This is a genomic window from Streptomyces sp. NPDC017246 (genome assembly GCF_044331325.1).
GTDB lineage: Bacteria > Actinomycetota > Actinomycetes > Streptomycetales > Streptomycetaceae > Streptomyces.
The window spans coordinates 454,214-510,198 of record NZ_JBIRMW010000003.1 but is presented as its reverse complement, the minus strand read 5'-3'; the positions used below and the strand labels follow the sequence as shown (position 1 = coordinate 510,198).

52 protein-coding genes and 2 pseudogenes (2 of these 54 running past the window's edge) are annotated in these 55,985 nt (G+C 71.1%); 28 read left to right on the top strand and 26 right to left on the bottom strand.

Features of this window, described 5'->3' with window-relative positions; all coding sequences use genetic code 11:
* Window positions 1–145, top strand: the 3' portion of a protein-coding gene (locus ACH4MY_RS10695) for a helix-turn-helix domain-containing protein (RefSeq protein WP_398000463.1). The gene continues 908 nt to the left of window position 1, outside the view; 145 of the gene's 1,053 nt are visible here — the last part of the coding sequence; its start codon lies beyond the left edge, outside the window; it ends in the stop codon at window positions 143–145.
* Between the two features lie 160 nt (window positions 146–305).
* Entirely contained in the window at window positions 306–1,511 is a 1,206-nt protein-coding gene (locus tag ACH4MY_RS10690; protein WP_398000460.1) for a serpin family protein, read from the top strand.
* 56 nt (window positions 1,512–1,567) lie between these two features.
* On the opposite strand, the gene ACH4MY_RS10685 is transcribed toward ACH4MY_RS10690, so the two are convergent.
* The 6 genes from ACH4MY_RS10685 to ACH4MY_RS10660 all read right to left on the bottom strand — a co-directional run bounded on the left by ACH4MY_RS10685 (window position 1,568) and on the right by ACH4MY_RS10660 (window position 6,642).
* Complete coding sequence (locus ACH4MY_RS10685) at window positions 1,568–2,212, bottom strand: GAP family protein (RefSeq protein ID WP_398000457.1); 645 nt, start codon at window positions 2,210–2,212, stop codon at window positions 1,568–1,570.
* Between the two features lie 437 nt (window positions 2,213–2,649).
* Window positions 2,650–3,087, bottom strand: coding sequence for a hypothetical protein (locus ACH4MY_RS10680; RefSeq protein ID WP_398000455.1), 438 nt, complete (start codon window positions 3,085–3,087; stop codon window positions 2,650–2,652).
* A 114-nt stretch (window positions 3,088–3,201) separates the two neighbouring features.
* Window positions 3,202–3,546 carry a hypothetical protein gene (locus ACH4MY_RS10675; RefSeq protein ID WP_398000452.1) on the bottom strand — a complete coding sequence of 115 codons (345 nt, stop codon included), beginning with the start codon at window positions 3,544–3,546 and terminating at the stop codon, window positions 3,202–3,204.
* Between the two features lie 165 nt (window positions 3,547–3,711).
* The gene (locus ACH4MY_RS10670; RefSeq protein WP_398000449.1) at window positions 3,712–4,200 is read right to left on the bottom strand and encodes a flavin reductase family protein; all 489 of its coding nucleotides are present in this window, start codon (window positions 4,198–4,200) and stop codon (window positions 3,712–3,714) included.
* Window positions 4,201–4,270: 70 nt separating this feature from the next.
* Entirely contained in the window at window positions 4,271–5,638 is a 1,368-nt protein-coding gene (locus ACH4MY_RS10665) for a mycothione reductase (RefSeq protein WP_398000447.1), read from the bottom strand.
* 173 nt (window positions 5,639–5,811) lie between these two features.
* Complete coding sequence (locus tag ACH4MY_RS10660; RefSeq protein ID WP_398000444.1) at window positions 5,812–6,642, bottom strand: DUF1206 domain-containing protein; 831 nt, start codon at window positions 6,640–6,642, stop codon at window positions 5,812–5,814.
* A 252-nt stretch (window positions 6,643–6,894) separates the two neighbouring features.
* Here ACH4MY_RS10660 and ACH4MY_RS10655 point away from each other — a divergent pair, with 252 nt between their 5' ends.
* Window positions 6,895–7,152 carry a WhiB family transcriptional regulator gene (locus ACH4MY_RS10655; protein WP_398000441.1) on the top strand — a complete coding sequence of 86 codons (258 nt, stop codon included), beginning with the start codon at window positions 6,895–6,897 and terminating at the stop codon, window positions 7,150–7,152.
* 16 nt (window positions 7,153–7,168) lie between these two features.
* Here the strand turns inward: ACH4MY_RS10655 and ACH4MY_RS10650 are convergent, their stop codons facing one another.
* From ACH4MY_RS10650 to ACH4MY_RS10630, 5 genes are all read right to left on the bottom strand, one after another.
* The gene (locus tag ACH4MY_RS10650; protein WP_398000439.1) at window positions 7,169–9,571 is read right to left on the bottom strand and encodes a bifunctional serine/threonine-protein kinase/ABC transporter substrate-binding protein; all 2,403 of its coding nucleotides are present in this window, start codon (window positions 9,569–9,571) and stop codon (window positions 7,169–7,171) included.
* A gap of 450 nt (window positions 9,572–10,021) precedes the next feature.
* Window positions 10,022–10,666 (bottom strand): dihydrofolate reductase family protein, encoded by a 645-nt coding sequence (locus tag ACH4MY_RS10645; RefSeq protein WP_398000436.1) that lies wholly within the window; start codon window positions 10,664–10,666, stop codon window positions 10,022–10,024.
* A gap of 314 nt (window positions 10,667–10,980) precedes the next feature.
* On the bottom strand, window positions 10,981–11,832 hold the full coding sequence (locus ACH4MY_RS10640; RefSeq protein WP_398000434.1) for a class I SAM-dependent methyltransferase: 852 nt from the start codon (window positions 11,830–11,832) through the stop codon (window positions 10,981–10,983).
* A 1,031-nt stretch (window positions 11,833–12,863) separates the two neighbouring features.
* Window positions 12,864–13,601 (bottom strand): hypothetical protein, encoded by a 738-nt coding sequence (locus tag ACH4MY_RS10635; RefSeq protein WP_398000432.1) that lies wholly within the window; start codon window positions 13,599–13,601, stop codon window positions 12,864–12,866.
* Window positions 13,601–14,326: a hypothetical protein gene (locus tag ACH4MY_RS10630; RefSeq protein WP_398000429.1), complete on the bottom strand. Its 726-nt coding sequence runs from the start codon at window positions 14,324–14,326 to the stop codon at window positions 13,601–13,603. Before ACH4MY_RS10630 ends, ACH4MY_RS10635 begins: the two co-directional genes overlap by 1 nt.
* A gap of 682 nt (window positions 14,327–15,008) precedes the next feature.
* Between ACH4MY_RS10630 and ACH4MY_RS10625 the strand changes: the two genes are divergently transcribed.
* A complete protein-coding gene (locus tag ACH4MY_RS10625; protein WP_398000427.1) occupies window positions 15,009–17,132 on the top strand; it encodes a collagenase in 2,124 nt (707 codons plus the stop codon).
* A gap of 105 nt (window positions 17,133–17,237) precedes the next feature.
* On the opposite strand, the gene ACH4MY_RS10620 is transcribed toward ACH4MY_RS10625, so the two are convergent.
* Window positions 17,238–18,368 carry an FAD-dependent oxidoreductase gene (locus ACH4MY_RS10620; RefSeq protein WP_398000424.1) on the bottom strand — a complete coding sequence of 377 codons (1,131 nt, stop codon included), beginning with the start codon at window positions 18,366–18,368 and terminating at the stop codon, window positions 17,238–17,240.
* A 371-nt stretch (window positions 18,369–18,739) separates the two neighbouring features.
* Here ACH4MY_RS10620 and ACH4MY_RS10615 point away from each other — a divergent pair, with 371 nt between their 5' ends.
* Entirely contained in the window at window positions 18,740–19,570 is an 831-nt protein-coding gene (locus ACH4MY_RS10615; RefSeq protein WP_398000421.1) for an alpha/beta fold hydrolase, read from the top strand.
* A gap of 43 nt (window positions 19,571–19,613) precedes the next feature.
* Here the strand turns inward: ACH4MY_RS10615 and ACH4MY_RS10610 are convergent, their stop codons facing one another.
* Window positions 19,614–20,312 (bottom strand): response regulator, encoded by a 699-nt coding sequence (locus ACH4MY_RS10610; RefSeq protein WP_398000419.1) that lies wholly within the window; start codon window positions 20,310–20,312, stop codon window positions 19,614–19,616.
* A gap of 16 nt (window positions 20,313–20,328) precedes the next feature.
* Window positions 20,329–21,507 carry a histidine kinase gene (locus ACH4MY_RS10605; RefSeq protein ID WP_398000416.1) on the bottom strand — a complete coding sequence of 393 codons (1,179 nt, stop codon included), beginning with the start codon at window positions 21,505–21,507 and terminating at the stop codon, window positions 20,329–20,331.
* Between the two features lie 295 nt (window positions 21,508–21,802).
* Between ACH4MY_RS10605 and ACH4MY_RS10600 the strand changes: the two genes are divergently transcribed.
* Both ACH4MY_RS10600 and ACH4MY_RS10595 read left to right on the top strand, forming a co-directional pair.
* Window positions 21,803–22,201: a hypothetical protein gene (locus tag ACH4MY_RS10600; RefSeq protein WP_398000414.1), complete on the top strand. Its 399-nt coding sequence runs from the start codon at window positions 21,803–21,805 to the stop codon at window positions 22,199–22,201.
* 141 nt (window positions 22,202–22,342) lie between these two features.
* On the top strand, window positions 22,343–23,128 hold the full coding sequence (locus ACH4MY_RS10595) for a DUF4232 domain-containing protein (RefSeq protein WP_398000411.1): 786 nt from the start codon (window positions 22,343–22,345) through the stop codon (window positions 23,126–23,128).
* 42 nt (window positions 23,129–23,170) lie between these two features.
* Here ACH4MY_RS10595 and ACH4MY_RS10590 read toward each other — a convergent pair whose 3' ends face one another.
* A complete protein-coding gene (locus ACH4MY_RS10590; protein ID WP_398000408.1) occupies window positions 23,171–23,518 on the bottom strand; it encodes a GNAT family N-acetyltransferase in 348 nt (115 codons plus the stop codon).
* Window positions 23,519–23,590: 72 nt separating this feature from the next.
* Here ACH4MY_RS10590 and ACH4MY_RS10585 point away from each other — a divergent pair, with 72 nt between their 5' ends.
* On the top strand, window positions 23,591–24,196 hold the full coding sequence (locus ACH4MY_RS10585) for a TetR/AcrR family transcriptional regulator (RefSeq protein ID WP_398000405.1): 606 nt from the start codon (window positions 23,591–23,593) through the stop codon (window positions 24,194–24,196).
* 60 nt (window positions 24,197–24,256) lie between these two features.
* Here the strand turns inward: ACH4MY_RS10585 and ACH4MY_RS10580 are convergent, their stop codons facing one another.
* Entirely contained in the window at window positions 24,257–25,201 is a 945-nt protein-coding gene (locus ACH4MY_RS10580; protein ID WP_398000402.1) for a LysR substrate-binding domain-containing protein, read from the bottom strand.
* Between the two features lie 183 nt (window positions 25,202–25,384).
* On the opposite strand from ACH4MY_RS10580, the gene ACH4MY_RS10575 reads away from it, so the two are divergent.
* The 13 genes from ACH4MY_RS10575 to ACH4MY_RS10515 all read left to right on the top strand — a co-directional run bounded on the left by ACH4MY_RS10575 (window position 25,385) and on the right by ACH4MY_RS10515 (window position 39,596).
* Entirely contained in the window at window positions 25,385–26,800 is a 1,416-nt protein-coding gene (locus tag ACH4MY_RS10575) for a 2-hydroxymuconic semialdehyde dehydrogenase (protein ID WP_398000400.1), read from the top strand.
* Window positions 26,797–27,612 carry a 2-keto-4-pentenoate hydratase gene (locus ACH4MY_RS10570; protein WP_398000397.1) on the top strand — a complete coding sequence of 272 codons (816 nt, stop codon included), beginning with the start codon at window positions 26,797–26,799 and terminating at the stop codon, window positions 27,610–27,612. Before ACH4MY_RS10575 ends, ACH4MY_RS10570 begins: the two co-directional genes overlap by 4 nt.
* Window positions 27,609–28,352 (top strand): 2-keto-4-pentenoate hydratase, encoded by a 744-nt coding sequence (locus tag ACH4MY_RS10565; protein WP_398000394.1) that lies wholly within the window; start codon window positions 27,609–27,611, stop codon window positions 28,350–28,352. The genes ACH4MY_RS10570 and ACH4MY_RS10565 overlap by 4 nt, the downstream gene beginning before the upstream one ends.
* Window positions 28,349–28,792, top strand: coding sequence for a RidA family protein (locus ACH4MY_RS10560; protein ID WP_398000392.1), 444 nt, complete (start codon window positions 28,349–28,351; stop codon window positions 28,790–28,792). The genes ACH4MY_RS10565 and ACH4MY_RS10560 overlap by 4 nt, the downstream gene beginning before the upstream one ends.
* Complete coding sequence (locus ACH4MY_RS10555; RefSeq protein ID WP_398000390.1) at window positions 28,789–29,361, top strand: 3-hydroxyanthranilate 3,4-dioxygenase; 573 nt, start codon at window positions 28,789–28,791, stop codon at window positions 29,359–29,361. The genes ACH4MY_RS10560 and ACH4MY_RS10555 overlap by 4 nt, the downstream gene beginning before the upstream one ends.
* On the top strand, window positions 29,358–30,404 hold the full coding sequence (locus tag ACH4MY_RS10550; RefSeq protein ID WP_398000388.1) for an amidohydrolase family protein: 1,047 nt from the start codon (window positions 29,358–29,360) through the stop codon (window positions 30,402–30,404). The genes ACH4MY_RS10555 and ACH4MY_RS10550 overlap by 4 nt, the downstream gene beginning before the upstream one ends.
* A complete protein-coding gene (locus ACH4MY_RS10545) occupies window positions 30,401–31,315 on the top strand; it encodes an acetaldehyde dehydrogenase (acetylating) (RefSeq protein WP_398000385.1) in 915 nt (304 codons plus the stop codon). Before ACH4MY_RS10550 ends, ACH4MY_RS10545 begins: the two co-directional genes overlap by 4 nt.
* On the top strand, window positions 31,312–32,382 hold the full coding sequence (gene dmpG, locus ACH4MY_RS10540) for a 4-hydroxy-2-oxovalerate aldolase (RefSeq protein ID WP_398000383.1): 1,071 nt from the start codon (window positions 31,312–31,314) through the stop codon (window positions 32,380–32,382). Before ACH4MY_RS10545 ends, dmpG begins: the two co-directional genes overlap by 4 nt.
* A 112-nt stretch (window positions 32,383–32,494) precedes the next feature.
* Window positions 32,495–33,745, top strand: coding sequence for a kynureninase (gene kynU, locus ACH4MY_RS10535; RefSeq protein WP_398000597.1), 1,251 nt, complete (start codon window positions 32,495–32,497; stop codon window positions 33,743–33,745).
* Between the two features lie 179 nt (window positions 33,746–33,924).
* Window positions 33,925–35,694, top strand: coding sequence for a hypothetical protein (locus ACH4MY_RS10530; RefSeq protein ID WP_398000380.1), 1,770 nt, complete (start codon window positions 33,925–33,927; stop codon window positions 35,692–35,694).
* Between the two features lie 97 nt (window positions 35,695–35,791).
* Window positions 35,792–37,246 carry an amino acid permease gene (locus ACH4MY_RS10525; protein WP_398000378.1) on the top strand — a complete coding sequence of 485 codons (1,455 nt, stop codon included), beginning with the start codon at window positions 35,792–35,794 and terminating at the stop codon, window positions 37,244–37,246.
* A gap of 210 nt (window positions 37,247–37,456) precedes the next feature.
* Window positions 37,457–38,359, top strand: a complete 903-nt coding sequence (locus tag ACH4MY_RS10520) for an NAD-dependent protein deacetylase (protein ID WP_398000375.1) — start codon at window positions 37,457–37,459, stop codon at window positions 38,357–38,359.
* A 196-nt stretch (window positions 38,360–38,555) separates the two neighbouring features.
* Window positions 38,556–39,596 (top strand): vWA domain-containing protein, encoded by a 1,041-nt coding sequence (locus ACH4MY_RS10515; protein ID WP_398000372.1) that lies wholly within the window; start codon window positions 38,556–38,558, stop codon window positions 39,594–39,596.
* 124 nt (window positions 39,597–39,720) lie between these two features.
* Here the strand turns inward: ACH4MY_RS10515 and ACH4MY_RS10510 are convergent, their stop codons facing one another.
* Window positions 39,721–39,924: a cold-shock protein gene (locus ACH4MY_RS10510; RefSeq protein WP_398000369.1), complete on the bottom strand. Its 204-nt coding sequence runs from the start codon at window positions 39,922–39,924 to the stop codon at window positions 39,721–39,723.
* Between the two features lie 221 nt (window positions 39,925–40,145).
* On the opposite strand from ACH4MY_RS10510, the gene ACH4MY_RS10505 reads away from it, so the two are divergent.
* Window positions 40,146–40,508, top strand: coding sequence for a hypothetical protein (locus ACH4MY_RS10505; RefSeq protein WP_398000366.1), 363 nt, complete (start codon window positions 40,146–40,148; stop codon window positions 40,506–40,508).
* Between the two features lie 134 nt (window positions 40,509–40,642).
* Here ACH4MY_RS10505 and ACH4MY_RS10500 read toward each other — a convergent pair whose 3' ends face one another.
* On the bottom strand, window positions 40,643–42,160 hold the full coding sequence (locus ACH4MY_RS10500) for an IPT/TIG domain-containing protein (protein ID WP_398000363.1): 1,518 nt from the start codon (window positions 42,158–42,160) through the stop codon (window positions 40,643–40,645).
* Window positions 42,161–42,399: 239 nt separating this feature from the next.
* Here ACH4MY_RS10500 and ACH4MY_RS10495 point away from each other — a divergent pair, with 239 nt between their 5' ends.
* On the top strand, window positions 42,400–43,296 hold the full coding sequence (locus ACH4MY_RS10495) for a hypothetical protein (RefSeq protein ID WP_398000361.1): 897 nt from the start codon (window positions 42,400–42,402) through the stop codon (window positions 43,294–43,296).
* A gap of 185 nt (window positions 43,297–43,481) precedes the next feature.
* Here the strand turns inward: ACH4MY_RS10495 and ACH4MY_RS10490 are convergent, their stop codons facing one another.
* The 4 genes from ACH4MY_RS10490 to ACH4MY_RS10475 form a co-directional block, all read right to left on the bottom strand.
* A complete protein-coding gene (locus ACH4MY_RS10490; RefSeq protein ID WP_398000358.1) occupies window positions 43,482–44,243 on the bottom strand; it encodes a class I SAM-dependent methyltransferase in 762 nt (253 codons plus the stop codon).
* A gap of 110 nt (window positions 44,244–44,353) precedes the next feature.
* The gene (locus tag ACH4MY_RS10485; protein ID WP_398000594.1) at window positions 44,354–45,034 is read right to left on the bottom strand and encodes a hypothetical protein; all 681 of its coding nucleotides are present in this window, start codon (window positions 45,032–45,034) and stop codon (window positions 44,354–44,356) included.
* A gap of 149 nt (window positions 45,035–45,183) precedes the next feature.
* The gene (locus tag ACH4MY_RS10480; RefSeq protein WP_398000356.1) at window positions 45,184–45,498 is read right to left on the bottom strand and encodes a hypothetical protein; all 315 of its coding nucleotides are present in this window, start codon (window positions 45,496–45,498) and stop codon (window positions 45,184–45,186) included.
* A 395-nt stretch (window positions 45,499–45,893) separates the two neighbouring features.
* On the bottom strand, window positions 45,894–46,496 hold the full coding sequence (locus tag ACH4MY_RS10475; protein ID WP_398000353.1) for a TIGR03086 family metal-binding protein: 603 nt from the start codon (window positions 46,494–46,496) through the stop codon (window positions 45,894–45,896).
* Window positions 46,497–47,138: 642 nt separating this feature from the next.
* On the opposite strand from ACH4MY_RS10475, the gene ACH4MY_RS10470 reads away from it, so the two are divergent.
* The gene (locus ACH4MY_RS10470; RefSeq protein WP_398000351.1) at window positions 47,139–47,771 is read left to right on the top strand and encodes a maleylpyruvate isomerase family mycothiol-dependent enzyme; all 633 of its coding nucleotides are present in this window, start codon (window positions 47,139–47,141) and stop codon (window positions 47,769–47,771) included.
* Window positions 47,772–48,006: 235 nt separating this feature from the next.
* On the opposite strand, the gene ACH4MY_RS10465 is transcribed toward ACH4MY_RS10470, so the two are convergent.
* The 3 genes and pseudogenes from ACH4MY_RS10465 to ACH4MY_RS10455 all read right to left on the bottom strand — a co-directional run bounded on the left by ACH4MY_RS10465 (window position 48,007) and on the right by ACH4MY_RS10455 (window position 50,888).
* Window positions 48,007–48,753, bottom strand: a complete 747-nt coding sequence (locus tag ACH4MY_RS10465; protein ID WP_398000349.1) for an SDR family NAD(P)-dependent oxidoreductase — start codon at window positions 48,751–48,753, stop codon at window positions 48,007–48,009.
* Between the two features lie 52 nt (window positions 48,754–48,805).
* Window positions 48,806–49,969 (bottom strand): serine aminopeptidase domain-containing protein, encoded by a 1,164-nt coding sequence (locus ACH4MY_RS10460; protein WP_398000346.1) that lies wholly within the window; start codon window positions 49,967–49,969, stop codon window positions 48,806–48,808.
* Window positions 49,966–50,888, bottom strand: a pseudogene (locus ACH4MY_RS10455) (zinc-binding dehydrogenase). Before ACH4MY_RS10455 ends, ACH4MY_RS10460 begins: the two are co-directional and overlap by 4 nt.
* 89 nt (window positions 50,889–50,977) lie before the next feature.
* Here ACH4MY_RS10455 and ACH4MY_RS10450 point away from each other — a divergent pair.
* From ACH4MY_RS10450 to ACH4MY_RS10435, 4 genes and pseudogenes are all read left to right on the top strand, one after another.
* Window positions 50,978–51,928 (top strand): LysR family transcriptional regulator, encoded by a 951-nt coding sequence (locus ACH4MY_RS10450; protein WP_398000344.1) that lies wholly within the window; start codon window positions 50,978–50,980, stop codon window positions 51,926–51,928.
* Between the two features lie 261 nt (window positions 51,929–52,189).
* Window positions 52,190–52,924 (top strand): translation initiation factor IF-2, encoded by a 735-nt coding sequence (locus ACH4MY_RS10445; RefSeq protein WP_398000341.1) that lies wholly within the window; start codon window positions 52,190–52,192, stop codon window positions 52,922–52,924.
* Window positions 52,925–53,005: 81 nt separating this feature from the next.
* Window positions 53,006–53,632 (top strand): annotated as a pseudogene (locus tag ACH4MY_RS10440) (MSMEG_1061 family FMN-dependent PPOX-type flavoprotein); the annotation flags it as partial.
* Between the two features lie 404 nt (window positions 53,633–54,036).
* On the top strand, window positions 54,037–54,636 hold the full coding sequence (locus ACH4MY_RS10435) for a hypothetical protein (RefSeq protein WP_398000338.1): 600 nt from the start codon (window positions 54,037–54,039) through the stop codon (window positions 54,634–54,636).
* A gap of 868 nt (window positions 54,637–55,504) precedes the next feature.
* On the opposite strand, the gene ACH4MY_RS10430 is transcribed toward ACH4MY_RS10435, so the two are convergent.
* On the bottom strand, window positions 55,505–55,985 hold the 3' portion of the coding sequence (locus ACH4MY_RS10430) for an EF-hand domain-containing protein (protein WP_398000336.1). 65 nt of this gene lie beyond the right edge of the window; the window shows 481 of its 546 coding nt (coding positions 66–546); its start codon lies off the right edge, out of view; it ends in the stop codon at window positions 55,505–55,507.

The window sequence follows — 55,985 nt, the reverse complement described above, 5'->3', positions numbered from 1 at the left end:
GGTCGCGGACAAGGCCATCGCCTCGCAGCTGTGGGTCAGTCAGCGCACGGTCCAACGCCGGATCCAGACCCTGATGCAGCGCGCCGGGGCCCTGACGAGGACCCAGCTGGTATGGCAGGCCGCACAGCGCGGGTGGCTGGCGTAGGAGCACGAAAACCCTGCCCCTTCGCGGCGCCTCCCCATGTACGGTTCCGCTGTTCACAGACCCGCGAGGAGGCCGAACGGATGGAGGGCGCGCGGCACCGCTGCCGCCCCGAGGGGGCGGCATGAGGGCGACGACAGCGACGATTCGTTCGGTCAACAGGATGACGGCACGCTGGGCGGCCCACGGCCTGGCACCGGAGGCACTCGCCAAGGGCACCACGTTCTCCGCAGTCGGCCTCTGGCCGCTCCTGGCCTTCCTCGCGGACGGTGCGTGCGACCCGGCCCGCGGTGAGCTGGAGGACGCTCTCGGCATGCGCGCCGACGAAGCCGCCGAAGCGGCGCGCGGGCTGCTCGGCGCGCTGGCGCGTATCCGGGGCTCGTCGGCCGCGGTCGGGCTGTGGGTGCGTCCCGATGTGGAGGTGTCCGTCCCGTGGGCGGCCGGGCTGCCCGACGCCACGCTGGGCCGTTTCAGCGGCGACGACGAGGCCGACAAGAAGGCCCTGGACGCATGGGCCGCCGAGCGGACCGGCGGACTGGTCCCCACCATGCCCCTGCACGTCGACAAGGCGACGCTGCTCGTCCTCGCCGCCGCCCAGGCCGTACGTACCAAGTGGCTGAGCCCCTTCGAGGAATCCTGGTTGGAACCGGCCGCCGGGGGCCCCTGGGCGGGCCGGGAGCTGGTCGGTCTGAGCCGCCGCACCAGCCTGCTGGACAGGGTCGGCGTCGCGAAGACCTCGGCCGGACGTACGACCGTCCTCCAGGTCCTCGGCAACACCGGCGTCGACGTGCACCTCCTCCTCGGAGAGCAGGACGCCGCGCCCGGCGCGGTGCTGGCCGCCGGAGTCGGCATCCTGTCCGGCACACACCACGTCGTGCCGGGCGGCCGGCTGCCGCTCGGCGCACCCGGGCCGGGCCTGGACGTCCGTAACGAGCGTGCCTCCGACCGCGACCCCGTCCTGTCCGTGACGACGTCCCCGTTCACCCTCGCCGCCGACCACGACCTGCTCGCCACCGCGGGTCTGTTCGGGCTGACCAGCGCCATGGACGCCGGCCGCGGTCACTTCCCGGGAGTGAGCGACACCCTTCTGGCCGTGCAGCAGGCCCACCAGTCGGCGACGGCCCACTTCACCGCAGAGGGCTTCCAGTCGGCGACGGTCACGGCCTTCGGCGCCGCCGTCGGCTGCGGGGTGCGGACGACCCCGTACGTCGTGCGCCGCATCAGGCTCGTCCTCGGCCGCCCCTTCGGATTCCTCACCGTCCACCGCACCTCGCGGCTCGTGCTCTCGGCGGGCTGGGTCGCCGAGCCGGTCGACCGCGCCGCCGCCGATTACGACGACGAGGACGACTACTACGACGACGAGGACTGACGACCGGGACGAAGGACACGCCCGGCAGACCTGGCCGGTCACCCGGTCGACCCGTCTCAGGCGACCAGCTCGTAGATGCTCCGGGCTGTCAGCCACAGCCCTACGAGCAGGGCGAGGGTGACGATCAGCTGCTCCTGGTGATGCTCCAGCCAGCTCCGCAGGGCGTTGAGCCGGGCGGTGGACGCCTCGGGCGCCCAGACCGCGTACATCTCCATGACGACAAGGCTGAGCGTGGCCAGCAGACAGTAGCCGGTGAGTGCGAGCCAGGCGCCGACGGTGGAGAGGTCCGCGTCGATCGCCGTCGCGGCGCCGGCGCCGACGAGTGCCCACGGCTGCAGCAGCCATGCCAGGGCGGCCGCGGTGACCGGGGAGGCCTCGTCGATCCGCGCGGCCCACTTCGGCGGGCCGTGGGGGCGGGGCGGTCTACGACGCCGGTGCGCGCCGTACAGCACGAGTGCCACTCCGATGACGAGTTTCGCGACGATCGCGGCGGTCGAGGGCACGCTGTGACGTGCCGGCGGCTGACCACCGGTCAGCAGCGCCACACAGGCGATCACCGCGACGAGATTGGCCAGCCACGACAGCAGGAACGCCAGCCCCTGCCGAATACCGCGCCGCGAGGAGAGCAGCAGGATGAAGGCGCTGTTGTGCAAGGGCCCCAGGCTGATGGCCGTACCGATCACGATCAGGTCGAGGACCATCGAATCAGCCGCTCCTGGATATGAGAGAGGTGGACCACCTGCGGACGGGCAGCCCGTCGACGGAGTCGGGCGGCGCTCCTGTGATGCCGCATCCCGACTCTGCAGGTGGCGGAGGGGCCGGTCAAGCAGGCCACGCCCGCATGTTCGCCCTCGTCGATCCGGCTGAGCTCGCCCCCAGGAGTGCTTCTCGACGCGGGTGCGTCGATGCCGGGCGGGCACCGGCCCCCGCTACACCTCCCTGTCCTTCGGCTCCGCGACCTCGGGCGGCCGCCCCCTCAATCGGTAGACATCGTGGCTGGCTCCCCAGAGCACGTGGCGGAGCAGCACGGAGAACCATCCGGGACGGGCTGCCCTCAGCCGGCTCACGGAGGACCGCAGCCCGAGAAACCTCCGGAGCCTTGAGCGCGCACGGCCGCTCGGCCTCCTCGCCACGTCCTTCATCTTCCGGACCGCCGTGGCTCGAGTGCGGCATACACCTCCCGTGGCGAGAAGAGCGTCCCCCGCCCGTCGGGCGGAACGAGCCAGGAAAGGCCGGTCACCTTCCTGCCGGGGTCGGGCACGGCCAGCCAGGTCCCGGTCGTCAGGTACCGAGCGGTCCGCTCCGGCTTCGCGGCGGGGCCGCCCGGAGTCATCAGCAGCACGAGTTCCTGACGCCTGCTGTCGTGAAGCACCGGGCCGGCCGTCGGCTGCCCGCGGCGGGCAACTGCCTTCAGCAGGCTGCGCCCCGGCATCTCCGGGACCGCCAGGGCGTCCCAGAGCCGTCCCACTGGCAGGAGCGCCACACCGCGCTCGCTCAGTCCCCACTCGCTCAGGCAGACGGTGGGGTCGTCACAGGCGGAAGCCAGCCACCGCACCGACCGCAAAGAGAGATTCATCTGCTACCTCGTTTCTGGGATCAGCCGACGAAGTGGCTGACTATCCCGGACCAGGAGCGGCATGAGCAGGGAGGCGGAGCATGGCGAATTCCACCGGCCGACTCTTGTGATGTGTCAGTGGGTGCCAGACCGGCCGAGCCAGCGGCGGAGCGCGCTGTGGGTGGTGTCGTCCAGGGCGGACAGCACCTCGATGGCGTCGAGGTCGCCCGGCAGGGGCGCGATACCCGCTGTGGTGAGAGCGGCGTGCAGCTCCAGCCGACGGCGGTCGGTCGCCTCCAGACGGGGGGACAGACCGTTCGAGGGCGCGGGCTCCGGGTCGAAGTAGTCGACGAGCGCCATGGTTCCGGAGGCCGTCGAGGTCTCTTCGTACCGGTCGTCGACGTACACGGCGGGGAAGCGGTACGGGTCGAGATCCAACAGTGCGCGGGGAGCCGTGGTGAGCGCCTGGAACTCGGTCATGAGCGTCTCCTCAGTCGTCGTGCAACGTGCTGGGAACGACGACGCGGGAACCGCAGACCGTTGCGCACCGGGGAGAATGCCACCCGGATGTCCCCTATGACATCTCGTCACAAGTGCGATGACCCAACAGGCGCAGCCGACGGCCGTTCGGCCCGAGGTGTGGCCTCAGGCCGGATGGCCCGGGTCGAGGCCGCGTACCTCCCGGTACCGGAGGAGCGCGGGCGCCGGGCCTCTGGCCGGCGGGCACACCGCCACAGGCGCCAGGAGGAATCCCACGTGGTCGCCGCCCTCGATGCACCCCTCGATCCGGCCGGTGAACCAGGTGGGCAGCCGCTCCAGGATCGGGCTGCCCGCTTCTCCCGGCCGCCAGTCGACCCTCGCGAACTTGTCGACCCGGTCCCCCGTCTCCTCTCCGAAGAGCTCCGCCAGCGCCCGCTCGTCCTGATGGAGCAGGTGCACGGTGAGGAACTCCGCCGCGCGCGCGACACGGTAGGTGTGGTTGGCGACCGACAGCCACACGGTGAAGCGCGGCGGGTCGATGGAGCACTGGGAGGCGAAACCCACCAGGCAGCCCGCCCGCTCTCCTCCGGACGCGGCCGTCACCACGTACATCGGGCCGTCGAGCACATCGGTGAAGGGGTCGAGTTCCGTCACAGCGCCTCCTTCTGCGGTTCCGCATGGTCCAGTGGGCCGGTCAGGCGGTCCCCGGTCGGCGCGGCGGGGTTCACAGGCTCAGATCGAGGAGGGCGTTCTCCACGACCTCGGTGAGCGCGGGATGGATCCAGTACGGGGATTCGGCGAGCGTGGTGGCGTCGATCCCGAGTGTCGCCGCCAGGACCAGGGGCTGGATGAGTGTCGAGGCCTCGGCTCCCATGAGATGGGCGCCGAGGAGGCGCCCGGTGCCGGGCTCGGCGAGCACCTTGCAGAAGCCTGTGGTGTCCTCCATCGCCCAGCCGTAGGCGACGTCGCCGTAGCCTGCCATGCCCACCACATAGTCCAGCCCTCTGTCGCGCAAGTCCTGCTCGGTGGCGCCGACCGAGGCGATCTGCGGGTGGGTGAAGACCGCCGCCGGCACCAGGTCGTGATCCGCGGCGACCAGGTCGTCCGGGTGGCGGAGATTGTGCGCGACGGCCTTCGCCTCGCGGTTGGCCACGTGCTTGAGGGGCACCGGTGAGCAGATGTCCCCCAGAGCGAAGACACCTTCCGCGGTGGTGCGCTGATAGCGGTCGACGACCACCCGGCCGTCGTCGTGGGTGGCGATCCCGGCCGCTTCCAGGTTCAGCCTGTCGCTGTTCGGGACCCGGCCCACCGCGACGAGAAGCATGTCCGCCTCGACCGTCGCCCCGTCGTCCAGGGTCAGCCTCAGCGCGCCCGGCTCGCCGTCGACCGCCGTGAGCTCCCGCCCGAGCCGAAGGTCGTAGCGGGAGCGGACCAGCTCCGTGAACCGTTCGGCGACCGTCTCGTCCTGTGGGCCGAGCAGGCGCTCCTCCTTCTCCACGACGGTGACGTGGCTTCCCGTCCCGGCGAAGACCTCGGCCAGCTCCGCGGCGATGTACCCACCCCCGAGGATCGCCAGGTGCCGGGGCGGAGCGTCGATCCGCATGACGGTGTCGGACGTCTCGTACGGCAGGCCCGCCTCGGCGACGGGCCCGGGAAGCAGCGGTCTGCCGCCCGCCGCGACGACGATCTGGCCGGCGCTGATGTCGACGGTGCCGCGCTCTTGCTCGATCCGGAGGCGTCCGGGCCCGATGAACCGCGCCCTGCCCTCGTACACGGTGACCGAGTCGTCTTGTACGCGCCCCCGACGGCCGCTGTCCCGTTCGGCGTCCAGTCGCCCGAAGACCCGGTCGCGCACCTGGCGCCAGCGCACCGCTCTGAGCTCGGCGTCCACGTCGTACGTTCCGGCTTCCCGCACGGTCCGTGCGACCTGCGCGGTGTACGCGAGCATCTTGCTCGGAATGCATCCGGAGTTGAGGCAGGTGCCGCCGAACCAGCGCTCTTCGACGACGGCCACGTCCAGATCGGCGAAGGAGCCGTCGACGACGGCATTGCCGGATCCCGCACCGATGACGACAAGATCGTGGTGACGCATCCGTCCAAAGTACGAGGCGCCTTCCCGGGGCGCCGCGCCGACCCACCGGCCTCCGCCCGACTCGCTCGGCGTTTTCACCGACGCGGAGTCGTCTCCCGGCAGGCATTCACGTCCGGCATGCGCGCCGTCGCCGACCACGGACGACTCCCGTTCCCCGTACCGGGGCCGGCCGATCACACCTCACGCCACTTGGACTGGCCGAAGGAGAACACACCGAAGAGCGCGAGACCGACGGCCACGGCGACCAGGAGCCACGGTCCCACCGGGGCCTGCGCGAACGAGCGGAGCGCGTCGTCCATGCCCTTGGCCTCGCCCGGGTCGGACTCGATCGAAGCCTTCAGGCCGAAGTAGCCGACGGCCACGAACACGAGCCCTCGTGCGACCCCGCCCGCTGCGCCCGTCACGTCCATGAAACGGCGCTGAGGCATGGACATCCGCTGCCATCTCAGATGCTCGCGGTACTTCCGCAGCACGGCCCGGCCGGCGATCCACAGCCCCGCGCCCAGGATGCCCGTGGCCACCGCCCCCACCCACCACGGGCCGCCGGGCAGTGACAGCAGACGGCCCGTGAGGTCGCGGCTCTGGCGGTCGGTCGAGCCCGCGCCACTGCCCCGGTCCCCCGCCGCGAAGGCCAGGACGAGGAAGGAGGAGACCGCGTAGAACACGAACCGAGCTCCGGACAGGGCGCGTTTCCCGGGGCGGTGGCCCTTCGGCCCCGCGGCACCGACGCACGCCTCCGACAGCCGCCACAACGCCATGCCGGCGAGGCCGACGCCGAGGGCCCAGAGGAGCACGGATCCGAACGGCGTCGCGACGACCTCCGCGAGGGCCCCGCCCCGGTCGGCCTGCTCGCTCGTGCCCGTCAGGCCGATGCGTACGGCCAGGGCTCCGACGAGCAGGTACAGCACACCGCGCGCGACGAAGCCGGCGCGAGCCCCTGCCCGTACGGCCCCTCCGCGGGCCGCTCTCCTCGCGTCGACGGTGGATGATCTTGCTGTGGTCATGACCGCTCACTCCCCTCGGGTTGGAACCTTCGGGTGCCCCGTCTCCCCCGGCCGAAGCATCAGGGTGGCTGCCGACAGCGTTCTCCGCATCGCCGCGCTGTCGAGAAATCGCTGTCCGGGGCCGCCCGGCCCCGCCGCCGTTCGGCCGTCCGAGCGGATGGGGTCGTACCCACGAGGCCGACGACGTTTCAAACACGGCAGACCGGTCAGCCGAAGGGAACGACCGCCGCACCCGTAGACAGGAGGAATGACATGGACAGCTGGCGCGCATCCGCTGCCTGCCAGGACGTCGACCCCGACCTCTTCTTCCCGGTGGGGACCGGCGCCCCCGCTCTGGTCCAGGCCGAGGAGGCCAAGAGCATCTGCCGGGACTGCCCCGTTCAGGTGGACTGCCTCCGCTGGGCCATGGACGACTCCCGTCAGGTGACGGGAGTGTGGGGTGGTCTCGACGAGGACGAACGCCGAACCCTGAAGCGCCGGTTGCGCCGCCGCGCGACCGAGGCGAGGTGACGGCCCCGGCCACCGGTCAGGGGGCGGAGCCGCTCGTCACCACGCTCCAGCTGCCGGCCTTCACCGCGTACACCGTCAGCCGACGGTTGACCGAGTCGCCGTTCTCCGTGAAGGCGACACTGCCGGTGACACCGTCGAAGGCCGACCCCGCGACGGCCTGCGGCAGCTTCGCCCGGGCGTTGTCGGGGAGGGTGCCGCCGTTGGCCGTCACGACGGCCTTCACCGCCTCGATGAGGGTCCAGGTCGCGTCGTAGGCGTACGGGCCGTACCAGCCGGCCGGTTCCGCGTAACCGGCCTTGCCGTACCGGGTGAGGAAGTCCCGCCCTGCCTCCGACTGGTCGGCGGGCAGGCCGATGTTGGTCGCGAGGTCGCCCTCGGCCTGTGGGTTCTCCGTGAGGTACTGCTGGTCGAGGATGCCGTCGCCACCCATCAGGGGGACGTCCACACCAGCCTGCTTGAGCTGTTGGGAGAGCGGCGCCGCGGTGTCGTAATAGCCGCCGAAGTAGACGGCGTCGGCACCCGAGGACTTCACCCTGGCGGCGAGGCCCGCGAAGGCGCGTTCCGCGGGATCGACCTGCTCGGTGCCGACCACGGTCCCGCCGAGCTTGCCGAACTCGGCCGTGAGACCTGAGGTGAGAGCGGTGCCGTGGGCGCTCGCGTCGTCGATCGCGTAGACCTTGGTCTTCTTCGCCTCATACAGGTACCGGGCGGCGAACGGCCCCTGGTCGACGTCCGTGGCGATGGTCCGGAAGTAGGTGGAGTAGGGGCGGGTCTTGGTGCCCGCGGCCCAGTTGAGGCCCAGGGTCAGGGCGGGATCGGTGTTGCCCGGGGACACGTTGACCATGTCCGCCCGCGCGAGCGGTGGCACCAGGGACCGGGCGACTGCGGAGTTGAGAGGGCCGACGACCCCCAGAACCTTCTCGTCCGCCACGAACTGGGCGGCAATGGACGCGCCCTTGCCGGGATCAGCCCCGTCGTCCAGGGCCTTGATCTCGAATCTCACCCCGGGTACGTGCCGGGACTCGTTGGCGGTCCTGGCCGCCAGGTCGGCGGCGTTCTTGATACCGACGCCCATCGAGGACATTCCGCCGCTCAGCGGTGCGTCCACCCCGATCACCACCGTGACGGCGGAGTCCCCCGGGCCACTGCCGGCCGCCCCACCGCGGGGCGCGTCATGGTCACCGCTGAGGGCCCAGGTCAGGGCGGAGCCGGTGGTGAGCACGGCCAGCGCCGTGCCCAGCACCGCGGCACGCCGGGTGAGGCCGGGCCGCTTGGCGGACGCCCGCCCACCGTGCTCCCGCTCGGCCGTCGCGTCGAGCGTGACCGGACTCTCGGCCGGGGGGACGGGCGGGGGTACGGGAACGGGTACCGGTACGGGTACGTGCCGGGGTACGGGTACCGGCGGGGAGGTCGGCCGGTCCGGCACGGGTCGGCGCGGGGTGCCGCCGACGGACCCGGAGTCCGGGACCGTGGGAGTCGGGGGTGCCGGCGTCGGCGAGGGCGTCGGTGAGGCGGATTCGGGGGCGGATTCGAAGACCGGCTCGGGGGCGGGCTGGTGCGTCGGTCCGGGCCCGGCGGTCGCATCGGCCCGGGGAGCGGACCGCAGCACCGATGCGAGCATCTCGGCCGCCTCCGCGGAGCCCACACGCTGCGCCGGGTCCTTGGTGAGGAGCGCGTCCAGCACGGGGGTCAGCGGACCGGCGTGAACCGGAAGCCGGTGCGGGCTGGTGAACACGGCGACGGCCAGGGCGTGGAGCCCTTCCGCGTCGAACGGCGGACGCCCCTCGACGGCGTGGTACAGGGTGGCGCCGAGTGCCCACAGGTCGTTGGCCGGCGTCGGGCGCTTGCCCTCCAGCTGCTCCGGCGGCATGTAGTGCGGGGTGCCGATGACGATCCCACTGTGACTCAGTTTGGTCGTGGAGTCCGCGAGGTGGGCGATGCCGAAGTCGGTCAGGACGACACGGTCCTTCGTCAACAGCACGTTGTCCGGCTTGATGTCGCGGTGGACGATCCTCGCCCCGTGCGCCTCGGCCAGCGCGTCGAGCATGACGGCGCCGATCTCGGCCACCCGCCGTACAGGCAATCGTCCCTGGTCCCTGATGGCAGCGGCGAGGGACTGCCCCCGGATCAGCTCCATGATGATGACGGGGGCGCCGCGGTGCTCGACCACGTCATGGACGGTGATGACTCCGGGGTGGCTGAGAGCGACCGCTGCGCGGGCCTCGCCGGTGAAGCGCCTGAGCAGCACGGCGCGGTCGCCGTCGTCCAGGCCCGGCGGGAAGAGGATCTCCTTGACCGCGACCTCACGCCCGAAGAGCTGCTGGTCGAGGCCACGCCAGACCCGGCCCATACCGCCCTGGCCGATGCGTTCGACCAGCTGGTAGCGGCCGGCGATGAGTTCGGGATTCTGCTCGGTCACGCGCACACTTTAGGTCCTGCTGATCCGGTCTGGTGGCGAAAAGACGGCTTGATCACGCCCACGGTGAGAGGACACGGAGTGTCCGGGGCTGCCCCTCCTTGCCTCGGGTGCGGCTGGCGGAGCAGCCGGCGACGAGCGCTGCGGCTGTCGCTGTCGCCACGAGCGCGGTGGTTCCGGTGCGGACGGGGGGGGAGGTACGGACACGCGGTCGGGCCATGACACTTCCTCGGTACTGAGCGGGATCGGGAGGGCCCCGGGCAGAGGGGCTCACTCCGCGAGGACGGGACGAGGGCAGCGCCGCGGCCGGGATCGACCGGAGAGGTGCGGAATCCCCCGAGTCTTGAGAGCGCTCTCAGGAGAGGCGGTGGGCAGAGTACGGCCGCCGGGCTCGCGGCGACCAAGGGTTCACGCACGACCGGACCGCTGAGGTACGCGCGGCGCCCACAGGCCTCAGGAGTCGCCTCCGAGACCACGATCGGGCAGGCTCATGTCCCCCGTCGCGGGAACGCCGTCGGCGATCCCGTAGCGGAGGTACACGGCACCCTTCGGGCTGGCCACCGGGGGCGCGAGGAGCGTGACGTTGGTGGGCACGGCGCCGTCCTCGAACACCTTCTTGCCCACCCCGAGCACGATCGGGTGCAACCAGAGGTCGAGACGGTCGAAGAGCTTCTCGCGCAGGAGGGTCTGAACGAGGTTCAGACTCCCCACGACCTTCACGTTCTCGTGCCGGTCGCGGATCTCACGTACCGCGTGGGCGAGGTCCGGGCCGAGCTGCGTGGACCCGGCCCACGGGAGGTCGGGCGTGCCGCGAGAGGCCACGTACTTCGGAACGCTGTTGAAGAGAGCGGCGATCTCGTTGTCCTCACCACCCTCCTGGTGAGGCCAGTAGGCGGCGAAGATGTCGTACGTCCGCCGGCCGAGCAGGAGGGCGTCCGTCCCCTCGTAGGCGGCACCGATCCGCTCCCCGGCGAACTCGTCCAGCAGAGGCGCCTGCCAGCCGCCGAACGGGAACCCCGCCGGGTCCTCGTCGGGGCCGCCGGGCGCCTGCCCGACGAGGTCGAGGGTCGCGAACATCTCGATGTGGATGAGGCCCATGGCTTACTCCCGATGAGTCGGCCGTCTCCATCTGAGTCGGCTGTCCGTCAAGCAATAGACCCTGCGGATGGCCGCGGACTCATCGGCGCGACGGAACCCGGCTCACCCGGCCGGGGGTTAGACCGTCCGGCCGAAAGGGGTGGCGAGGCGGTCGGGCGGGGTGGTGCGTCGATGGGTACGGGCCTGGAGACGCCGACAAGGGAGCTGCCCACGGACTCGGCGTACCAGCGTCTGCCCCGCGAGGTCATGAGCGGGGCGACCACTGCGTGACACGACACCGGGACACCCGTACGACGCACCGCGTCGAGGTGCGCTCAGGGCCCCGGCGCGGGCGGGCGCCCCCTACGCCCCGGCCACGCCTCGGCCACGCCTCGGAAGACGAACGCGGTCATCGGAGCCGTGATTGGCCCCGGGCCCAGGCGGGCGGTCATCTCCTCGATGACGGCGGCCCGGACGGCCGGCCCGTCCCCGCGCTCCTCGACGGCCGCTCGTACCGGCGTTCCGGCGAGGAACCCGATGGCGACGTCCGTGGCCGACGCGGCCCGGCCCTCCAGTGTCAGCTCCCGCCGCTCCTCCACGGCGAACCCGGCGGCCGCCAGGTCATCGGCCACGACGGCGGGGGCGGCGTAACCGTGCGGGACCGTCGGGAGGAACCGAGGCGGGTCGACCGGAAAGGCCCGCTCCAGCCCGGCCTGCAGCGCGGCTGCGAAGGCGTGCGTGCCGAGCGGGCCCCAGGTGTTGAAGAGGAACCGGCCGCCCGGGGCCAGCACCCGGCGGACCTCGGTGAAAGCCGCGACCCGGTCGGGGAAGAACATCACGCCGAACTGGCAGACCACCAGGTCGAAGACTCCCTCCGCACAGGGCAGTCGCTGCGCGTCGGCCTGCGCCCACACCGCGCCAGGGGCCCGGGTCGCCCCGAAGGCGACCATGGTCTCGTTCAGATCGGTGGCCGTCAGCTCGGCCGAGGGTGCCACCGCGAGCAGTTCCGAGGTCAGAATGCCGGTTCCCGCCGCCAGTTCGAGGATGTGGCGGGGGCGGAGTGCCACCGCCCGGGCGGCCAGGTCCTGGGCGAAGGGCTGGAAGACCGTCGGTACGAGGTACCGCTCGTAGACCGCCGGCATGGACTCGGACCACCGCCGGTCGGCATCGATTCCCGTCACCTCCATGACGCTAGCGCCGGTTCAGGAGGCCTGCGCCCCGACGCGCCGCCAACCAGGCGGGGGCCGACTCCGTCTGACGACACGACAGGGCGGACAGGTGGCGGACCTCTCGGTCCGGTCCGGTCGCGGCCCGAGTCAGCAGGTCCGCGACCACGCCTCAGCGTGGGGTCGCAGCACGGCCCTCGGTTCCGACACATGTGTCGCGTCCACCATGCGGGTCAGCTTGTGCCGGGCGCGTGACGCATGGGACCACGGCATGCTGATCTCGGCGAAAGCCTGTGCCGAGCCCGTGACCACGTACGCCAGTGCCAGTACCGGTGTACTGCTGAGCGTCGCGGTGATCCGGCTCAGCGCCCCGGGGCTGTCCTTGAGCGATACGACCATCGTGCACGTTTCGGTGGGGGACGCCGTTTCCACCTCGTGCGGCGCTGGCACGTGCGGCTGAGCCGGATCCGGGGTCCGGCGCGGTCCGGCGTTCTGGGCTGCGTCGGGGAGCGTCGTGCCGAGGAGGTGGGAACTGTCGTGTGCCATGAGGGTGTTCCTGTCCGGGTCTGCCAGGCCGGGTAGGCCGTTGCTTCAGGGATTCTGAGGAAACAAAAAGACCCCTCGTGGAACACGAGAGGTCTGCGTGCGGGCGGTGAGGTCGCTTGGGAGGGATCGCCCCCAGGTCACCTCGGTGCCGGCACGCGGGCGCTAATAATGAGACGCCGCAGCATGCCGGAAGTGTCACACAGAGGCTCCACGGCGGAAAGTCCGTCTCGCGTACCGGACAGTCGACCCAACGGCAGCCAAAAACGCGCCCGTTCGACGTGCACACTCCACAAGGACCGGCCATCCTGCCGGTGAACGGGTTCCTGCTCCACGGGAGACCGGGGGCGGGGACACACCCTCAGTACGTCGATGAGTCCGGCATCACGCGCCGAGCTGCTTGTGGCTGCGCCGCCCATCAGGACGACGTCGCGTTCCTTGCCGCTGTCCGGCGACGCCCTCTCGGCGTCCTCACGCGCCACGGTGATCACGTCGGCCGGGCCCACGGCTCAGGAGCAGGAGCGAACCGCCTCGTCCCAGGCACCGGGACTGCGGTAGTGGTTCTTGTGTCCCGCGGCGAGCACGTGGCGCAGTTCCGCACGATGCTTGGTGTCCGCCGGGACATCAAGCTGGTCGAGGAGGGCCAGCGCGGCGGCCGGTTCCAGGTCGCCGTAGAGGTCGTGGAAGCTCGCCCGGAGGCCTCGAAAGAGGGCTGAGTGCAGGGCGGGGAGCCGCACGGCGGTGCGGTACGTCTTCTCCTTCACGAGCCAGGGCACCGGGCCCGAACACTCCAGAACCCGACGGGCTCGGCGGAGCCGGCCTTCCGATCGATCGGCCACCACTCGGTCGATGTCGTTGCCGAGCACTTCGGCGAACGCCGTCGCAGCAGTACCGCGGTCCTCGAACCAGTCCACCCACAGCGAGTAGGTGACAGCCTCGACGTCCCTGTCCGCCTCCAGTCGTCGGCGGTAGCCGTCCCACAGCACTCCGACCGGCAGGGGACCCTCGGCGCTGCTGTCCGCGCATCGGATCTCGCAGGTGACCCAGTATTCGTCGAGGAGGTCGAGCAGCCCGAAGGCCAGCCGTACCTGGTCGGCTGCATCCAGGTCTTCGGCGAACACGTCGCCGGCCCAGGAATGCGCCACTTGGTTGGCTGTGAGCGACTCGTCCGGCTTCTCGTCGTTCACCCACCCGTCGCGCACCTGACGAACGCCCTGCTCAGCCAGCCAACGCCGCGCCGCCTCCATCAGCCGCGGTCGAGCCGCGGGAGCGACGCGCAGAGGCGCTCGGGCAACTCCGGCAGGACCTTGTGAATGCCCACGCAGCCCGCGTCGCCGTTCGTGGTGACCGGCCGCCAGCCCGACTTCTCTGCCCGGTAGAACCAGCGCTGGGAGACGTTCGAGGAGGGGCAGCCGTCGCCGGCGTCACCGCACGCCGGCCCCATCCTGGTCGACAGGTCCAGTACCAGCCACGTGTCGTCGCAGCCGCGTTCCTCCCAGCTCGTGTGCTTGGGGATGTCCGTATCGTTGACTGCCTGCTGGTACGAGGACGAGGTACAACGCGGGGGCGTGGGGTCGCAGCCGTTCTCACCGCACTTCCGCAGGGCGGGAGGGGTGGCGCCGGCGGGGGTGTACACGTTCCAGCTGTTCACCATGACCTTGCGGGAGCTCAGCGGCTCGCCCAGCTTCACCGTCGCCTCGACCCGCTGCGTCCCGGTGCAGCCGGAGGCACGGTCCTGGGCAGGGGACTCGTACGTGACGCTGACGTGCACCGTGCCGTGCTCGACTGTCTCGAGTTCACCGCGCAGGCCGCGTACGCAGTCGCCCGCTCCGTCGGGCACTTCGGCGTCGACCACCAGGGACCGGCCGCCGTCGGCGGTACGGACACCGGCGATGCGGATAGGACTGGCGAGGGTCCAGGCAGGGCCGGTGGCTGTGGCAGTGCCTTGGTCCGCGCCTGTCGCCCCTTCCACGGTCCCGACGGTCTCGGAACCGCAGCCGGCAAGGATCACCAGGACCGCTCCGAGCGCGACCATCCATATGCCCCGCTGCCGCATTCCATGCCCCCCATTGGCCGAAGACGGGCAGCCTAACGTGCCCCCGGGTGCCCCTCACAGTCTCCTCTTCCAGTCACCCGCGCCGTCTCGGCGACCGTCGCATGGAAGCGCCGCACACATCGTCCGGCCGTCACCCTCGCCCGCCCAGACGTCCGGGGGCGTCAACTCAGCTACAGATATGGGTGATTGACTCCAATTTGCCGCAGGGAGTCGGCAACTTTCCTCGCGCGACCGCCGATCGATCCGGCCAGAAGGCTTCCAGAACAATGCGACATGTGAAATTTTACACGTCACGTGTCAGACGCCCGTGTTCCCCAACACGTGGCCACAACGGCCCCGGAGGCCCCCGCAGATGCATCCCTTCCGGATATCGAAGACCGGCGCGCGAAGACTTCCCGTGCTCGGCACAGCCGTCTTCCTCACGCTCGGGCTGTTCGCCCCGCAGAGCCACGCCGCCCCTGTCGACGCCACTGCTCCCGCCGCTGCGAACTCAGAAGTCGGAGCAGGTGCGACCGAAGGTACGAACGCAAGCACGAGCACAGGTGCGCACACGGCCTCGGCGCCACGGGCGATCCCGGTCCCCAAGTCGCCCGACGCGATGAGCAGCACCCCCCGCTTCCGGCTCTCCTCGCAGGACGGCACCGAGGAGTCCCCCGTGGCGCCCGCGCCCGCCTTCAAGGCGGGCAAGCAGTTGTCGGCCGCCGCCGCGGACGCGTGCAGCGACCTCTCCGGCGTCATCAACTCCACGGGCAGCGCGCTGGTCCAGCAGCTCAAGGCGCTCCCCCAGATCACCTGCACCTACCCGTTGTTCAACCTCACCGGGGAGAACGCGCAGAAGGCCTTCCGCGAATCGCAGATGGTGACCGTCGCCAACGCGCTGCGCGACAACTCCTCGACGTACGCGGGCGACAACCGCACCTCCACCGGGCAGCTGGTGATGTTCCTGCGCGCCGGCTACTACGTACAGGACAACAACGCGGACGCCGTCGGCGACTACGGCACGGCACTCGCGGGCGCGGCACGCGGCGCGCTGGACGCCTTCTTCGCCTCCCCGCGCAGCAAGGACGTCACCGACGCCAACGGCGAGATCCTCAACGAGGTCGTCACGCTGATCGACAGCACCCACGAGGCGGGCCGGTACGCCGGTGTCCTGAAGTGGATGCTCGGAAGCTACGACGGTACGTGGCCCTCTCGGATGAACCTTGCCATGGAGCACGTCGAGTGGGTCGTCGAGAACGGCTTCAAGGCCAAGGACGACGGCCGGGGCTGGCGGGCCGCCCTCAAGGCCGACCCCGCCATCCTCGACACCTGGGCCGGTTTCATCACGCGCAACGGTGCCCAGCTGAACCGTCTGGACGTCGTCAGCAACGTCGGCCGCCACCTCGGCAACGCCCTCGACGTCCCCGAGCTCAAGGACCGGGTCAGGCCGCTGCTGAAGGACCTGATCAACCGGTACCCGAACGTCGGTCCCACCGCGCCGATCACCATGAACCTGGGCTGGTACACGCGCCAGTACGACAGGAACAACTGCGCCGCCTACGGCATCTGCGACCTGGGCGAGCGCGTGCTTCCCGCGGTCCTGCCGATCCAGCACACGTGCACCGCGGGCCTGAAGATCCGCGCCCAGGACATGTCCCCCGGTCAGCTGGCGAACACCTGCACGAGCCTGGTCAACCAGGACGCCTACTTCCACCGGGTCATCGGCGACCAGGGCGCGATCCCCGGTGACGTGAACACGAACCTGGAGGTCGTCGTCTTCGACGACTACACCCAGTACGCGCTGTACGCCTGGGCCATCTACGACATCGACGTCGACAACGGCGGCATGTACGAGGAGGGCAACCCCGCCGTTCCCGGCAACCAGGCCCGCTTCATCGCCCACGAGGCCCACTGGCTGCGCCCGGACTTCCAGATCTGGAACCTGAACCACGAGTACACCCACTACCTCGACGGCCGCTTCAACATGTACGGCGACTTCGAGGCGGGCATGACCACGCCGACCATCTGGTGGGTCGAGGGCATCGCCGAGAACATCTCGTTCGGTTACCGCAACGAGCGCAACGCCGATGCGATCGCCGAGGCCGGCAAGAAGACGTACCCGCTCAGCGACCTGTTCGACACCGTCTACGGCCAGGAGGAGGACCCCGAGGTCAACTCCAACCGGGTCTACCGCTGGGGCTTCCTCGCGGTCCGGTACATGCTCCAGAAGCACCCCGCCGACGTCCAGACCGTGCTCGGCAGGTACCGCTCCGGTGACTGGACCGGGGCCCGCACCTTCCTGAAGCAGACCATAGGCACCCGCTACGACGCGGACTTCGCGACCTGGCTGACGACCGACTGCGCGACCGACGGTTGCGGTCCGCTGCCCGAGGCCTCGGCCGCACCCGCCCCGCTCTGCACCATCGTCGATCCCCGTCAGTTCGACCAGAACTGCCGCCGGGACAACCTCTCCGCCTCCACCGGCGACTACAGCTACCACTTCGTGTATCTGCCGGCCGGCGTCAAGCAGCTGACGATCACCAGCAGCGGTGGCACCGGCAACGCCGACCTGTACTACGGCGGCAGCGGCTGGGCCACCACCAGCAGCTACCGGGCGAGGTCCGTCCACACGGGGAACAGCGAGACCCTGACGATCGACAACCCGCCGTCCGGCTGGGTCTACTTCAGCCTCGCCGCCGCGCAGGACTTCACCGGTGTGAGCCTCTCCACGCAGTCCGAGTGAACCGGTTCGCCGGGGCCTGTCGGGCCCCGGCGAACGTCATGACCCACGCACACGGGGAGAAGGCAATCGGCCGAGGCAGCCTTCCTCGCCGCGTCGGCCGACCACTCATCGACCGTTCTCGGTGTTGCCCCCGATCAGAGCGTGGGCGGTGTTGCCGTCTGCGCCGACCTCCTGGAGTTCCAGCCCCTCGAAGGCGGCGGCCTCGCTGCTGCGAGGGAACATGTCCTGCTCGTACGCGGTGAGCGCGGCCTCGATGTCGTCGGGGTGGGCGGCGAGGGCCTGGCCGAGTTCGGCCCCGTCGAGCATGGCGAGGTTGGCGCCCTCGCCGTTCGGGGCCGCGAGGTGGGCGGCATCGCCGACCAGGGTCACACCCGGAACGCGGTCCCACCGGTGCTCGGTCGGCAGAGCGTAGTGGGGGCGCAGGACCGGCGCTGTGTCGCCGTCGGTGATGAGCGCCCTGAGTTCGGGCGCCCAGCCGTCGAACTCTCGCGCGATCCGGGCCGTGGCCTCGGCGGCATCGGTGAAGTCGACGGCGGCGAACCAGTCCTGTGTCCTGGCCAGCATCACATAGGTGTGCAGGGTGTCGCCGCTCTCACGGTGCGCGAAGATCTCCCTGCCCGGCGAGGGCACGATCAGCATCCCGCCGCCGACGGCCCTCGCGGCGGCCGGGTGCCGGGTGTCGGCGTGGAACAGGTAGGTCTCGACGAACGACGTGCCGGTGTACTCGGGCGTGGCGGTCGAGAGCAGCGGCCGGACCCGCGACCAGGCACCGTCCGCGCCGACGAGCAGGCCGGTGGCGACGGTACCGCCGTCGGTGAACGTCACCTCGTGGCGGCCCGAGCCGAGGGCGCGGGTGCTCCTGACCTTGTGCCCCCACCGGACGGTGCCGGCCGGGAGTGAGGCGAGCAGGATCTGTCGTAACTCGGCGCGCTGCACCTCGGGGCGTCCGCCCGTGCCGTCGTCGGCCTTGTCGAGCAGGACGGTCCCGTCCGGGTCGATGACCCGCGTGGCCTGGCGGCCCTCCAGGACGATGGCGTGGAACTCGTCCATCAGTCCGGCGGCCTTGAGGGCGAGCTGACCGTTGTAGTCGTGGATGTCGAGCATGCCGCCCTGAGCGCGCGCCGACGGGGAGGACTCGGCCTCGTAGACCGTGGCCGAGATGCCGTGGACGTGCAGGACACGGGCGAGCGTGAGTCCGCCGAGTCCTGCGCCGATGATCGTGACGGGTGTGTTCATGGCGACCCTCCTTCGGGATCGGGCCGCCCGAGGGAACGGGCGGCCGTCTCCGAGGAATGTGCCAGCCCCGGCCGACGGCCCACCGACAGCGGACCGACAGCCACCGACAGCCCGGGCGTCCCCGCCCCCACCGCCTGCGCGATCCCGCCGGCCACCGTCCGCGAATGGGCGGCTCGCCACGCTGAAGGACGACCACTACGACGTGACGAGGCCCGTCGCGGGGACCCGGCTGATCCGCCGGTCCTGGACATGGAAGCCGCATAGGCGCACCGCATCACTCGCTGCATCAAATGAGATGAATGCCGTATACGGGTATGTTTCTGCGACGAGGTGGCAACTCGACGTCCGAGTTGCGGGAACGGAGGAAGTCCGTGGGAACGGTCACTGCACAGGACGGCACCGGCATCTTCTACAAGGACTGGGGGCCGCGCGACGCGCAGCCGATCGTGTTCCACCACGGCTGGCCCCTGAGCGGCGACGACTGGGACAACCAGATGCTGTTCTTCCTGGAGCACGGCTACCGGGTCATCGCTCATGACAGGCGCGGGCACGGCCGTTCCGGCCAGAGCGCGACCGGCCACGAGATGGACACCTACGCGGCGGACGTGGCAGCGGTGACCGCCGCGCTGGACCTGCGCGAAGCCGTCCACATCGGCCACTCGACCGGGGGCGGCGAAGTCGCCCGTTATGTGGCCCGCGCCGAGCGGGGGCGGGTGGCGAAGGCCGTGCTCGTCGGGGCGGTCCCGCCCATCATGGTCAAGTCCGACTCCAACCCGGGCGGCTTGCCGATCGAGGTCTTCGACGGCTTCCGGGCCTCGCTCGTCGCCAACCGCGCCCAGTTCTACGTCGATGTTCCGGCGGGGCCGTTCTACGGCTACAACCGTCCCGGCGCCCAGGTGTCCCAGGGGGTGATCGACAACTGGTGGCGACAGGGCATGAGCGGCGCGGCCAACGCCCACTACCACTGCATCGAGGCATTCTCCGAGACGGACTTCACCGAGGATCTGAAGCGGATCGACGTGCCGGTTCTGGTGGCCCACGGCACCGACGACCAGATCGTCCCCTACGACGACTCGGCTCCGCTGTCGGCCGAGCTGCTGCGCAACGGCAGGCTCAAGAGTTACGAGGGTCTTCCCCACGGGATGCTGACCACGCATCCCGACATCCTCAATCCCGATCTCCTCGCCTTCGTCGAGGAGTGAAGGAGCCGGGGCGGCGAGAGGGAACGCACCCGCCCGCCTCCGGTCAGGGGACGTCGGCACGTCCTCCCGGTGCCACCAGACCCGTCTCGTAGGCCAGCACCACGGCCTGGGCCCTGCTGGTCAGGTCCAGTTTCGCCATGGTGCGGTTGAGGTGTGTCTTCACCGTCGCCTCGGAGATGAACAGCCGTTCCGCGATCTCCGCGTTGGATCTGCCGGTGCCGGCCAGGCGCAGCACCTCTGTCTCGCGTGCGGTGAGCTGCTCGATCTCCGGCCGCTGGTCGGCGGCGGGTTCGCCGGGTGCCGCCGTACGGGTGAAGGCCTCCACCAGTCGCCGGGTCACGCTCGGGGCGAACAGGGCGTCGCCCCCGGCGACCGCCGCCACCGCGGCGAGCAGTCGCTTCGGGCCGGTGTCCTTGAGGATGAAGCCGCTCGCGCCCGCGCGCAGTGCGCGGTAGACGTACTCGTCGAGGTCGAAGGTGGTGAGTATCAGGATCCGCGGCGGCGGACCGGCCCCTTCTGTTCCTTCGGCCAGGATCCGCTGTGCCGCGTCGATGCCGTTCATCCGGGGCATCCGGATGTCCATCAGGATCACGTCGGGGCGCAGGCGGGCCGCCTGGGCGACGGCTTCCTCGCCGTCGCCCGCCTCCCCGACGACGGTCATGCCGTCGGCCGCCCGCAGCAGCCCCACGATGCCGGCGCGAATGAGGTACTGGTCGTCGACCACGAGTACCCGGATCGTCATGGTCGACCGCTCCCCCTCAGCCGTCGGCCGGCCCGTCTCCTCCCGTGGCGGAGGAGGTCGGCAGTGTCAGCCGTACGTGAAAGCCCTTTTCGAGGCCCGGGCCTGTCGTCACGGCACCGCCGTAGAGCTTGGCGCGTTCATGCATGCCGATCAAGCCATGACCGCCCTCGGTGCCAATTCTGGCCGGATTCACACCTGGTCCGTCGTCCGTGACACTGACGAGAAGGCGGTGCGGCTGGTATCGCACTCGCACCTCGGCACGGGCCGGCCGCGCGTGCTTCAGTACGTTGGTGAGGGCCTCCTGCACCACCCGGTAGGCACACAGCTCCACTCCCGGCGGGAGGGTCCGGGGCCGCCCTTCCACGATCAGTTCGACGGGGACCCCGCCGGCGTGCATCCGCGCGGCCATGTCCGCCAGGCCACTCAGTGTGGGCATGGGAGCGTACGACTCGGGGGCCTTGTCCCCCGTGCGGAGCAGGGTCAGCATCCGTCGCATCTCCTCCAGCGCCTCGCTGGAGGTGTCGGCGATGGTGCCGAGTGCTTTCCGGGCGGTGGCGGGATCGGTGTCGAACACGTAGTCGGCCAGCCCCGACTGTACGGCGATCACCGATATGTGGTGGGCGATCACGTCGTGCAGTTCGCGGGCGATCCGCGCCTGCTCCTCTGCCACCGCCCGGATCGCCTTGGCGTCGCGCTCCTCCTGCAGTTGCGCGGCGAGTTCGGCCAGGCGCTCTCCCCGGCGTACGGACTCGCGCGCGGCCTGGCCGAATCTCACCAGCACCGCCGGGACGACGACCCCCAGGGCCGCGGCGGCCGCCACCGAGCCTTCGGGGGCCGCGAACCCGGCGTACAGCCAGATGACGCCGAGCCCCGCGCCGGCGGTGACGGCCGTGCGCAGCGGTCGGGTGGACGCCACGGTGTACAGGGCCAGTTGGGCGGCGAGGCTGTTCACCACCGGCCAGTGGCCGAGCGCGATGTACACCGCCCACAGGGCGAAGACGCCGCCCGTCACGGCGTCGGGGTATCGGCGCCGCCAGCACAGCACCAGGTGGACGGCGAGCGTCAGCAGGAGGCCGGATGCGCCCAGGGGCGGATATCCCTCACCGGTGTCCTGCCGGCCGAGCAGCAGCGCGCAGCCCAGGACGGCCGACGCGATGCCGGTGTCCAGGACCAGAGGGGATCTCGGTATCGGCACCCGCGGACGCTGCATCGGCGCAGCCTACCGGCGTACCACCGGGCCGGCGTCAACCGTACGCGGTACCGCGGAAGGTGGAGGCCACCGCCTCGCCGGCCTCGTTTCCCTGCCGCGCAGGGCTTACCGCCAGGGTTTACCCCGAGTCCACCCGCGGGTTGACGCCGGGGAAGTCGGCTCACCCGTAGCGTCACGGTCATCGACTTGGCAGACCACCGACATGCTTCGCGTCGGCGCCGAGACGGGTCGAAACACCGGCCTCATGTGCCGGCTCCGGCATCACAACCGAAGGAGACCCATGTTCAGCCTGCGTCAGCCGAACCGGACCCGGTCCGGCCACAAGACCGTCCGCAAGGCCCTCGTCGTGGCGGCCGCTGCCGCCTCGGCTCTCGTCCTGGCGGCTCCCTCCGCCGGGGCGGCGGGCGTACCCGGTGGCGCGGGCAGCGCCACGTGGTACTCCAACGGGGACAAGCTCACCATCTGCGACAACGCCTCTGACGGGAAGTCCGTGGTCGTCCAGGCGAGCTTCACGAGCACCCTGAAGTGGCACACCAGCGGAGCCGGGAAGTGCACCGACCGCTCCTACGGCGATCTCGCCGAGGGTTTCGCGTTCTCCTTCAGGGTCTGTCTCGGTGACTACAGCGAGGGGATCTACTACCCCTCCACCTGCAGCGGTTGGGTCGGAGCCGTCGCCTGACGGTGACACAGACCGGTCCCGGCGGTCTTCGAACGGCCGGGGCCCGTGTCACGGGAGCGGAAGAAACTCCTTCCGTTCCCGCTGTCGCACCACAGGGCCGTTCCGGCCACTCGCACCACAAGAATTCCAACGGGGAGCACCATGAACACCGTCCGCACCACCTGGAAGACCTATGCCCTGGGGGGCGTCGCCGTCGCGGCTCTCCTGTCGTCCACCGGCTGCCAGGGGAACGACACGCCCGCGGGGGCAGACGCGTCCGCACCGGCGACCGTCACGAGCGCGGCAGGCAACCCGGGCACGTCGAGCTCCGCCACGCCCACCGACGGCACGACCGGCGACGCCACGCCCACCGACGGCACGACCGGCGACGCCACGCCCACCGGCGGCAAGACCGGTGCCGGCGAGACCGGCAGCGGCAAGACCGGGAGCGCGCCGGTCCCGGCCGGCGAATCGCCCGCCGCGAGCGACGGCTCCCACAACGGCGCGAAGACCACGGCCTGCACCGACGAGAACATCTCGGTCATCTCGAAGGCCGAGCCGCACGACTCGCTCAGGCACCTCGTTCTCACCGCCACCAACATCGGCGACAAGACCTGCACGCTCTACAGGTACGCGCTCCTCCGCTTCGACGAGGGCTCCTACGACGAGGTCGGCCCGCTCGAGTCCAACTCGAAGGCCGTCGCCACCCTCGCGCCCGGCGAGAAGGCGTACGCGGGCATGCGGCTCTTCGTCGCCGGTGAGGAGACCCGCGCGGTGGAGACGCTCACCCTGGGCTTCCAGGGCCGCGACTCCGCCGACGAGATCGGCTCCCCGATCGACGTCCCGCTGCCCGACGGAACCCCCTTCGTGAACATCGGTCCCACCCCCGGGGTCACCTTCTGGGACACCGACCTCAAGTCGGTCCAGAAGTTCACGTTCGCCAGGTGACACCCCTGGCCTTCGCCGTACGGGAAGCAGACCGTGCCACTGTCACCCCTCCGCAGAGCCGCCCCCGAGGTCGAGGGTCCAGTTCTGGCTGACGAGGTCGTGGCCGAAGAGGTGGCCGGGCTCCTCTTCGGTGAGCGTGAAGCCGAAGTGTTCGTAGATCCTGCGCGCGGACGCCAGGTTGCCGGTGGTCCACAGCATCACGCTCCGGTATCCGGCTTCACGGGCGAAGGCCAGGCACTCCTCGATGAGGCGGGTGTTCAGGCCGAGGCCCCGGGCGGCCGGGGTGCCGAGCAGGACCCGCAGCTTGGCCACCTGAGGCTTGTCGTCGGCGACGAGAAGTACACAACCCGCGCGCTCGCCGTCCATCTCGGCGATCCATGCCTCTGACATCGCACACTCTCCGCCGTTCATCATCACCATCAGCTACTGACACAAGCGTGTCAGTAGCTCTAGGCTTGATCCATGCCCTCCGAAGCCGCGAACCCGTCCGCTCGCCAGATCCAGCTGCTCGAGGCCGCCTACGCGTACGCGCTCGGCCACGGCCTGGCCTCCCTCTCGCTGCGGCCACTGGCCGAGGCCATCGGCACCAGCACGCGGGTGCTGATGTTCCTCTTCGGCAACAAGGACGGGCTCGTGAAGGCGCTGCTGGACCGGGCGCGCGCCGACGAGCTGGTGCTCCTGGTCGACCTCCGTCAGACGGATCACCCCATGGGCCTCACACGGGCGGCCGCCCAGGTGTGGACCTGGCTCGCCGCCGACGAGCACCGCGCCCTCCTGCGCTTGTGGGCCGAGGCCTACACCCGCTCGCTCGTCGAGCCGGACGGCCCGTGGGCCGGGTTCGCCAGGGCCACCGTGGATGACTGGCTCGACGTTCTCGCCGCCTGCCAGCCGCAGCCGGAGAGGGACAGTGAGGCCGGAGTCACCCGCCGCACCCTGGTTCTGGCGGTGCTCCGCGGAGCCCTGCTCGATCTTCTCGCCACGCAGGACGAGCGCAGGGTGACCGCCGCCGTCCACCAGCAGCTCGCCCTCCTGGGCCACGACGGCGAGGTGCGCGGGGAAGGCGAGTAGTTCGGTGTGCCCAGGTGGCCCGCCTTCCTTGTGCCGGCCCCCGCTCCCCCGTGGCGCGCTCTAGCCCTCCGGCGGCCCGCAGAGCGTCTCGCGCAGCAGGGCCGCCTCCTGGTCGAGGTGGTGCAGCAGGGCCCGCAGGGCCGGGGTGCGGGTGCGGTGGGCCGCCTCGGTGGTGCCCACCGTGCGCCCCACCGAGGGAAGTTCGACCGGCAGGGCGGCAAGGTGCTCGTCGGCGTGGAGGACCAGCTCGGGCAGCAGCGCGACCATGTCCGTCTGCAGGAGCAGTGCGCGCATGGTCAGGATGGACGTGCACTCGACCCGGTCGGCGGGCAGCGCCAGGCCCCGGTCCGCGAAGAGTGCTCCGAGCTCCTGGCGCAGGGCGGTCTGTTCGACCGGGAGGATCCACGGGAAGCCGAGCGTGTCCGTGAGCGTGACGTCGGGGGCCTCCAGGAGAGGATGGCCCGACCGGACGGCGAGCCGGATGCGTTCTCGGTAGAGACGCCGTTGGCGCAGCCCGTCGCCCTCCTTGGGGGCGGGTCCCACCCGGCCGACGATGACGTCCAACTCGCCTGCGAGCAGAGCCGGATGGAGGACGTCCGGTGTCCCCTCCCGTACGACGACGGTGACGCGGGGCCGTTCCCGCTTGAGCTGGGCGACGGCCCGGGGCAGCAGCACATTGGTGCCGGCGAGGAGCGCGCCCACGGTCACCGTGCCCTCGCGCCCCTGGCGCAGCGCCGTGAGGTGTTCACCCGCCCGCCGCATCTCGGCGATCACGGCGCGGGCGTGCTCCGCGAGTGCCTCTCCGTAGAGCGTCGCCCGCATGCCGCGTGGCATGCGGACGAAGAGCGGCAGGTCGGCGATGCCCTCCAGTTCGCGAAGGGTGCGGGTGGCGGCGGGCTGGGTGAGGTGGAGGGTCTCCGCCGCCCGCCCCACGCTGCCGTGGTCGAGGATCGCGACGAGCAGAGTGAGGTGCCGGAACTTCAGTCGGCCGTCCAGGAGGTCCATCGCCGGGGGCTCCTTCCGGGAGCGGTCGGGCGGGCCGAGCGTCGACATACCCGATCCGGTATGGGCAGAACACTTTTTGGCATTGGTTCGGTATGACTTGGTGAGCGCATGATACCGGCACACGCCGGGGCCCAGATCCGAATCCCCGGCCCGGCAACGGAGGTCTGCAAGGTGCGCTCACCTGTGCGGCATTACGTAGGGGGCGGGTTCGACGCGTCGGGCGTCCCGTTCCCTCTCATCGACCCGGCCCGCGGGACCGTCGTCGGCGAAGCGCCTTCGGCTCCACGGGAAGTGGTCGACCGCGCGGTGGGCGCGGCACGGAAGGCACTGCGCGGCCCGTGGGCGACCTGGAGTCCGGTGGACCGTTCGAGGCTGCTCCACCGGATCGCGGACGGCATCGAGCGGCGCTTCGAGGAGTTCGTCACCGCCGAGTGCGCCGACACGGGGAAGCCCCGCGAGCTCGCCTCCACGGTCGACATCCCGCGTGCGATCGCCAACTTCCGTGCGTACGCGGACCTCTTGGCCGGGCGTGGTGAGCGGTCGTGGCACACGACCACCCCGGACGGCCGTGGCGCGCTGAACTACACGGTGCACAAGCCGCTCGGCGTGGTCGCGGTGATCTCGCCGTGGAACCTGCCGCTGCTGCTGCTCACCTGGAAGGTGGCCCCCGCCCTGGCCACGGGCAACACGGTGGTCGCCAAGCCCTCCGAGCTGACCCCGGGCACGGCCTGCCTGCTGGCCGAGGTGATGGCGGAGGCGGATGTGCCGGCAGGGGTCTTCAACCTCGTCCACGGCGGGGGCGCGGACGCGGCCGGGCAGTGGCTCACCGAGCACCCGGGGGTGGACGCGATCGCCTTCACCGGGGAGTCGCGCACCGGCGGGACGATCATGCGGGCCGCCGCCGCGCGGCTGGCCCCGGTCTCGTTCGAGCTGGGCGGCAAGAACGCCGGGATCGTCTTCGCCGACGCGGATCTGGAGCAGGCCGTGGCGGGCACGCTCCGCTCGTCCTTCACCCACAGCGGGCAGGTGTGCCTGTGCACCGAGCGGGTGTACGTGGAGAGGCCGGTGTTCGACGCGTTCGCCGAGGCGCTGGCCGCCGGCGCCCGGGCGTTGAGCGGGTACGGCCCGATGGTCTCGGCGGCGCACCGCGACAAGGTCCTGGGCTACCTCGACAAGGCCGCGGCCGACGGCGACGTGCTCGCGGGGGGTGGGACACCGTGCTTCTCCGATGACCGGGACGGCGGCTTCTGGGTGGAGCCGACCGTGCTCGCGGGGCTTCCCGAGGACCATCCGGCGGTACGGGAGGAGATCTTCGGCCCCGTCGTCCACCTGGCGCCGTTCGACACGGAGGAGGAGGCGCTGACGCTCGCCAACGCCGGGCCGTACGGGCTGGCGGCCACGGTGTGGACGGGCGACGTGAGCCGGGCGCACCGGGTCGCGCCCGCGCTCGACGTCGGGATCGCCTGGGTCAACACCTGGAACCTGCGTGACCTCCGTACCCCCTTCGGAGGCGTGAAGGCCTCAGGGATCGGCCGTGAGGGCGGCGACCACTCCCTCGACTTCTTCTCCGAGCCGATGAATGTGTGCGTGAAGCTGTGAGCACGGTGGACCAAGCGGTGGCGCAGGCCGCCGAACGCCTCGGCAGGGCGCGCCTGACGGGCGTTCCCTGCGACCCCGTCCGCGACGTGCTGCCCGCCGGGGACCTGGCGGCCGCCTATGCCGTCCAGACCGTCCTGGGCGACCGCCGGCTCGCGGAAGGGCGTCGGGTCACGGGCTGGAAGATCGGTCTGACCTCGGCCGCCGTGCAGGCCCAGCTCGGCGTCGACACGCCGGACTTCGGCCGTCTGCTGGACGACACGGCGGTGCCCGACGGCGGCGAGATCCCCTGGGGCACGGTGCTCCAGCCCCGGGCCGAGGCCGAGGTCGCCCTGGTCCTCGCACACGACCTCACCCACGAGCGGCACACCGTGGCCGATGTGATCCGGGCGACCGCGTTCGCGCTGCCCGCCGTCGAGGTGGTGGGCAGCCGGATCCGTGACTGGGACATCTCGGCCGTCGACACGATCGCCGACAACGCGTCCAGCGGCGTGTACGTCCTGGGCACCCGTCCCGTACCGCTGCGGGAACTCGATCTGCGGACCGTGGGCATGGTGCTGGAGCGCCGCGGCGAGCCCGTGTCCACCGGGGCGGGCGCCGCCTGTCTGGGGAATCCGCTGCACGCCGCCGTGTGGCTGGCCGACACGCTCGTGCGGCTCGGGCACCCGCTGCGGGCCGGGGACACCGTGCTCACCGGCGCGCTCGGCCCCATGACGACCGTCGAGCCCGGTGACGTACTCGAAGCACGTATCGACGGCCTCGGTTCGGTGCGCGCGGCCTTCGGGCGCGCCGACCGGGAGGGAGACACCCGATGAACATCACGGCACTGGCCGCGGCGCTCGACACGGCGGCGCGCGACGGCCGTCCGCTGGCCGGCGGCGGCAGCGGTCTGAAGGACACCGGGGAGGCGTACGCCGTCCAGGACGCCCTGGTCGCCCGGCGGCTGGCCCGCGGCGAGCGGATCACCGGCTTCAAGCTGGGCTTCACCAGCGCGGCCAAGATGCGGCAGATGGGTGTGTCCGACCTGATCCACGGGCGGCTGACGGACCGGATGGAGATTCCCGACGGCGGACGTTTCGACGCCTCCGGACTGATCCATCCCCGGGTCGAGCCCGAGGTGGCCTTCCTCCTGGGCGACACGCTGCGCCCCGGCGGCGACCCCCTGGCGGCGGTCGCGGCCGTGGCCCCGGCGCTGGAGGTCATCGACTCCCGCTACGACGGTTTCCGCTTCTCGCTTCCCGAGGTGATCGCCGACAACACCTCCGCCGCGGGCTACGCCGTGGGGCCCTGGAGCGCTCCGGGCGACCTGGGCAACCTCGGTGTCCTGTTGGAGCTCGACGGGCGCCTGGCCGAAACCGGTTCCACCGCGGCGATCCTCGGGCATCCGCTGCGGGCCCTCGCCGCCGCGGCACGGCTCGCCGGTGCCCTGGAGCCCGGCACGGTGATCCTGGCCGGTGCGGCGACCGCCGCCGTACCTCTGCCGCCCGGGACGCACGTACGCGCCACGGTCGCCGGCCTCGGCTCCGTCCGATTCACCACCGGGGAGGACGCGTGATCGTGCCCGGCGCCGCCCCGCCCCGCGGCCGGTTCCCCCACTTCCGGCGCGCGGGCGACCTGGTCTTCGTCTCCGGTACGAGCGCGCGCCGTCCCGACGGCACGTTCGTCGGCGCGAGCGCCGACGCGATGGGGGTCACGGACCTCGACATCCGCGCCCAGACGCGGGCCGTGCTCGACAACATCGCGCGGCTGCTGGCCGCGGCGGGCGGCGGCCTTGAGGACCTGGTCTCCGTCACCACGTACCTGGTCGGCATGAACGACTTCCGCGGCTACAACGAGGTCTACGCCGAGTACTTCGACGAGAGCGGTCCGGCCCGCACCACCGTCGCCGTCCACCAGCTTCCCCACCCGCACCTGCTGATCGAGATCAGCGCCGTCGCGCACATCCCGCAGCACACCGAAGCCCCCCTCTCCCGGAACAAGGAACCGCGCCCATGACCATGAGACCGTTCAACCTCCAGTCCTGGATCGAGGAACACCGCCACCTGCTCAAGCCGCCGGTCGGCAACGTCCAGATCTGGCAGGACGCCGATCTGATGGTGACGGTGGTGGGCGGCCCGAACCGCCGCACCGACTTCCACGACGACCCGATCGAGGAGTTCTTCCACCAGCTCAAGGGCGACATGGTGCTGCGCGTCATGGAGGAGGAGGGGAGCCCGCCGCGCGACATCCACATCCGCGAGGGTGATGTCTTCCTCCTCCCGCCGCACGTGCGGCACTCCCCGCAGCGGCCGGAGGAGGACAGCGTCGGGCTGGTCGTCGAGTTCGCCCGGCCGCAGGGTCAGCGCGACGCCTTCGAGTGGTACTGCGTGGAGTGCCACCACCTGGTGCACCGCAGCGAGGTGCAGCTCACGTCCATCGTCGAGGACCTTCCGCCGGTGTTCGACTCCTTCTACGGCGACGAGGCCGCGCGCACCTGCGGCAACTGCGGCGCCGTGCACCCGGGCAAGGACTGGCCGGCGGAGCTGCGTCCGCGCACCCGCCGCGACGAGGCGGGCGGCGCATGACCGTCGTCGACATCCACGCCCATGTCTTCCCGGAGATCGGCCGCGCCGAGTCGCGGCGGCTCACCGGCTGCGACGACGGCCCATGGCTGCGGACCACGGACGGTCCGGACGCCGGGATGATGATGGCCGGGTCCGCCGAGTACCGGCCGGTGCGCCGCACCCTGTGGGACCCGGCGGAGCGCGTCGCCGACCTGGACCGGCTCGGCGTGGACATCCAGGTGCTGTCCAGCACTCCGCTGCTCTTCGGCTACGGGCTGGAGTCCGGGCGCGCCGCCGACTGGTGCCGTACGGTCAACTCCCGTCTCCTCGCGTACGGTTCGTACGCCCCGCAGCGGCTGGCCCCGCTGTGCCAGGTGCCGCTGCAGGACACCGAGGCGGCCTGCGCCCTGCTCAGCGAGGCGATGGGCGAGGGGTTCCACGGCGTCCACATCGGCAACCACCTCGGCGACCGCGATCTCGACCACGGCGCACTGCTGGAGTTCCTCACGCACTGCGCCGAGGAGAACGCGGCCGTCCTGGTCCACCCCTGGGACCTGCCGGCCGGTCCGCGCTTCTCCCGGTACATGCTGGCCTGGCTGGCGGGCATGGCCGCCGAGACCCATCTGACCATCCTGTCGCTGATCCTCTCCGGCGCCTTCGAACGTCTGCCGGCCTCGCTGCGGCTGCTGTTCGCCCACGGCGGCGGCAGCTTCCCGTACCTCCTGGGCCGGGCCGACAACGCCTGGCACCGCCGTGATCTCGTCCGCGCCGACAGCCCCCACCCGCCCTCGCACTACACCGAGCGCTTCTCCGTCGACTCCGCCGTCTTCGACCCCGGCGCGCTGCGCCTGCTCGTGGACGTGATGGGCGCGGAGCGGGTGCTGCTCGGCTCGGACCATCCCTTCCCGCTCGGCGAGGAGGAGATCGGGCGGCTGGTGCGGGAGAGCGCGCTCACCCCCGAGGAGACGGAGGCCGTCCTCGGCGGCAACGCCGTCCGCTTCTTCGGTCTCACCCCGCTGCTCGCCGCGGCCGGCGGGACCCCGCTCAAGGAGGCCGTCCGATGAAGGCAGCCGTGATCGGATCGGGCAACATCGGCACCGATCTCCTCATCAAGATCGTCCGGGGCGGGGGGAACGTCACCGCCGCCGCGATGATCGGCATCGACCCGGAGTCGGAGGGGCTCGCACGGGCCCGCCGGCTCGGGGTGCGGACGAGCGCGGACGGTGTGGCGGGGCTGCTGGCCCTCGACGACTTCGCCGACATCGACATCGTCTTCGACGCCACCTCGGCAGCCGCCCACCACCGCAACGCGGCCGCGCTCGCACCGCACGGCAAGCGGATCGTCGACCTCACGCCGGCGGCCCTCGGCCCGTACGTCGTCCCTCCCGTCAATCTCGACGAACACCTCGACGCCCCCAACCTCAACATGGTCACCTGCGGGGGCCAGGCCACCGTCCCGATCGTCGCCGCGGTCTCGGCGGTGACACCGGTGCACTACGCGGAGATCGTCGCCTCGATCGCCTCGCGGTCGGCGGGCCCGGGCACCCGGGCGAACATCGACGAGTTCACCGAGACCACCGCCCATGCCCTGGAGCGGGTGGGCGGCGCTGCACGGGGCAAGGCGATCATCGTGCTCAACCCGGCGGAGCCGGCGCTCCTGATGCGCGACACCGTGCACTGCGTCGTCGACGACTGCGACACGGACCGGGTGACCGCCTCCGTGCACGCGATGGCCGCCTCCGTCGCCGCGTACGTGCCCGGCTACCGGCTCAAGCAGGAGCCGCAGTTCCGGGCACTGCCCGAAGGAGACCCGCTCACGCGGCTCGCCGGGGGCGGGCGGCTGCTCGTCTCCGTCTACCTGGAGGTGGAGGGCGCCGCCCACTACCTCCCGGCCTACGCCGGAAACCTCGACATCATGACCTCCGCCGCGCTGCGCACCGCCGAGCGCCTGGCCGAACGGAGTCCGGCCCGATGACCTCGGTCTACGTCCAGGACGTCACCCTTCGCGACGGCATGCACGCCGTGTCGCACCGCTACACCCTCGCCCAGGTGCGGGCCATCGCGGCCGCCCTGGAGGCCGCCGGCGTCGACGCCGTCGAGGTCGCCCACGGCGACGGCCTCTCCGGCTCCTCCGTCACCTACGGACCCGGCGCGCACACCGACTGGGAATGGCTGGAGGCGGCGGCCGAGGTCCTCGACCGGGCCAGGCTCACCACCCTGCTGCTGCCCGGTGTCGGCACGGCCGGCGATCTGCGCCGCGCCCACGCCCTCGGGGTCACGTCCGTGCGGGTCGCCACCCACTGCACGGAGGCGGACATCTCCGCCCAGCACATCGGACTCGCCCGGGAGCTGGGGATGGACGTGGCGGGCTTCCTGATGATGTCCCACATGGCCCCTCCGGCCGAACTGGCCGCCCAGGCAAGCCTCATGGAGTCGTACGGCGCGCACTGCGTCTACGTCACGGACTCCGGCGGCCGGCTGACCATGGACGGGGTACGGGACCGGGTCCGCGCCTACCGCGACGTCCTCGACCCGGCCACCGAGATCGGCATCCACGCCCACCACAACCTCGGTCTGGGCGTGGCCAACAGCGTCACGGCGGTGGAGGCGGGCGCGTACCGCGTGGACGCCTCGCTCGCGGGCCAGGGCGCCGGAGCGGGAAACGCGCCGCTGGAGCCGACGGTGGCGGTCTTCGACCTGATGGGCTGGGAGCACGGCTGCGCGCTGTTCCCGCTGATGGACGCGGCGGAGGAGCTCGTACGGCCGACGCAGGACCGGCCCGTACGGGTGGACCGGGAGACGCTGACCCTGGGCTACGCCGGGGTGTACTCCAGCTTCCTGCGGCACGCGGAGGCCACCGCCCTGCGGCACGGCCTCGACACCCGGGACCTGCTCGTCGCGGCCGGCCGGCGGCGGCTCGTCGGCGGGCAGGAGGACCTGCTCGCGGACATCGCGCTGGACCTCGTCCGCGACCGTGCCACGCCCGCGCCCGCCGTGGCCGCCGCCCCCTTTCCCGCCGCCTCTCTCGCACCGACGGAGTGACCTCGTGCCGACCGGAACACCGCTCGACAAGCCCACCGGAACACCCCTCGCAGACACCGCCGGAAGAACGCTCGCAGAGCTCACCGCGACACCGGCCGAACACGCGGCCGCGGTGGACGGTGCCGACACGCTGGACGGACGGGCCGCCGCACTCGACGATGCCGACCCGCTCGCGCAGGTCCGGGACCGCTTCCTCCTCCCCGAGGGGGTCGTCTACCTCGACGGCAACTCCCTCGGCGCCCTTCCCGCCGCCGTCCCCCCGGCCGTCGAGGACGCCGTGCACCGGCAGTGGGGCACCGACCTGATCCGCTCCTGGAACGCCAACGGCTGGTGGGAGGCGCCGGTTCGGACCGGCGATGCCATCGGCCGGCTGATCGGCGCGGCCCCGGGCCAGGTGGTGGCCGGGGACTCCACCAGCGTCCAGCTGTTCAACACCCTGCTCGCCGCCGCCCGGCTGCGACCCGGCCGACGGCTGCTGCTGACGGACCCCGACCACTTCCCCACCGACCAGTACATCGCCGACTCGGTGGGGCGACTGCTGGGCCTGGAGGTCAGCCGGGTGCCCGCACGCGAGGCCGCCGCGGTGCTGGTGGCCGAGGGGGCGGACGTCGCGGTCGCCGCGTACGCCCCGGTGGACTACCGCACGGGCGAGCTGTACGACATGGCCGCGCTCACCGCCGCCGCGCACGCCGCGGGGGCCCTGGCGCACTGGGACCTGTGCCACGCCGCGGGCGCGCTGCCGATCGAACTCGACTCCGTGGAGGCGGACTTCGCGGTCGGATGCGGCTACAAGTATCTCTCGGGCGGTCCCGGCGCCCCGGCCTTCGCCTACGTCGCCGACCGCCACCAGCAGGCCTTCGACCACCCCGTCACCGGCTGGCACGGGCACGCCGAGCCGTTCGCCATGTCCGGTACGTACGCCCCCGCCGAGGGCATCACCCGGGCCCGCATCGGCACCCCGGCCCTGCTCTCGCTGGTCGCCCTGGAGGCCGCGCTGACGGCGTACGACGGAGTGGACATGGAGTCCGTACGGGCCAAGAGCCTCTCCCTGACCGGGTTCTTCCAGGAGTGCGCCGACTCCCTCCTCGACGGTCTCGGCTTCACCATGGCCACCCCGCGCGAGCCCGGGCGCCGCGGCAGCCAGGTCGCCCTGCGGCACCCGGAGGCGTACCCGCTGGTCGCCGCGCTCACCGCGCGCGGGGTCATCGGCGACATGCGCGCCCCCGACCTGCTGCGCTTCGGTTTCAACGCCCTCTACCTCACGCACGCGGACGTGCTGCACGCCGTGCGCGAGCTCCGGGACATCGTGACCACGGGCGCCCATCCGGCCGCCGTGCACCAGCAGCGCCCGACGGTCACCTGACCGGTTCGCACGCCCACCCGCTCGCGCGATCCCCGAGGTCACCGCACCCGCCCGACCTCCGCGCGACCGGATCCACGCCGGTCGGTCCTCTCCGTGCCGGCGGGCCGCGCCGCACTCCCCCGCGCCCGGCCCACCCTTCGCACGTCCACTCTCCGCCGCCGAGACACCTAGGACAGTCCATGCGATCCCTGCGCACCCGAGCGACCCTGGCCACGGCAGTCGCCGCAGCCACCGCCGCGACCCTCCTCGTGCCGGGCAGTTCCGGCGCCACCAGCGCGGCCTCCACCGCCGCCGATCCGAACATTCCCGACGTGTGCGCCGACCGACGCCCCGAACCGGCGGACCCCGGCGCGTACGGCATGCAGCTGGACGACACGTTCCGCCACCCCGCCCTCACTCCGGTCGACGAGGAGCACGAGCACTCCTTCCCCGGCCGCGACAAGGAGTACGACGCCCGCTCGTACATCAAGAACATGAAGGTCGAAGCCGCCTACGAGGGCGCGGACTTCACCCCGGACTACTTCCACACCTGGCAGAACATCGTCGACTTCGACGGTCGCCGCTACATGTTCCAGTACGACCGCTCCGAGGGTCGTGTCTACGACATCACCGACGTGAAGAAGGTCAGGGTCGTCGAGCGGATGACCCGCCAGGACGTGGACGGCGACGAGACGAAGGCCAACGGCGCCTGGGCGGCCAACGACTACTGGGGCGCCTCCACCATCCAGTGGAACAAGAAGCTCGACGCCTACGTCATGGTGCAGAGCTTCGAGGACAAGCGGCAGATCCAGGAACTCACGGACGACCCGGCGCACGACAAGTACAACAACCCGGAGGGCGTCAGGAAGCTGCGCGAGAAGCCGGGGCTCAAGGGCTTCAAGGTCTTCCGCCTCGACGGCCCGCGCAAGAAGGACTGGAAGCTCCTCGCGACCGTCTCCACCGACGCCACCCAGAAGGACCCCCTCAGGAGCGACCCCGGCACGGCGCAGCAGGGCTCCGGCTCCCTCGACACGCCGTACTGGACCGGTCAGCGGTACATGTTCATCGCGACGGCGCCCGACGACACCTACTCCGGCACCGAGTACCCCACCAACCTGCACTCGGCCGGCTACCAGTCCTGGGACATGGCCGACCCGGCCCACCCCCGGCTCCTCGACACCTGGCACCTGCCGGGCCAGCGGACCGGTGAGGACGCGGCGTACCGCAAGAACCCGCGCTGCGGCAACCGCACCAGCTGGATGGGCGCGCGCATGCCCCTGTTCATCCCCAAGCCCGTCGAGCAGGGCGGGCGTTACGCGTTCGCGGCCATGGGCGGCTACGGCCTGACCGTCCTCGACATCTCGAACCCGGCCGATCTGAGGACCGTGAGCCACCTGGACCTGCCGCCGTCCGTCTCGGGCACAGAGGGCGACAACATCGACGTCTCGCAGTACGAGAAGACCGGGATCGTCTACTACTCCGGCTACCCCCTCACCGAGGACTGTTACGAGCCGTACAAGGACGTCTACCAGATCGACGCCAAGGACCCGAAGAACCCCCGTGTCGTCGGCGTCCTGCCCCGTCCGACCCCGCCCCCGTCGGCCGGCTTCACCGACTACTGCCAGCGCCGCGGCAGCTTCGGCCCCAAGCGCACCGGCTCCTACACCAACCCGGGCCGGCACACCCCCGGAGTGCTCGGCTACGGCTTCTACAACGCGGGCGTGCAGTTCTTCGACGTCTCCGACCCGGCCGCGCCGAAGATCGACGCCTACTTCGTCCCGAAGGCGTACGGCAGCGGGACGCCGGACTACGCGTACGGCAACCAGACCCACGGCGTGTACGTGGAGTGGGACCGCAACATCGCGTGGGTGCTGACCAACCACGGCATCTACGCGCTGTCCTCGCCGAAGGTGCTGGGCAAGCCCGACCTGAACCGGCCCGAGAAGCCCTTCCGCACCAGCGAGTTCTGATCTCCGAACCGGACGGGGGCGGCGACACGAGCCGCCGCCCCCTCGCCTTCTCCCACCCCAGCAGCCACTCCCCCACCCGCACAGAAGGACACCCGCCATGGCCGCTCCGGAAAGACCCGCCCAGGCCCCCGCGTCCCCTCCCGCCCCCGCCGCGCCTCCCGGCGTCAACGGCGAGCCGCCGAAGGGCACGGGCCTCGTCCGCTCCCTCACCCACCGCCAGACGACGATGATCGGCCTGGGCTCCGCACTCGGCACCGGGCTGTTCCTCGGCTCCGGGTCGGCGATATCCGCCGCGGGACCCGCGGTGATCATCTCGTACGCGATCGGTGCCGTCCTGGTCGCGATCATCGCGGTGCTGCTCGGCGAGATGTCCGCCGCACACCCCGTGCAGGGCTCGTTCGGCGCCATCGCGCACACCTACCTGGGCCCGTGGGCCGGCTTCGTCACCCGCTGGATGTACTGGTTCAGCGCGGTCGTGGTCATCGGTACGGAGGTCGTCGCCTCCGCGCTCTACATCCGCTGGTGGTGGCCCGGCGTGCCGATGTCGGCGGCCATCCTCGCGATCGCGACGGTGGTGCTCGCGGTCAACATCATCAACGTCAAGTCCTTCGGCACCACCGAGTTCTGGCTGTCCACCATCAAGGTGACCGCGCTCTGCGCGTTCATCCTGTGCGCGGCGCTCCTCGTCTTCTTCGGCCTGCCGGACACCGAGGCCACCGGCTTCGCGCACCTCACCGACGACGGCGGGTTCGTGCCGCACGGTGCCAAGTCCGTCTGGATCGCCATGTCCGTGGTGATGTTCGCGTACGCCGGATTCGAGGTCGTCGCCATCGCGTCGGCCGAGGCGACCGACCCGCAGCGCTCCATCCGCACCGCGATGCGCCAGCTCGCCTGGCGGCTCAGCGTCTTCTACGTCCTGGCGATCACCCTGGTCGTGGCCCTGATCCCCTGGCAGCGCCTGGCCGCCGGTGACGGCAGTGTCGAGGCGAGCCCGTTCGTGCGGGTCTTCTCCGACATCGGCGTACCCGCCGCCGCGACCCTCACCAACCTCGTCGTGCTCATCGCGGCCGTCTCCGCCGCGAACGCCCACCTGTACGGCGCCTCCCGCCTCCTGCACTCCCTCGGCGACGACGGCCTCGCCCCGGCGCCCCTGGCCCGCCTCACCTCGCGCGGCGTCCCGGCCAACGCCCTGGCCGCCTCCACCCTGGGCATCGCGGCCGCCGCACTGCTCGCCTTCTACGACGTCGGCGGCATCTTCGGCATCCTGATGTCGATCGCCCTCTTCGCCGTACTGCTCGTCTGGCTGCTGATCCTCGCCTCGTACGTCGCCTTCCGGCGCCACCGGGACGCGCATCCCGAGGAATTCACGGGGTTCACCATCCCGGGAGGCAGCAAGCTCGCACTCGTGGCCGGGGTCGGGGTGCTTGCCGTCGCCGCCACCGCGGTCGAGGTCCCGGACATGCGGCAGGCGGCCGGCATCGGTCTCACCTTCACCGTCGTCCTGCTCGGCTGCTACGCCCTGACCGCCTTCCGCCGGGCCCGACGGACCTGACCCGACGGGCCTGACCCGACGGACCTGAGGAACGGCGGGGCGGTGATCCGACCCCGTCGTCGCCGAGAGGAGGCGCGCGAGCGCCCGGCGTCCTCGCTCCTCCTCTGACACCCGGCCCGGCCGGTGGAACGGCGGCAGCCTTCCACCGGCCGGGCTCGCCCAGTCCCCGAGAGCCCACCCTTAGGGCGGACACTTCCGTACCCTTGCGGTATGCGTATGCGCCCCACTCTGAGCTGGACTCCCACCGAGGACGTGCTGCCGGGAACCACGGACCTGGGTCCGGTGGCCGATGCACTGGGCGCCGGCGGTGTGCTGGTGCTCAGCGGGGCGGGCATCTCCACGGAGTCGGGAATCCCCGACTACCGGGGCGAGGGCGGGAGCCTGAGCAGGCACACACCGATGACCTACCAGGACTTCACCACCAGCGCCCAGGCCCGGCGCCGGTACTGGGCTCGCGGCCATCTGGGCTGGCGCACCTTCGGCCGTGCCCGGCCCAACGCCGGGCACCGGGCGGTCGCCGCGTTCGGGCGGCACGGTCTGCTCTCCGGTGTGATCACCCAGAACGTCGACGGGTTGCACCAGGCCGCCGGCAGCGACGGCGTCGTGGAACTGCACGGAGGCCTGGACAAGGTCGTCTGCCTGTCCTGCGGCACGTACAGCCCGCGTCATGTGCTCGCCCAACGGCTGGAGGAGGCCAACGCGGACTTCCAGCCCGTACCCGCCGGGCTGAACCCGGACGGGGACACCGATCTCACCGACGAGCAGGTCGGGGACTTCTTCGTGCTGCCCTGTACGGCGTGCGGCGGCATCCTCAAGCCGGATGTGGTCTTCTTCGGCGAAGCCGTACCCCCGCACAGGGTCGAGCACTGTCGCGACCTGGTCCGTGGCGCTGCCTCGCTGCTGGTCCTGGGCTCCTCACTGACGGTGATGTCCGGGCTCCGGTTCGTCCGCCAGGCGGCCGAGGCCGGGAAGCCCGTGCTGATCGTCAACCGTGACCCCACCCGCGGCGACCGGCACGCGGCAACCCGTATCTCGCTCCCCCTGGGACCGTCGCTCACCACCGTGGCCGACCGGCTGGGCATCTCTGTAGACAAGCCGACGAAGGCCGAGTGACGACATGGCGGCGTGTCGGCATGCTGACGTGCCGACGTGCCGACGGGCCGACGGGCCGACGGCATGTCGCCCGCAGTGTCGACCGAGTCCCGTTCCGAACCCTGCCCGGGAGCCGCACCCCGTCCGGAAGACAAGATCGATTGTCAGTGGTGGGTGAGACGGTAGAGGCATCGAGTCGGAACGAGGGGGAGCCGTCATGTCGGGAAACCAGAACTACATCAATCACGTCGCTCTTGTGCTGGACGGCAGTTCGTCGATGTCGCACCTGAGCCGCAAGGTCGTCGAGGTCGCCGACCAGCAGATCGCGTATCTCGCCCGCCGGTCACGGGAGTTGGACCAGGAGACCCGGGTCACGGTGTACGTCTTCGCCGACAAGGTGGAGTGCGTGATCTACGACAAGGACGTGCTGCGGATGCCGTCGCTGAAGCAGCTGTACCGGGTCGGCGGCATGACGGCGCTGCTGGCGGCCGCGCTGAAGTCCCAGCGGGAGCTCGCGCAGACCGCTCAGCTGTACGGCGACCACAGCTTCCTGACGTTCGTCCTCACCGACGGCCAGGAGAACGCGAGCCACCGCTGCCCGGACTCCCCGACCAGGAACCGGCGTGAACTGGTCGAGGCCGTGGCCGAGATGATCGCGACGCAGGAGGACAACTGGACGCTGGCCGTCCTCGTGCCGGACCAGACGGGCAAGCGCGAGGCCATGCAGGGCGGCTTCCCGAAGGACAACATCGCCATCTGGGACGCCACGAGCGCACAGGGCCTGGAGGAGGCCGGGCAGGTCATCCAGGAGGCCACCGAGAAGTTCATGGTCGGCCGCACCAAGGGCATTCGAGGATCCCGGGCGGTGTTCTCCACGGGCGCGGAGGCCGTGAACAAGGACACCGTCAAGGCGGCCGGTCTCACCCCGGTCGACGCGTCGAAGTACCAGCTGATCCCGGTGGCTCGCGACGCGGCCATCCGGGAATGGGTGACCGAGAGCGGCCACACCTACCGTACCGGCGGCGCGTTCTACCAGCTGAGCAAGCCGGAGAAGATCCAGGCGCGGAAGCAGATCGCGGTACTGGAGAAGAAGACCGACCAGGTGTTCACCGGCCCTCAGGCCCGGACCCTGCTCGGCCTGCCCGACGCGGAGGCCCGAGTGAGGCCCGACCAGAACGACGACTTCACGATCTTCGTGCAGAGCACCAGCGTCAACCGGAAGCTCGTGCCGAACACGCGCCTCCTCCTCATGCACTGACGCCACGCCGGTCACGGCGACGTCGCCGTGACCGGCTCGGCCTTGGGCTGATTCGGTGGCGAGACGCAGACAGCGCCCGCACGTGGTGGGGCGCTGTCGTGAGCGAGATGAGCCGGCTGGCGACTCAGGCGCGGATGATGTTCTCCGCCTGCGGGCCCTTCTGGCCCTGCGTGATGTCGAACGTCACGACCTCACCCTCGGTGAGCTCGCGGTATCCGTTGCCCGAGATGTTGGAGTAGTGAGCGAAGACGTCCGGTCCGCCCCCGTCCTGGGCGATGAAACCGAAACCCTTTTCGGAGTTGAACCACTTCACGGTGCCGCTGGCCATGCTCGTCCCTCTGGTCAATCCAGCAACGGTCCGGGTCCGGACCATCGCAGCACCCCTTCTACGAGGTGCCTCTCCGGTCATCCCCCAACTCGTGCGTCTCTACACTCACCAGTCCGATCTTGTTACAGCACTCGTCCGGACGCCGACGGCCACGACCGGTCGCAGCGATCGCCGACTCTCCGCACGATTACCGATTACCCCTGGTCAGATAGGGTGCCGCAGTGACCGAGACCCTGCCTTCCGACGTAGCCGACGTGCTTGAGGCTGTCCTGGACGCGGACAACCCGGTTCATGCGGCGCTCCGTCGGCAGGTCCCCCATCTCAGTGTGAGTGGCCGCTGCACCTGTGGGTGCGGGACCGCCTACTTCGAACTCGACACCAGCCAGGTGCAGCCCGCGCCCGGCACTTCCGGCACCGCCGTGGCGGCTGAGGCGCCGCTTTTCACCGAAACCGGTGAGTGCCCCGGTGAGGTCCTGGTCTTCGCGCACGGCGGCTACCTGTCGTGGCTGGAGGTCTGTTCATGGAGCGACGACATCGAGGTGACACTGGCCGCCGCCCGCCAGTGGCTGCGGCCGCGCTCCTGACCCGTACCGACCCGTATGAGGCGGTGGGTACGCGGTGGGGACGAGTTCCACCACCAGGGCTCGCTCAGGTGTCGGCGGTCCCGAAGGCAAGCCGCTGGCGGGGCCGGCGTCACGCCCCGGGGTCAGGAACCGGTTCAGCCCCCGTGTACCTCCAGATAGGTGAACTCGTCCGCAGGGTTCGCGGGGGACGAGTAGCCGTTCGAGAGGACGGTGATGTCGACGGTCGCGGACTTGCCGACGGCGATGGTCGGGCTGGGCGCCTTGACGAGCAGCTGTGCGGGACCGGAGTCGAGGACCTCGGCGAGGTTGTCGCCGAAGTAGACCTGGACGTCCGAGCCGAAGTTGAGGCCGTTGATCTGCACTTGGTCGAGGGCCCGGCCGGTGTCCGGGCTGATGCCGGTGACCACCACGGCCGCGTTGCCGCCGTAGGAGAACTGGCCGCGCGGGACGGCCGGGGAGGTGCCCAGGTTGCTGGTGACCCGGATGTCGACCACGCCGACGCCCTCCGGTGCCCAGACGGCCATCACGTCGTCCCGGAGGACGTAGTCCCGGGACATCGGCACAGTGCCGAAGTCGACCACGACCCCCTGCTCGAACCCACTGCCGACGACCTCGACCGGGCCTCCGGCCCTCCCCACGGGGGTCACGACGGTCACCACCGGCCCCGCCGGCACGTCAGGCGCGCCGAGCAGGCCCAGATAGGTGGAGTTGGCGTGCTGGAAGGCCACCTGTCCCATGAAGTCCTGGAGCGACTTCTTCACCACGTCGGGGTCGACGGGTTCGTAGTGGAAGTTCAGCGCGTCGTCCTTGCCCGGCTGGACGTAGACGTGCGGACCGGGGAGGCCGACCAGCGCCGAGATGACCGCCTTCACATCGGTGTCCGCCGCCGGACCCGGATCGGGGTACCACTTCTTGGTCGCCACGAGGTCGTTCCAGGCCTGCGGAATCATGTCGTTGCTGTTGTAGTGGCGCTCGTTCGTCTGCCACTCCAGGGAGTCGACGTAGGCGGCGAAGTCCGCTCCGCCGGCGGTGGGGGCGGCGAAGGTGTGCAGCTCGAAGTTCGGCTTCCCGTTGGGCCAGGTGAGCGTCTGGAGGTAGGGACCGACCATGGTCGCGATGCAGCCGCCCAGGCTGTGTCCGGTCACGTAGACCGTCGGGTTCGGCTGCGCCCGGCTCAGGGCGGTGGTGAGCGCCTGCGCCAGGGTGACACCCGCCGTGTTCATGGTGACGACCTCGGTGAAGGCCTTCATCGCGCCCTTGGAGACCGAGACCGGGGACGGCATTCCGACGAGGTCGAGCGGGACGACCGTGCCGACGTCGAGGTCCTCCAGCAGATCGGGCATGTTGCCGACGGTGCCGCGGATCACCACGGCGAAGGAGTTGGAGCCGTCGGTGTTCGTGGCGACGTAGGCCAGGTTGGCATTGCCCGGACTCACCCCAAGCCAGGAGAGGACCCACGTGCCCTGGGTCGCCAGCGAGGTGTCGGCCAGTTGGAGGTTGATGCCGAGCCCGATCCGGGTGCTGTGCTCCGCGAGGGTCTCGCCCGAAGGGCGCGGGGTCGCGGCGGTCGCCGCGATCGCGGAGAGCGTCATGGTCACCTGTGGGACGGTCGGCGGGTTCACGTCGGCGGACTGGTTCGGATCGGTCGCCATGCTCGCTCCTCTGGGGGTCGCCCGGTCCGGCCGGAGCAGGTTCATCGCCACGCTACTTTTCGCCGGCCGATCCCATGGGGAGGCGGGTCCCGGGTTCACGCGATCGGGCCCGCAACCGGCCTGCAACCCTTGGCATGGGGGTTTCCTGAACTGGAAGACTGCTGCGGACAGCAGAAGGACGTTCGGGACGAGGGGACCAAGTGATGACGTCGTACGGCCGACGGGCAAGGCGCACCGTCGTGGGCATCGCGCTCGCGGGAGCACTCACGGCGGGGCTCGCCTCCTGTGGCGACGGGACCGGCGACGCGAAGCCGGACGGTCGGCTCTCCGCCGCACTTGACGGCATCGCCCAGAACGCGGCGGGCGGGTACCTGACGTACTGGGACGTGAAGGAGTCGCGTCGGCTCCTCGGCGAGAACAAGGAGCTGTACGCGACTCTCGACGGATACGGGATCGCCGAACTGGCCCAGTCCCGGTACGAGAGCGCTCCGGCGCGCACGGCGCACGGATTCGACGAGACCGACGTGGACACCTCGGTCCAGCTCCCGGCGCAGGCCGCCCGGCTGACCGGACGCTTCGACGTCGCGGCGGTCACCGGTGCGCTGAAGAAGCGCGGGTGGACGGAGGAGAAGACCGACGGCGGGGTCCTGCTCCGTGAAGAGCCCGCGCAGGTGGCTGTCTCGGCCTCCGTCCGGTCGTCCTCGTTCGCCCGGGACGGCGGCCTTCCGCCCCTGGCCGCGCCCGAGCGGTCGGTCGCGGACGATGCGGCGTACCAGGCCGTCGTCGGCTGCATCGGCGAGGACGCCTATCACGCCACCTTCTATGGGAAGGACCCGAAGAGCCGGCTTCCCGGCCTCACCCTCTTCGCCATCGGCGCCCGCGCCGGTGACGACGGCGCGTCGCGGGAGCGGCTGTGCGCCCTGACGCAGTCCACCGAGGCGGCCCGCGGTGTCGCCGACGCCCTGAAGACCAAGACCGCCAAGGGCGAGAGGTTCGCGGGCGCCACCGTCGAAGTGAGCGGCGGGGAGACTCCCATGGTCACCATGGAGTGGGCCAACAGCACCGCGTCCGGGCTGCGCCCCGGCTCCCAGAACCAGACGGCCGAGCTGCCCCGGCTTCTCATGCCTCCACGCTGAGCCCACCGGGGCCGCTGAGCCGCTGAGCCGCTGAGCCGCTGAGCCGCTGACAGGATCCCGGGGCCTCCGGGCCCCACCTGATCGTGCACCGGCTTGGCGCGGCCACGTACAGCCGTCCTTCCGGCATGAGTCCCGAGAATCCATCCCTGTCCACCGGCCCACCTGCCCACTGCGCCGGTCTGCTGTCAGACGGGCTTGCGGGCCTCGATCAGGAAGCGTGTCGTGTGGGCGACGAAGGGGCCCTCGCCCTCGATCCGTTCGTGCAGTTGGCGCAGCCGGTCCCGGTACTGGTCGACGGTGAAACCGGGCACCATCCAGATCACCTTCCGCAGGAAGTAGACCACCGCGCCGACGTCGAGGAACTCGGTACGAAGGGACTCCGAGCGCACCTCCACGACCTCCAGTCCGGCCGCCTCGGCCGCACGGCGGGCGTCGTCGGGGTGCCGTCCGCGGCGGACCTCCTCGGGCTGCGGGCCGAGGAAGTACTCGACCAGCTCGAAGACGCTGGCCGGGCCGACCTGCTGGGAGAAGTACGTGCCGCCGGGCGTCAGTACCCGGGCGATCTCCTGCCACCACACCGTCACCGGGTGCCGGCTGACCACCAGGTCGAAGGCCTCGTCGGCGAACGGCAGCGGCGGCTCGTCCTCGTCGGCGACGACCACGGCCCCGAGCGGGTGCAACAGCCGGGTGGCCTTGGCGACGTTCGGCGGCCAGGACTCCGTGGCGACCGCCAGCGGCGGAAGCTTCGGTACGCCTGCCAGGACCTCCCCTCCCCCGGTCTGGATGTCCAGGGCAACCGAGGCCCGTGCCATCCGCTCGCCCATCATGCGCTGGTAGCCCCAGGAGGGCCGCTGCTCGGTGGCCCTTCCCTCCAGCCAGGAGAAGTCCCAGCCCTCCGTAGGGGCCGCGTCCGCCTCGGTGATCAGGTCCTCAAACGTTCGTGCCATTCCTGGATCGTCTCAGGTCGGAGAGCGAACTGTGACCGAGCGCTCCAGTCGGCCCGTCCGGCCGGCGAGGAACTCAGCCGGGGACGGAGCGCCAGGCGGTGCTCCGGGAGTCAGCCACCATTGAGGCCCCACTCGTCGAGTCCGCTGTAGACGTGGGCCTCCAGGCACTGGGGTGCGGCCATGCTGACGGCTACGCCGCGGTAGACGGCGATGAGCGAGTCCTTGCCCCGCCACCAGGTGTCGGTGAGGCCCTGGACCTCAGGTACCGGCTCGTACCCGTCGAGGTCCACCGCGTCGACGGCGGCACCCCTGATCTTCGTGACGGCCTCGGCCCAGTACCCCGCGTGGTGGGCCAGTGCCAGGGACTCCACCCACCCTTCTGTGGAGGCGTGCAGCGGTGTCCAGCGCTCGCCGTGGATCCCGAACTCGCCGCCCGACCCGATCATGAATCCGTAGGCCATGGACATCCGACAGTCCCCGGCCCCGAACAACCAACCGTCTGCCGCCCAGTCCTCGGGAACATCAGCGTCCAGAAAACGGGGGCCGCCCTCGTACGCCGGGGCCGGCGGCAGAGCGACCCCGCCCCAACGGTCCTGGAAGGCCATGGCCCGGTCGATCTCCGACACCGGTATCCCGTGCTTGAGCCAGACGTCCCGGTGACCCCGTATGTCCGGCCGAGGCACGTGCAGCCCGTGCACCTCGACGAAGGAACGGGCCCTGCGACTCAAGCCTTCAGGCGTCAGACGCGCGCGTGCGTCCTGCGACACGGCCGCCGTCGGGGGCGGGGGCATCTGCGCCCCAGGGCGGTCCGCGCCGCAGCACGAGCAGGTGAATCCGCGATCATCGGCCATGGCGTGCAGCCTAGTGACGGTATTCGGCGTCCCCACCGACGCCCTGCCTCGACCCCGGCGCACCCTTACGGACACCAACGGTCGGATCCTCAGAGCGAGTCGTCGTCCGAGTCCCGTGCCCACTGTTCCCGCGGGCGCAGACCGGAGAGGATCCTTCGGGCCTCTTCACGGACACCGGGGCTCTCGTCCGCGGTCAGCTCGTGCAGCTGTTGGACGAGCCTGTCCGCGCCTGCGGTCGTCATCCACTCGGGGTCGCAGTCCAGGGCAGCACCGAGCTGATCAAAGGTCGAGAGTGCGGCAGCCTCGCTGACGGCCAGCAGCACACAGCGGAGCCCGGCGGTGTCCTTGCGCGCGAGCAGGGCCTCGGCCGTCTCCTGAATGACCCCGGAGTCTCGGGGGTCCAACAGGAGACGGTGGAGGACGTCTGCCACTTCGCCGATCTCCTCCAATGCCGCGAGCCGCCGACCGACCGCCGTACGAACGAACCACTCCGAAGAGTCAGCGTCCTGAACGGCCGCGCTCAGCTCTTGATCACCGAAAGACACCATGCCGTCAGCCTGCCAGGAAGACCGCGGTTCTCCGTTCGAATTACTGGCCGAACTCGACGTTGCCCGATGCATGACGTACTCCCACGCCTGCAAAGAACCCGGCTGCCCAGTCCGCACCGCCCACAACCGGCTACGCCGGGACTGCCGCCGCAAAACCGAGTGCGCGCGCGGGGGCCGCGGCCCCCGCCGCCGAAGTCGTTGGCTTCGGCGGCGGGCGAGGGCGCGGGGGTGGCCGCGGCTCGTGTGCTGCGTCACCGGGCCGGCGGTGGTGCCCAGCCCGGGTCGCGCCCGCTCAGTCCGACTGCCCGATCCAACAGCGGGGCGTCCTGCGGCACGGACACCACGGGGCCGAAGATGCCGCCGCCCCGGTCGTCCTCCTCGGCCGCCGCCAGCAGGAACGCGTGCGACGCGTGCAGCGCGCCCTGATCGGGGACGTACTCCTGGCCGGTGGCCCGGGCCAGGTCCCAGCCATGGACCACCAGTTCGTCGATCACGACCGCACCCGCGATGTCGCCGGGCAGGTCCACGCCACCCGCACGGGTCATGCCCGTCCAGGCGGCCGGATCCCGCCAGGCTTCGGCCAGTTCGCCTAGGACCCGTGGCAGTGCCTCGCGCCAGTCGGCCGGGAGGGTGGGCAGGGCCGAGTCCGGTGCGGTGTCCGTCGTGTGTCCCAGGTCCTTGCGGGCGGCGTCACGGAAGGCGACGGCGAGGCCGGTGAGATGGCCCAGCAGCTCGCCGACCGCGTAGTCGGGGCAGGGCGTACGGTCGGCGAGCCGATCGTCGGGGACTCCTGCCGCGAGACGCGCCACAAGCCGGGTCTGCGGTCCGAGGTCGAGAGTCGTCGTGTCGGTCATCTGCGGCTCCTTGGGAACGATGACGGGGGCGTTGAAAGGTAGACCGGTGACGGGGCCAGAACTCATCGGACGACAGGCCCCTGATTCGTCGAGGCGCCGACGGCCGGGGCGGGGCGGGCCTGCCCGGCCGTGGACAGGCCTGTCCCACACGCACCTCACCAGAGCGTCGACCGTCGCCCCCGCCCGTCGACCCCAGCCGGCGCCGTTGGGATCGACGCGAGCGGCACCGTCGGCGGGAACCTTCAGCCTGGCAGCTGAAAGGCGCAAAGCTCGGTATCCGGTTCACCGGGCACGTCGGGAACGGTTCTCCTTTGCGTGACACCCTCTGACCCGGCGTAAGAGGGCACCAGAGCCGCGCCCTGCGCGCCTGCACGAGGAGCAGCGTGTACCGCCGCACCCTCCAGCTACTCGCCGTGGGGCCGGAGGAGCGCCTCGGGCGCCTCGCGCGGGTGGATGCGAGACGTGCCGTCGACCAGGGCTGGGGTCCAGGTGCGGCCCCCAGCCGTCCGCGTCCTGTCGGCGGATGGCGTGGTGGGCGTGTTCGCGGGGCGCGTCACGGTCACACTGCGCTGACCGGACGATGAGTTCCCGCCGTTTCCGGAGTCCTACCTGGCAGACCCGTGATCGACGAAGGAGATGGCCATGGCCGACGACGTCTGGACGATGGTGCACGCGGAGCGTGCTGCGCTGATCGAAGATCTCGCGCAGCTGGGTGACGAGCAGTGGCGTACACCGTCGCTCTGTGACGGGTGGAGTGTGCACGACGTGCTCGCCCATCTCGTCGATACGGCCCGCACCACGCGCATCGGTTTCGTCATCGGCCTCGCCCGTGCGCGGTTCGACTTCGACCGCCAGAACACCGTCGGTATGGAGCGCGAGCGCGGCGCGACGCCGCAGGAGACCCTGGATCGGTTCCGGAGGGCGGCGTCGCGGACGTCGACGCCGCCGGCGCCGCTCGACAGTCGGCTCGTGGAGGAGGTCGTCCATGGCGAGGACATTCGCCGGCCCCTGGGTCTCCACCGTTCCTATCCGCCGCAGGCCGTCGTGAGATCGCTCCGCCTGCAGACGCGTACGCCGGAGTCGTTCGGCGGAGCCAAGGAGCTGGTGACCCGTGTCCGGCTCACGGCCACGGACACCGACCTGGCGATCGGGTCCGGGCCCGAGGTGAGCGGCCCGGCCCTTTCCCTGCTCCTCGCGGCCATGGGGCGCCGGGCGGCATTCGACGATCTCCACGGGCCCGGCGTCAGCGCGCTGCGCGCCGGTGGCGGGGCGTGACACCCACCGTCGTTCGCACGACGGTCGTGGCTCGTCAGGCTCCCCGTTCCGTGTCCCGTGTCCTGAGTTCCGAATTCCGTGCCCCATGGCCGCGGTGCCGTCCGCGTTCCGAGGCCGCGGTGCCGGTCCGCGTCAGGGGCGAGGCCGCCTCCGCGCCCCGCCCCAGCGGTTCGCACCCCGGTGCGACGTTCGATTCGACGGGACAATGCTGTCCAGGTACGTGCTCCGCAGGCTGTCAGGCCGGTACGGAGCCGATCAGGCCGCCGTCGACGACGAGGTCCTGGCCGTTGACGTAGGAGGCGTCGGACGAGGCGAGGAACGCCACTGCCGCCGCGACCTCCTCCGGGCGTCCGAAGCGCCCGGCGACGATCCGGCCGGTCACCGCCGCCCCCTCCTCAGCGCCCAGCGAAGCGGCCGGGTACATCGGGGTGTCGATGTACCCGGGGCTTATGGAGTTGACGCGGATGGCGCGCGGCGCGAGGCCGGCGGCGAGGGTTCGGGCCAGATTGTGCGCGGCGGCCTTGGTCGCCGAGTAGAGGGTCAGGACGCTGTTGCCCCTGTGGAGGGTCCATGACGCGTTGATGACGATCGACCCACCGTCCACGAGCAGCGGCAGCGCCTTCTGCACGGTGAAGAACACGCCCTTGAGGTTGACGTCGACGGCCTGGTCGAAGTCCGCCTCCGTGATGTCCTCGAAGGGCAGGAACGTACCGGTACCCGCGTTCGCGAACAGGGTGTCGAGGCGGCCGTGACGGTCTCGGACCGTATCCATCAGCTTCGCCACCGCGTCGAGATCGGCGACGTCGGCCACCGAACCCGAGGCATGCGGGCCGAGCGCCTCGACCGCGGCGTCCACTCGTGCGCGGGTCCGGCCGGTGACGACGACGTGGGCGCCCTCGGACACGAGGCGGTGTGCGGTGGCCAGCCCCATGCCGCTCGTGCCTCCGGTGATGAGGACGGTCTTTCCGCTGAAGCGATTCATGCTGGAGTCCTGTCGTATCGGGGTGGACCAGTCGGTGCGGTGCCTGATGCGGTCAGCGCTCGCGTGGTCCGGTCAGCGTCTGTGTGATCCAGTCCGTCAGCAGGGGCAGCCAGTCGGGCCGCGCGTTGCCCAGGAGGTGGTCTCCGTGCGGGACGGACAGGTGGGTGCCTCGCGGTGCGAGACGGGCCAGTGGCTCGCCGTTCGTGACCCCGGGGATGACGTCCTGGCCCCCGTCCACCGTCAGCAGCGGAATCTCGATCCGGGGTGCCAGATCGGCGAGGTCCACCTGGTCGGCGAAGGCGCGTGCCGCGTCGGCCCCGCCGGCGCGTTGGATCAGGAGGTCCCGTACGGGTTGAGGCAGTTCCGCCCAGTCGAGGCGGAACGGACCGCTGACGGTCGCGGTGGCCGCCACCCTGGGCTCCCATGCCGCGGTCTCGGCCGCGTAGTAGCCGCCCAGGCTGAGCCCGACGCGGTTGACGCCGAGCGCGTCGATGACCTGGCCGATCACCTGGTGGTAGTCCGCTCGCTTCGTCGTCGTCGCCTTGAGTGCCCCTTGCCCGGGGCCGTCCATCGCGAACACCGCGAGGCCACGCTCCAGCAGCGCGGCCGCGAGTTCGAGGAACTCCTCCTTCGCCGAGTCCAGTCCGGGTACGACGATCACCGTGCCTCGTGCGTCGGCTGGGCCACGCAACCAACCGGTGAACTCCGCACCGCTCACCCGCCGGGCACCCGGCTCAAGCAGCGTGAGTCCCCTGGCCAGGGCGTCGTCCGCCTCAGCCACGACGTGGTCGGCTTCCTCGACCCCGGCACGGCCCGCCTTCTTCGCCGCGACTCGGCCGGCTCCCGTGACCGCAGCACGGTCGGCTCCCGTGACCGCAGCACACCCGGACGTCTCGACCGCAGCACGCCCGGATGCCTCGACTGCGGCACGGTCGGCGGCCTCCGCTTCCGCCACCCCTGTAGGGCGCGCCCCCTCGTACGGCGACAGCGTCGCCACGTGGAACCACCGGGCCGCCGTCAGCAGATGCTGCCCCGCCGACAAACGGGATCCCGCGCTTTCCGCGCGCCGCACGTATTCGTGTGCGGTCCGCCGGAAGGCAGGGCCCCAGTCGGCGACGGACTCCAGCCTCTCCGTGACCCTCCGGTACTCGTGGGGGTCGAGACCCGCGCCGGTGGCACGGGTCCACTGGGCGGCGGCGTACTCCGAGGCGTTCATCGGTGTGCTCCTGTCGTGAGGACGGCCTTGCCGCGGATGCGGCGCTCCCGCAGGTCGACCAGGGTGTCGGCGGTCTCGGTCCAGTCGGCGATCCGGCCGATCTCGGGGTGCAGTCGGCCCTGTTCCACGAGACGTACCAGGGCCGCGAGGTCGGGGCCGTAGGGCGCACCGGCGTAGTGGAAGTGCTGGATCGTGACGCCTTCGGGTCCGCCCAGGAGCTCGAAGAAGTCGAGGGTGGCCGGGGTGCGGCTCGCCTGGCCGAACCAGATGAGCAGGCCGCCGGCGCGGAGCTTCGAGGCGGCGAGGGGCAGTTGCGGGCCGCCCGTGGATTCCATGACGACGTCGAACGGGCCCTGCGCCGAGGCGACATCGTGCACCTCCTGCGCCGCGCCCAGTTCTGCCAGCCGCTCGCCGCGCTCCGCGCCGGCCGTCACCACGGTGAGCTCGGCGCCCGCCGCGGCGGCCAGTTCGGTGACGTAGTGGCCGACTCCGCCGGAGGCCCCGGTCAGCAGCGCCCGCCTGCCGGCCAGGGAGCCGGCCCTACGCAGCAGGCGCAGAGCGGTGATCCCGCCAGGGGCAGGGCCGATGCCCGTACGCTGTCGATCCCGTCCGGGAGGACGGCGAGCGAGTGAGTGGGGACGGCTGCGTACTCGGCCCAGCCGCCCTGCGGAGGGTGCCCGACCACACGGGTCCCTACGCCGGGACCCGAGCCGTCCGAGGCCGCCTGGACGACGAGTCCCGCGACGTCCTTGCCGGGCATCAGCCCCGAGGGGGCACGTTCCAGAAGGAATGTCTCCCCCCGGTTCAGCGCGAACGCCTCGACTCTGATCAGCACCTCGTCGGGTTCCGGGGCGGGTGGGGGGACGTCGGTGAACTCCACCGGACGCGTCGCTTCCCCCGTGGAAATCAGTCTTCGCATGCGGAGGATGCAACCTCGTCCGCCACCCGGTGATCCAACAACGGGCGGGACCGCACGACAACCATTGGTTGTCACCTATGGTGGAGGGCGTGGATCTGGACATGGCGCAGGTGCGTGCCTTCGTACACGCCGCCCAGGAAATGCATTTCGGCCGGGCGGCCGGGGAACTGGGCATCACTCAGCAGGCCCTGTCCAAACGGATCGGGCGGCTGGAATCACTGGTCGGTACGGCGCTGTTCGAGCGCCTCGGCCACGGAGTGGGTCTCACGGAGGCAGGGCGGTGCTTCCTCGCACCGGCCCGGCGCGCACTGGCCGCCTCCGACGACGCGGTGGCCACGATCGTCAGCGAGGACCGCCCGTTGCGCGTCGACGTGTGGGGTCATCTCTACGCGCCGACACGGACGCTGCTCCAAGTCGCCGCACGGGCCGAGGAACTCGAGCTGGAACTGGGCCACGGGCGGGATCTGCCCGGGGTGACAACCGCTCTTCTGCGGGGCGACGTCGACGTGGCCTTCGGCCGGGTCCACCCGCCCCTGCCCACCGGCCTCGCGCACCGCCTCGTCCGTCTCGAACCGGTCGACGCCGTCCTGAGTACGGACCATCCGCTCGCGGCCGAGGCGGCGCTCACACCGGAGCAGCTGCGCGACAGCGTGCTGTGGGCACCCGGGGCGCTGGACCGGCTCGACTTCCTTCGCCAGTTCGCCGACCGTTTCGGCATCCGCGAAAGGGCCGGCAGCGTCAACCTGGGGCTTGATCACTTCCTCGCCGAGGTCGTACAGGACCCGCGCCGCTTCTCGCTGCTCCCCGCCGACCTTCCCCCGCCGGACGTCCCCGGGCTGCGGACCGTCCCGCTGGTCGATCCCACACCCCTGTACGCCTGGTCACTGCTGTGGCGCACCGGAAGCACCCACCCGGGGCTGAGCACCCTCGCCGCCGCCTGCGCCGGCGAAGCGGGGCGGAGCCGCTGGCTGGAGTACGACCCGACCCGCGACTGGCTCCCCGAGCTGCCCGCCGACCGCCCCGACGCGCAAACCGGATGACGCCGATACCTCTGCCGGTGCGGCAACGCCGGCCCCGAGGGGCTATCGGGCACGCACGACGACGCCCCTCTCGTACGACCTCTCGGACAGCCTCTCGTACGACGTCGTTCGAGCCGGCCGAGCAGTGCTGCCGCGACACCGAGTACGCGCCGCAGGAAGCGGACGGCACCTTCGCGGACATCGCGGCTGAGTACGATCGCCTACGCCGGTCTGAGTACACGCGCGATTGCCCGCCACGCCAGGCGCCGGAAGGGTGGGCCCATGCGCCGACTGCTGCTGCTCGCCACGCTGTTGCTGTGCACCACCAGCTGCGGAGTGCTGCAGTCATCCGAGGACGAGGCCACGGACGCCGCCCGGGAGGTGGCCAGGAAAGCGGGCGAGCGGCTCTACAGCCAGCGCCCCCGCACGGCCGAGGAGGTCGGGCGCTCCGCCTCCGACCTCGACGGGGTGGAGGTGATGTTGGTGACGGGCACCTCGACACACGATGGAGACGGTGTCGACGTCGTCGTCCGCGCCTCCAGCTTGGCGTACAGGGGTTGGCTCGCGCCTGAGGAGGTCTCCGTTCGGCGCTGTTTCGAGGTGTGGGTGTCGCCCGAATCGGAGTGGAGTGAGGTTCCCGATGACGTGGGCTGCCCGGCGGGTCCCGCGCTGACCTTCACCCCGCCACCCGAAGCGCCCCGGCTGCCGTTCGAGGAGCTCCGCGCGGAACTTCCCCGGGTGCCGAAGGGCGACCGGGCCGACGAGTCCGAGGTGCGCCGTACGCTCGCCGCCCTGGACCTGGATCCGGCGATCCGTACCGAGGTGAAGGCGGAGGGCCGCCGGGTAGGCGTTCTCCTCGCGGTCAAGGGCAACGGCTTCGACCCACAGGACTGCCTCCTTGCCCGCGTGAGCCCCGGCGCCACCGAGGTGTGGTCGCCGCCCCGGATCCAGCGGATGCCCGGCAAGGGCGGCTGCACCGTCGAAAGCGCCCTGGACCCACTGCCACCACCGCACTGACCGAGCGTCTGGCCCGGCCCCCGACACATAGCCCTCCACCGGCCAAATTCGTTCGCAGGTAGGCTCGTTAGGGTCGGAGGCATGACGACGACAACGCTTGCCGGCAGCGCCTTCGACCTGCTCCGTCTCGACGCCCTGCAGGACCAAGAGTCGCTGCGCCGGGCGTACGCACTCCCCAGCGACGCGTCCGTGCGCAAGCAGATGACCGAACTCACGGATCAGACGCGCCAGTTGATCGGCTGCTCCTCGCTGGTCCTGGTCGCCAGCGCGGACGGCGAGGGCAACTGCGACGTCTCTCCGCGCGGCGGCCCCGCGGGGTTCGTCTCCGTCCTGGACGCACGGACGCTCGCGATACCGAACGCGACCGGCAACAAGCGGCTGGACAGCATGCAGAACATCATCGCGACCGGGCGGGCCGGGCTGCTGTTCGTCATCCCCGGGCGGCCCACCACCCTGCGGGTGAACGGCCGGGCCTGCGTCTCCACCCGCCCGGAGCTGCTGTCGCAGCTGACCGCCGTGGGTAAGCCGCCGGCCAGTGCGTTGGTCCTGGGGATCGAGGAGGTCTACCCGCACTGCCCCAAGGCGCTGCTGCGCAGCGGGGCCTGGAAGCCGGAGCAGTGGCTGCCGCCAGGCGCCCAGCCGACCTCCGCCGAGGTGACGCTGGCCCAACCATCCCCCACGGAGAGTGCCCCGAGTGCCGTCGTACGGCATCACTCTCTCCTTCAAGTATGGTCACGCCTCCTCGAGATGCGCGAGTCGAGCAATCGTGCCTTGCCCACCCTTGCTCACGCACCGCCACGCACGCCCGCTTCACGATCCTGGGGTCCGCGAGCTCCGCCCGGCTGGCAATCAAGTTTGTGGTGGCGCCAGTTGATCTACGCGGGAACGCATCCGGCAGAGGCGTGCATCATCGATCGTCGATCGTCGAGAATCCATTGATGGTTCGGGCTCGCCGTCGCCACGGGCCGACCGCGGGGCGAGGGCCGACGGTGGGTCACCCGTCTCTACCTCGGCGGCCGTCTCGCCTGCCTCGCGAACCACTTCCCGCACCGGCTCCCGGTCCCGTCTCCCGCACCGCCCCCAGGGCAGGCCGCCCCCTACTATCGGCGTCCATGGGGACGTTCATCGACGGATTGATCGAGGCGCGTACGGCGGGCGGGGCATGGGAGATGAAGGTCACTCTGTTCGACTTCGACCTCGGCAAGGCGCGGGACGCCAGCGAGTGCCTGTTCGGCTGCGGCGGAGCCCTCGGAGTGGAGCGGCCGGTGTTCGATCAGCGGGGATGGCCGGAGGACTCCTGCGACGAGGTACCCAAGGCGTACGACGAGCTGAACCACAGCCACTCGTACGCGACGTGGGCCGAGATCGTGGCGCTCGACTGGGACGCACCGCTCTGCAGCAGGCCCGACGGGAACCGTCTGGGCGAGTGGCGACCGGGGCCGGATGGCGAACTCGTCCTGAACGGCGTGCCCTGGGCACCGATCGAGGTACTCGACGCGGCGGAGGAGCTCTTCGGCGAGGACCTGTTCCCGTTCGAGTGGCCGTCGGGTGGCGAGGTCCATCTGAACGGCGCCGTGTACCGTCCGGTGGTCTTCACGGCCAGGATGTTCGTTCCGCCGGAAGGCGATTGGGCCCCGGTGTGGGCATCGATGCGCGCCCTGGCCGCCGAGCACGGCGACGAGCACGTACGCATGGTGGTCTGGTTCAGCTGAGCCGGAAGATCCGAAGAACTCGCGCCGGCCGGTAACGAGCCAGCCCTGCACGCACGGAACTACGACCGGCGTACCAGGCCAGGCGATGCCGTGCCTCGTCGTGCGGGCGGCCTTCCCCGTCGCGGGCGAGGTGGATCCGGTCGTCTCCGTCGGCGTGGGACCGCTGCGGCAGTCACGTACACATCGACGACGGCCATCAGTCTCACAGCCGCGCCCGAGGCGGGTGCCACGGTCAAGAGGCGTCAATGCAGTGAAGGTGGATGGGAGCAGCCCGAAAAAGCAGACCCGTACTGGGGTGGCTGGACCAGCACGACCACGGTCGAGCACCCCGGCCTTGCTTGGACCGAGGTCCAATAGACCCCACCTCGCACCGTCTCCTCAGGCCGGTGGGCCCATGCGCGCGCGAGCATCGGATGGTCCGTCCATTCGTCGGTTCGGTCCCCAGCGGGTGCGGTCCGGGGCACACCGCACGAGCTCCGGGCCGGCGTGCCCCCTCGCCGGCCGTCCCTGATCCTCACGCATATGCCGACGACTGATTCACGCACGCCTCTGGTGCGTCCGCACAGCGCGGTGGCAGGGTGAAGGCACGCGGTTCGGCATCACCGAAACCGCACCGGCCCCGCCCCGCGCCGCTCTCGCGTGGGCGGGCCCGCGCCTCCCTCCCGGCTCCCCACGGGAGGCTTCAGGCGCGCCATGACGACGGTCCCCCGAGGTGCCCCCTCCCCTCTAGTAGCCGTGTTCCAGCCGGCCCAGCCCGGACTCTGCCCCACGCGGAGCGATATCCTCCCGGGGGATGTGCTGCCGATCGCTTCTCCCTCCGCCGGCCGGCCGCAGCCCTCAGGGCGACGCCGAGTTCAGGCACTCGGCGTCAGGCGCGAGTCGGGACAGGGCCGCAGAGCTGGTTGCCGGGCTCGGCCGGGTCGTCGCTGATCCAGAACTGGATCCACAGGTCGGTGAACTCGGGGCGGCTGAGGTAACCGTCCCGGTCCCCGTCGAGATGGTCGAAGACGTCGGCGACGTCGACTCTCTCGCCGTGCCACGTATCGACCAGCTGCCGGTGCTCGGCGGGAGAGATACGACCGTCGCCGTTCTCGTCGACGGCGTCGAAGATGGTCTCGGCGGTCGCGGCGACGACCTCACGCATCGCGGGCAGCCGGTCCACCATGGCGAGGATCTCGTCCAGGTCGACCTTGCCGTCGTTGTTCGTGTCCACGTGGGCCGCGAGGTGGTCCCACCAGCCGAGTACGACCGTGTCCACGCGTGCGGCCAGCTCGGATCCCGGTGACACACGAGGCAGAGCCTTCCAGCGTTCCGCGAGGGCCTGGAAGTCGCGCTGGTCGAGATAGCCG

Bases quoted from the DNA above. Each gene is read 5' to 3' on its own strand.
- ACH4MY_RS10520 (WP_398000375.1), top strand. From the start codon at position 37,457: ATGCGTATGCGCCCCACTCTGAGCTGGACTCCCACCGAGGACGTGCTG.
- ACH4MY_RS10460 (WP_398000346.1), bottom strand. From the start codon at position 49,969: ATGAACGCCTCGGAGTACGCCGCCGCCCAGTGGACCCGTGCCACCGGC.
- ACH4MY_RS10635 (WP_398000432.1), bottom strand. From the start codon at position 13,601: ATGGAGGCGGCGCGGCGTTGGCTGGCTGAGCAGGGCGTTCGTCAGGTG.
- ACH4MY_RS10515 (WP_398000372.1), top strand. From the start codon at position 38,556: ATGTCGGGAAACCAGAACTACATCAATCACGTCGCTCTTGTGCTGGAC.
- ACH4MY_RS10530 (WP_398000380.1), top strand. From the start codon at position 33,925: ATGCGATCCCTGCGCACCCGAGCGACCCTGGCCACGGCAGTCGCCGCA.
- ACH4MY_RS10625 (WP_398000427.1), top strand. From the start codon at position 15,009: ATGAGCAGCACCCCCCGCTTCCGGCTCTCCTCGCAGGACGGCACCGAG.
- ACH4MY_RS10475 (WP_398000353.1), bottom strand. From the start codon at position 46,496: ATGACCGACACGACGACTCTCGACCTCGGACCGCAGACCCGGCTTGTG.
- ACH4MY_RS10590 (WP_398000408.1), bottom strand. From the start codon at position 23,518: ATGTCAGAGGCATGGATCGCCGAGATGGACGGCGAGCGCGCGGGTTGT.
- ACH4MY_RS10620 (WP_398000424.1), bottom strand. From the start codon at position 18,368: ATGAACACACCCGTCACGATCATCGGCGCAGGACTCGGCGGACTCACG.
- ACH4MY_RS10685 (WP_398000457.1), bottom strand. From the start codon at position 2,212: ATGGTCCTCGACCTGATCGTGATCGGTACGGCCATCAGCCTGGGGCCC.
- ACH4MY_RS10490 (WP_398000358.1), bottom strand. From the start codon at position 44,243: ATGGCACGAACGTTTGAGGACCTGATCACCGAGGCGGACGCGGCCCCT.
- ACH4MY_RS10580 (WP_398000402.1), bottom strand. From the start codon at position 25,201: ATGGACCTCCTGGACGGCCGACTGAAGTTCCGGCACCTCACTCTGCTC.
- ACH4MY_RS10525 (WP_398000378.1), top strand. From the start codon at position 35,792: ATGGCCGCTCCGGAAAGACCCGCCCAGGCCCCCGCGTCCCCTCCCGCC.
- ACH4MY_RS10645 (WP_398000436.1), bottom strand. From the start codon at position 10,666: ATGGGCCTCATCCACATCGAGATGTTCGCGACCCTCGACCTCGTCGGG.
- ACH4MY_RS10680 (WP_398000455.1), bottom strand. From the start codon at position 3,087: ATGAATCTCTCTTTGCGGTCGGTGCGGTGGCTGGCTTCCGCCTGTGAC.
- ACH4MY_RS10585 (WP_398000405.1), top strand. From the start codon at position 23,591: ATGCCCTCCGAAGCCGCGAACCCGTCCGCTCGCCAGATCCAGCTGCTC.
- ACH4MY_RS10510 (WP_398000369.1), bottom strand. From the start codon at position 39,924: ATGGCCAGCGGCACCGTGAAGTGGTTCAACTCCGAAAAGGGTTTCGGT.
- dmpG (WP_398000383.1), top strand. From the start codon at position 31,312: ATGACCTCGGTCTACGTCCAGGACGTCACCCTTCGCGACGGCATGCAC.
- ACH4MY_RS10665 (WP_398000447.1), bottom strand. From the start codon at position 5,638: ATGCGTCACCACGATCTTGTCGTCATCGGTGCGGGATCCGGCAATGCC.
- ACH4MY_RS10500 (WP_398000363.1), bottom strand. From the start codon at position 42,160: ATGGCGACCGATCCGAACCAGTCCGCCGACGTGAACCCGCCGACCGTC.
- ACH4MY_RS10610 (WP_398000419.1), bottom strand. From the start codon at position 20,312: ATGACGATCCGGGTACTCGTGGTCGACGACCAGTACCTCATTCGCGCC.
- ACH4MY_RS10485 (WP_398000594.1), bottom strand. From the start codon at position 45,034: ATGCCCCCGCCCCCGACGGCGGCCGTGTCGCAGGACGCACGCGCGCGT.
- ACH4MY_RS10660 (WP_398000444.1), bottom strand. From the start codon at position 6,642: ATGACCACAGCAAGATCATCCACCGTCGACGCGAGGAGAGCGGCCCGC.
- ACH4MY_RS10640 (WP_398000434.1), bottom strand. From the start codon at position 11,832: ATGGAGGTGACGGGAATCGATGCCGACCGGCGGTGGTCCGAGTCCATG.
- ACH4MY_RS10555 (WP_398000390.1), top strand. From the start codon at position 28,789: ATGACCATGAGACCGTTCAACCTCCAGTCCTGGATCGAGGAACACCGC.
- ACH4MY_RS10565 (WP_398000394.1), top strand. From the start codon at position 27,609: ATGAACATCACGGCACTGGCCGCGGCGCTCGACACGGCGGCGCGCGAC.
- ACH4MY_RS10655 (WP_398000441.1), top strand. From the start codon at position 6,895: ATGGACAGCTGGCGCGCATCCGCTGCCTGCCAGGACGTCGACCCCGAC.
- ACH4MY_RS10690 (WP_398000460.1), top strand. From the start codon at position 306: ATGACGGCACGCTGGGCGGCCCACGGCCTGGCACCGGAGGCACTCGCC.
- ACH4MY_RS10600 (WP_398000414.1), top strand. From the start codon at position 21,803: ATGTTCAGCCTGCGTCAGCCGAACCGGACCCGGTCCGGCCACAAGACC.
- ACH4MY_RS10675 (WP_398000452.1), bottom strand. From the start codon at position 3,546: ATGACCGAGTTCCAGGCGCTCACCACGGCTCCCCGCGCACTGTTGGAT.
- ACH4MY_RS10445 (WP_398000341.1), top strand. From the start codon at position 52,190: ATGCGCCGACTGCTGCTGCTCGCCACGCTGTTGCTGTGCACCACCAGC.
- ACH4MY_RS10595 (WP_398000411.1), top strand. From the start codon at position 22,343: ATGAACACCGTCCGCACCACCTGGAAGACCTATGCCCTGGGGGGCGTC.
- ACH4MY_RS10470 (WP_398000351.1), top strand. From the start codon at position 47,139: ATGGCCGACGACGTCTGGACGATGGTGCACGCGGAGCGTGCTGCGCTG.
- ACH4MY_RS10545 (WP_398000385.1), top strand. From the start codon at position 30,401: ATGAAGGCAGCCGTGATCGGATCGGGCAACATCGGCACCGATCTCCTC.
- ACH4MY_RS10465 (WP_398000349.1), bottom strand. From the start codon at position 48,753: ATGAATCGCTTCAGCGGAAAGACCGTCCTCATCACCGGAGGCACGAGC.
- ACH4MY_RS10550 (WP_398000388.1), top strand. From the start codon at position 29,358: ATGACCGTCGTCGACATCCACGCCCATGTCTTCCCGGAGATCGGCCGC.
- ACH4MY_RS10435 (WP_398000338.1), top strand. From the start codon at position 54,037: ATGGGGACGTTCATCGACGGATTGATCGAGGCGCGTACGGCGGGCGGG.